We start from the raw sequence: 57,095 nt of genomic DNA, 5'->3' as shown, positions 1-57,095 counted from the left end.
CCTGGTTCTCGATCCTGATCAAGATCGGCGCGCTGACCGGCCTGACCACGGTGATCCTCGTGCTGCTGTATGGACAGAGCCGCATCTTCTTCACGATGTCGGAGGACGGCTTGCTGCCGCCCCTGTTCGCGCGGGTTCATCCGCGTCTGCATACGCCTCATCGCAGCCAGATGCTGATCGGCACGGTCGTCGCGATCGTGGCGGCGCTGACGCCGATAGGTGTGCTGGGCGAGATGGTCAGCATCGGCACGCTGTTCGCGTTCATCCTCGTGTGCGGCGCGGTGATTTACCTGCGCCGCAGCGATTCCGATGCGCAGCGCCCGTTCCGGGTGCCGGGCGTGCCGGTGTTGCCGGTGCTGGGCATCCTGTTCTGCCTGTTGCTGATGGTGGGGCTGCCGCTCGTCACGTGGCTGCGGCTGTTCGTGTGGCTGGTGATCGGGATGGTCATCTACCTCACCTACGGCCGCCATCATTCGAAGCTGAGGTTTCCGGAGCGGCAATGAATGCCGGGATGCCTGAGCGGCGCTGAGTGCCGTGCTTCTCGCAACCTGTTCGTCAACCAGATCAAGGCTTCATCGATCGCGGCGGCGATCGGCGTGTTCGACATCACCTATACGACGCAACGCATCAACTTCGAAACCGCGCAGGCCGTGCCGACGTCCGCGAGCGCGATGCTCGCCTACATGGCGCTGACGATTCCACTCGGCCTGCTGATGCGGCGGCTCGAACAGAAAATGGCGGTGGCGCGATGAGCCGGCCCAACCCGCTCTATGAAGCACCGGGCCCGGTCGGAAGGATGCGGCAGCGCATCGTTTCGGTGGTCAGCGCGCTCGCCGTGTGCGGCCTGCTCGCTGTGATCGGCATGCGCCTCGCAGCGAGCGGCCAGTTCGAAGCGGACAAGTGGGCGATCTTCCTGCATTGGGGCACCGCGAAGTTTCTTTTCGACGGCCTCGTGTCGACGCTCGAAGCGGCCGCGTGCGCGGCGCTCGTCGCGTTCGCGATGGCGTTTCCGCTCGCGCTCGGCCGGCTTTCGAAGCGCTGTGGATCAGTAAGCTGGCCGGCGCGTACATCGAGTTTTTCCGCGCGATTCCATTGCTGCTGCTGATCCTGTTCATGGTGATCGAGCTGCCCGCGCTCGGCTTCGACTGGCCGGCGCTCGGTTTCCTCGTGTTCGCGATGGCGCTGCATCACTCGGCGCTGACGGCCGAGGTCGTGCGCGCGGGCATTCTGTCGCTGCCGCGCGGACAGCGTGAGGCCGCGTTCGCGCTCGGCATGCGGCCGTATCAGGCGATGCTGTACGTCGTGCTGCCACAGGCGTTGCGCAGCATGCTGCCGGCGTTGATCAGCTCGGTTCTCGCGATCGTGCAGGATACGTCGCTGGGCTATGTGATTCCCTACGACGAACTGCTGCACCGCTCGCGGGAAGTGTCGAGCTATGCGCCGCAGTCGCTGTTGCAGGCGGCGTTCATCGTCACGCTGATGGATGGCCTGGTGAGCGCGGCGCTGCTTTATCTGAAGCGCCGGGTGACGCGCCGCCAGGGACGTGTGGTGGTGAGGAGCGCTGCCGTGAGCGGTGTTTGCGCGACTGCGTCCGATGCGGTGGATGTCGGCGAAGCGTCGGTTGCGGGTAGAAAATGAGGGCGCCGCGTGGGCCTCGGGGCTGCGTTGCGGTTCTGGGCTCGGGCTTTGGATAATCGGCGCGTGCACGTCAGACGGCGCGATTGCGGTATGTTCTCTACCGCCACCCGCGTTTTCGTGAGCCGCCCATGCCTTTGAACGCTTCCTCGCACCGCCGCAGCCGCTGTGCCCAACGGGTCCGACTGCTCGCCACCCTGCCCTTCATCGTCCTGGGATTGCAAAGTTGCGCCGCCCCGAACGCCGACGTCGATGCGCACGCTGGACCGTATCAGGTCGAGATCCGCCGCACCGCGCTCGGCATTCCGCACGTGAAAGCCGGCGACTGGGGCAGCCTCGGTTACGGCTATGGCTATGTCCAGGCGCAGGACAACCTGTGCACGATGGCCGAGGGCTTCATCACGTATCGCGGCGAACGTTCGCGCTACTTCGGCGCCGACGCGCGCCCCGCTGCCGAATCGACCTTCGGACAGCCCGATAATCTGAACGCCGATTTCTTCTTCCGCTTCATCGCCGACGATGCCGCCGTGTCGCGCTATCGGCAAAGTCAGACCGCCGCGATGCGGGCGCTGATCGACGGCTTCGTGGCAGGCTACAACCGCTATGTGAGCGAGCTGGCGCACGGCGAGTTTCCCGCTGCGCACGCGGCATGCCGCGCGGCGCCGTGGGCCGGGAAGATCAGCAGCGCGGACGTGTACCGGCGTCTTTACGCGGCGAACCTGGCCGGCGGCGCAACGCGCTTCGTCAATGCGATTGCGACCGCCACGCCGCCGGCTGCGGCCGCGCCATCGCCGGATGCCTCGCGCGAACCTGCGGCTGAAGATGAACATGGCGGCAGCAACACGGAACTGGCCGCTAGCACGCCGCTCGATCCCATCGGCGGTCACTCCGGAATCGGCAGCAACGCGCTCGCGTTCGGCGCGGACGCGACCCGCAACGGCAGCGCGCTGTTGCTCGGCAATCCGCACTGGTTCTGGAGCGGCCCGGACCGCCTCTACCAGGCACAACTGACGATCCCCGGCCAGCTCAACGTGAGCGGCGTGTCCTTTCTCGGCATGCCGCTGATCTTGATGGGCTTCAACGAAAACGTCGCGTGGGCGCACACGGTCTCCACCGCGAAGCGCTTCGGCCTCTTCAAGCTGACGCTCGTGCCGGGTTCGCCGACCACCTATCTGGTCGACGGCAAGACCGAAGCGATGACGCCGACGCAAGTGCGGGTCGACGTGCGCGCCGCCGACGGTTCGATCCATACCGTATCGCGCACCTTGTATCGCTCGCGCTTCGGCCCGCTCGTCAATCTCGGCGCGAGGTCGCCCGCGTTGGCGTGGAACGCGCAGCAGGCTTTCGCGCTGCGCGATATCAATGCCGACAACTTCCGCGTGTTCGAAAACTTCCTCGAATGGAGCCAGGCGAATTCGCTCGACGACTTCATCCGCATCCAGAAGAAGAACGCGGCGCTGCCGTGGGTGAACACGCTGGCGATCGGCCGGGGCGATCCGCGCGTGTGGTACGCGGATATCGGCGCGGTGCCGGACGTGCCCGACGAGCTCGCGCAGCGCTGCACGCCGCCGGTCGGCCGGGCGCTCGCGCAGTCGATGCCGGGCGTGCCGTTGCTCGACGGCTCGCGCAGCGAATGCGACTGGCGCGATCAGCCCGGTGCCGCGCAGCCTCGCGCGATGCCGGTCGCGCAGATGCCGGGGCTGCTGCGGCGCGACTATGTCGGCAATTTCAACGGCAGCTACTGGCTCAGCAATCCGGCTGCGCCGTTGACCGGCTATGCGCAGATCATCGGCGCGACGAACACGCCGCAATCGTTGCGCACGCGGCTCGGGCATAGCATCGCCACGCAGTTGCAGAGCGCTCCGCAGGGCGTGTCCGCCGACGCGCTCGGCCACGCCGCGCTCGACAGCCGGTCGATGTCGGCGCTGCTGTTCAGGCAGCCGGTGCTGGAGCGTGTGTGTGGCAGCGGCGGCGACGCGGCGGCTGGTGCGAACGCGGTTGCAGGCACCGCGGCACAAGCGGACGCGGACACGGCTGCGAGCGCCGCACTCAACACCGCCGAAAACACCGCCGAACTACGCCCGGCCTGCAAAGTCCTCGCGGCTTGGGACGGCACCGCTTCCGCCAACGCGATCGGCGCGACGCTGTGGGACGAGCTGTGGCGACGCCTGCTGACGATTCCACCTGCGCAACTGTACGCAGTCCCCTTCGATCCCGCTCATCCTTTGACGACCCCCGCGGGCATCGCGGCCGATCCCGCGAAACTCGCCGCCGCGCTGCACGACGCGATCGCGGCGCTGCAAAAAGCCGGCCTCGCGATCGACGCGCCGCGCAGCGCCGCGCTCTACGTGCAGCGCAATGACGAACGCATCCCGCTGTACGGCGGTTGCGACGCGGCCGGCTACTTCACCGCCGCATGCGCGGCCCATCCGTTCGATACGCGCGCCTATTCGATGAACGTCAACCCGAGCGGCGACACCTACTTGCAGGTCGTGTCGTTCGCCGGCGATCAGGTGCTCGCGCGGACGCTGCTGGCGTCGTCCGAATCGGACGACCCCGCCTCGCCCCATTACGCCGACGCGACGCGCGACTATGCCGCGCAGCGTTGGCTGAGCGTGCCATTTTCCGAGGCGTCGATCGTGCGCGATCCCGCGATGAGCGTGCGCACCCTGAGTTCATCGGACGCGCAACCGGTCAATTGAATCGAGGCTTCCGGCTGGTCAGAGAAATAACGGCACGCTGCGATGAGGCCGCGCTCGTCAGCTTGCCGAGGCCCGCGCCTTCACGCCGAGAATCATCGCGACACCGCACGCCAGCAGCAGCGCGGCGAGTATGTACATGGCACCGTCCATGCTGCCGGTATGCGTGCGGATCTGACCGATGACCCACGGGCTGATCATCCCGCTCGACACGCCGATGCTGCTGATCAGCGCAATCGCACCTGCCGCGCCTGCACCCGAGAAGTAGGTGGATGGCACCGCCCAGAACACCGGATGCGCGGAAAAAATCAGCAACGCGGCAAGCGACAGCAGGCCGAGCATGACCGACAGGCTGTCGAAGTGCAGCGTCATCAGCAGCAGCGTGATCGCCGCGCCGCCGACACACACGGCGAAGTGCCAGCGCCGCTCCGCCTTGCGGTCCGAATGGCGCGCGATCAGAATCACGCCCACCGCGCCGATCGCGTTCGGAATGATCGACAGCAGACTGATGTGCACGACATCCTGAATGCCGAACTCGCGGATCATCAACGGCATCCAGAACAGCAGCATCAACAGCGCGGAGGTGAGCGAGAAATAGATGAACGAGAACAGATAGGTGCTCGGGTCGCGCAGCGCGGCGCCCAGCGAGTGTCCGGCGTGCACGGGCGCGACGCGGGCTTCGGCGGCGAGATCGTCGGCGAGGCGTCGGCGGTCCGTGTCCGACAACCAGGCGGCCTCTTCGGGACGGTCGCAGAGCCAGAACCACGCCATCACGCCGAGCAGCACGGCGGGCGCGCCTTCGATCGCGAACATCCATTGCCAGCCGTGCAGATCGAAGACCCCGGCCATGCCGCGCATGATCCAGCCGGACAGCAGCCCGCCCACCATGCCGGCTACCGCGACGCCCGCATAGAAGATCGACAGCACCGCCGCGCGACGCTTCGCCGGGAACCAGAAGGTCAGATACAACACCACGCCCGGAAAGAACCCCGCTTCGAACACGCCGAGCAGAAAGCGCAGCACATAGAAATGCCGGGCGCTGGCAACGGCGATCATAGCAATCGATGCCGCGCCCCACAACACCATGATCCGCGCGAAGGTGCGGCGCGCGCCGAACTTGCGCAGCAGGAGATTGCTCGGCACTTCGAACAGTACGTAGCCGACGAAGAACAGCACGGCGCCCAGGCTATACATGGCGTCCGTGATGCCGAGATCCTGTTTCATCTGCAACTGCGCGAAACCGATATTGCTGCGGTCCAGAATCGACACGATGTAGCAGATGAACAGGAACGGAACGATGCGCAGCGAAACGCGGCGGTACAGCGTGGCGGCGCTTCCGTCGTCGGCTGGACTGGCGTGGCTGACGGCAAGCGCCGGGGCGGGAGTGGGTGTGGACATCGGGTTGTCTCCTCAATGATGGCCGTCGCATAGCGCGTGACGGCCGATGCGGTGCAGTAAACAAGGACGCTCTGACGGCGTCCTTTCTCTCTTCAGAATTGCTCGGCGGCGGAAGCTTCCGCGCTCGCTGGCGCGGTCCCCGCCGGCGCATTCGCGCCGGGGCAATCGTCCACGCGATCACCGGCAAGCTGCCTGCCCGCGATGTAGCCGAACGTCAGCGCCGGGCCCAGCGTGATGCCGGCACCCGGATAGTTGCCGCCCATGATGCTGGCCATGTCGTTGCCGACGGCGTACAGCCCGGCGATCGGCTGGCCTTGCCGATCCAGAACCCGCGCGGCGCTGTCGGTCGAGAGTCCGGCGAACGTGCCGATGTCGCCGACCACGAGCCGGATCGCGTAATACGGGCCGCGTTCCAGCGGCGCGATGCACGGGTTCGCGCCGTCGTGCATGGCGTCGCCCTGATAGCGGTTGTAGGCCTTGCTGCCTTTGCCGAACTGCGGATCGTCGCCTTCGCGCGCCGTGCGGTTGAAGTTCGCCACCGTCTCTTCGAGCACGGCTGGCGCGATACCCAGCGCTTGCGCCAGCGCACCGATGCTCTCCGCGCGTCGCAGATAACCGCTGCGCAGATGACGGCCGAGCGGCATCGGCGCGGGCGGCACACAGCCGAGGCCATAGGTGCGCAGGGTCCTGTGGTCGCACAGAAGCCAGGCCATGACGCCGGGATCGCCATCGTCCTTGCAGGCTGCGACCATCGCCTGGACGAAGTCGTGATACGAGTCGCTTTCGTTCACGAAGCGCTTGCCGTGGCGGGTCACCGCGATCACGCCGGGTTTGGCGCGGTCGATGAAATGCGGCATCACGCCGTGCGTACCGTCAGCACGTTGCGTCACCGAAGCCGGGACCCATGCGGCGGCATGCGGGATGGTCGGATCGACCCAGCCGCCGACCGCTTCGGCGAGGCGCAGGCCATCGCCAGTATTGCCAGCGGGCGACGGGCTGTAGTGCGCACCGCCATCCGGCGCATGCGGGAACAGTTGCGCGCGCCGCTCGATATCGTGCGGGAAACCGCCGCACGCAAGCACGACGCCGCGCCGCGCGCGAATCTCGACGCGTGCGCCAGCGCGTTCGACGAACGCGCCCGCAACGCGCCCCGCTTCGACGATCAACTCGCGGGCCACGGTCGAGCGCCATACGGGAATCTTCAAGTCGAGCACCGAGCGATAAAGACGCCCGGCCAGCGCGTTGCCATTGGTCAGCGTCATGCCGCGACCGTGGCGCAGCACGTCGAACGCGTAACGCCCCAGCCTGCGCGTGACATAGGCAAACGAACTGAGCGAACGGAACATCCGCATGAAGTGCCAGATTTCCTTGCCCGAGCCGAGCATCATCCCGAACACGGTCAACTCGGGCAGCGGCGGCGCCAGCTCGCGGATGTGCTCGCCGAGTTGCCGCCCGTCGAACGGGCGCGTCACCATCGAACGACCACCCTGGCGGCCGCCCGGCGCTTCCGCGTGATAGTCGGGAAACACGACCGGCATGTCGAACTGCACCTCGGTGTGGTCCGTGAAAAAGCGCACGGCCTGCGGGCCGAAGCACAGAAACGCGTCGACTCGGCGCGCGTCGTAGTGCGTTCCCGCTTCGTGCTGAAGATAGGCGGCGGCCTCGCCCGCCGGCTCGTGGATGCCTTGCGCCGTCGCGAGCGACGTGCCCGGAATCCATAGCCAGCCGCCCGAACGCGCGGTGGTGCCGCCGATGCGCGCTTCCTTTTCGATCATCAGCACGTCCAGTCCGCGCGACGCTGCCGTGATCGCGGCAGCCATGCCCGACGCCCCGGTGCCGATCACCAGAACGTCGCAGGTGAGAGTGTCCGCGGCCATCTTGTCTCCTCGAATGCCTTGTCTCAAGGGCATGCGCAGCTCGCCTCGCCCGCCTGATGCGTGACTTCTGGCGCACTGCTGCAGCGTTGAATCGAGTCTAGGCGCGCATCTGATAATAGTCAATGCGTTTGATATTATCGAAAATCACGACATGCCCGTGGACGGCTGTAGACGGAACAGGCGAAGGCGGGTGCTACAATTCGGCCCGTCCTGCACTCCTCATACCGCTCCCGTGGACGCTAAACCTCGCCGTGGCATCCAGTCGATCGAGATCGGCAGCACCTTGCTGGTCGCGCTCGCGAACCACCTGAAGCCCATGCCGTTGCGCGATCTCGCTCGTGAAGCGGGCATTTCGGTGGGCAAGGCGCATCCGTATCTGGTCAGTTTCGTCAAGGTGGGATTCGTCACGCAGGAGCCCGCCACCGGTCTCTATGCGCTGGGACCGCTCGCGCTGCAGATCGGCCTCGCGAAGCTGTATCAGCTCGACCCGGTGCGCGAGGCGGCGCCGGTGATCAGCGCGCTGGCGGCGTCGACCGAGCAGAGCGTGGCCGTCGCGGTCTGGGGCAACCTCGGGCCGACCATCGTGCAACTGGTCGAGCCGGTGCCGATGCACGTCAACCTGCGCGTGGGTGCGGTGATGTCGGTGCGCAATACGGCGACGGGCCGGCTCTTCGCCAGCTACCTTCCACCGAAGATGCTCGAAAACTTCCTCGCAAGCGACGCGGCGCGGCTCGCATTGCACGAAGACAAAAAACGCTCGAAGAGCGACTTCGATGCCGAGCTGATCGAGAACCGCCGGCGTGGGATCGCGCGTACGATCGGCGATCCGATTCCAGGGATCAACGCGTTCAGCGCGCCGGTATTCGATGCGACGGGCAATATCGTGCTGGCGATCACGGTGATGGGACCCGCGGCGTCGTTCGATTCGAAATGGGATGGAAGCGTCGCGACTGCGTTGCGCGAATCCTGCGAAGGTATATCCCGACACCTGGGCTATGTTGACAATCAAGGCTAGGTAGCGTGTGACTCGCGCATCGTTTTTCATGCGACAGCCGCGAGCCGCTCCGCTATTCCAGATTGTCGGAATCCTGATTAATTTGATTGGGTTTCTGTTCATTCCCCTCAAGCCACAGACCTCATCGCGCAACCGCAATTCGCGCACATTCCTTTCTGATAACAATCACGGTCGGCACCCCGCACGGCGACCATCTGTATTAGACTTTGTTCGCCCGCACCCTCCTTGCATCGCCACGTATTGCAATGGTGCGCGCAAGTTTGACAAGCAAGGCAAACGTTGTAAGATCGACGGGAGTTTTTTCAGCCAGCTTTAAAGCGGCGCGTGAGTTGTTTGCATCAGAGCGCATTACTGCAAAAACGCATTGCGCCTGCATTTCTTCACTTCAGTGAGGCAGCACATAGCTTCGATTGCAATGCGTATTCATGCAATGGCACTGGGACTGCACGCGCGCTATGCGCCGCTCGCAACGGCGCTTCAGAAAATGTCAAATGCCACCGGCCATAAAAACGCCAGACCGGTCTGCCGCTCGTGCTTGCCGCGTGCGGCGACAAGCAGGGTGCGCCGGCCGCGGCCATGCCGCCGGTTCCGGTGCTGGTCGAAACGCTCACCACATCGGCTGTTCCGGATGTCGTCGAACTGCCTGGCAGGATCGAGGCGGTCCGCTCCGCGGAGATTCGCGCACGCGTCGATGGCATCGTCGAACGCACGCTCTATCAGGAAGGCAGAGACCTGCCCGCTGGCGCGCCGCTGTTCCAGATCGATCCGCGAGACTATCGCGCGCAGTTGCAGCAGGCACAGGCCGCGCTTGCGCGAGCCACCTCTTTGCGTGACAACTCGGCCTCGGTGGTGGAACGCTTCAAGCCACTGGTCGGCCGTCACGCGGTCAGCGCGCAGGAATACGACGCCGCGCTCGCGGCCATGCAGCAGGCCGACGCCAGCGTCGCCGATGCGCAGGCGGCCGTCACGCTCGCGAAGCTGCGGCTCGAACGCTGCATCGTCCGCACGCCGATTGCCGGACGCGTGGGCCGCGCGCAAGTCACCGAAGGCGCGCTCGTCAGCGCCGGCGCGGCAACGCTGCTCGCGGAGGTCAATCAGCTCTCGCCGATCAACGCGGTGTTCACGCAGTCGAACACCGCGATGCTCGATGTCGAGCAGCAGATCCAGTCGGGCGCCCGCCAGGCGGTCGACATGAAGCACGTCGAGGTCGAGCTGGTGCTCGCCAACGGCCAACTGTATGGCGAGCGTGGCTTCGTGGACTTCGCCGATCTGGTCGTCGATCCCTCCACCGGCACGCAGACGGTGCGGGCCCAATTCGGCAACCCGTCGCGCACGCTGTTGCCGGGGCAGTTCGTGCGCGGCCGCATCATCGCGGCGGGCAACCTGCAAGGCATCCGGATTCCCGAACGCGCGGTGCAGCTGGATAACGGCGTCGCCAGCGTGGCGCTGGTCGCGGACGACGGCACCGTGGTCCATCGCAACATCGCGCTGGGCGAGCAAGGCGAAGGGCGCTGGACCGTGCGCGATGGGCTCAAGCCCGGCGAGCGTCTGATCGTCGACGGCTGGCAGAAGGTTCAGCCGGGCCAGCGCGTCGATGCGCGCCTCGTGCCAGCCGCACCGCCGGCGCCGGCCTCGGCCACGCGCTGACGGGCGCCCGATGAATCGATTCTTCGTTTCCCGTCCGGTCTTCGCGTGGGTCATCGCACTCTTCACGGTGCTGTTCGGCGGCCTGGCCGTGGCGCTTCTGCCGGTCGAACAGTATCCCGACGTCGCGCCGCCTTCGCTCAGCATTTCTGCAAGCTTCAGCGGTGCCGACGCGCGTACGCTCGAGCGGACCGTGACCTCGATCATCGAAGACGAGATGAACGGCATCGAGAATTTTCTCTACATGTCGTCGGTCAGCCGCTCGAACGGCACCGCGCAGATCACGGTGGTGCTCAAGCCGGGCACCAATCTCGACATCGCGCGCACCCAGGTACAGGACCGTCTGAGCCGGGTCGAGCCGCGCCTGCCGCTAGAAGTCCGACAGGTCGGCGTGCGCGTGACCAAGGCGTCGTCGGGCTTTCTGATGCTGCTGGCGCTGCAGAACGCCGACGGCTCCGCCAACGCGACGGCGATGGGCAACTTCGCGTCCAACAACATCGTCAACGAGTTGCGCCGCATCGACGGGGTCGGCGACGTGCAGCTGTTCGGCTCGTCGTACGCGATGCGGATCTGGCTCGATCCCGGCAAGCTCGCGGGCTTCGGGCTGTCCGCGAGCGAGGTGTTCGCGGCGGTGCAGGAGCAGAACAGCCAGACCGCCGGCGGCGGACTCGGCGACCAGCCCAACGCCGACAACTCCGAATTCACCGCGCAGATCGTCACGCAAAGCCGCTTCTCGACCCCGGAGCAGTTCCGCGAAATCATCGTGCACGCCAATCCGGACGGCTCGACCGTGCGGTTGGGCGACGTCGCGCGGGTCGAGCTCGGCAACGAAAGCTACGGCAACCGGCTCACCGTGAACGGCAAGGAAGCGGCCGGCATCGCGATCCAGCTGGCGAGCGGCGCGAACGCGCTGGCCGTCGCCAACAACGTGCGCCAGCGCATGGCCGAATTGCAGCCGATCTTCCCGCGCGGCGTGACCTGGACCGTGCCGTTCGACACCACGCCGTTCATCACCACGTCCGTGCATGGCGTGATGCGCACGATGATCGAAGCGCTGCTGCTCGTCACCGTGGTGGTGTTCCTGTTCCTGCAAGACTGGCGTGCCACGCTGATTCCGACCCTGGTCGTGCCGGTCGCGCTGATCGGCACGTGCGCGGGGCTCTATCTGTTCGGCCTGTCGATCAACATCCTGTCGCTGTTCGGCATGGTGGTGGCGATCGGCATCCTCAACGACGATGCGATCGTGGTCGTCGAGAACGTCGCGCGGATCATGCGCGAAGAAGGACTCAGCGCGCCGCGCGCGACCGTGAAGGCGGTCGGCCAGATTTCCGGCGCGGTGAGCGCGAGCACGCTGGTGCTGGTCGCGGTGTTCATCCCGATGGCGTTCTTCCCCGGCTCGACGGGCGGCATCTACCGGCAATTCTCGGTCACGCTGGCCGTCTCGATTCTGCTCTCCACGCTGCTTGCGCTCACGCTCGGCGCAGCGTTGTGCGCGGCACTGCTGCGCAACGAAACGACGCAAGGCGCCGCTTCGAGCTCGCGCGCCGCAAAGCTGCTGCACCGCGTGTTCGACGGCTTCAACCGGGGGCTCGGCGCCGGCACCGAGCGCTATATTCGCGGCGTCGACGCGATGCTGCGCGCGCCGCTGCGCTGGCTGCTCGTGTTCGTGATCGCCTGCGTGATCACCGCTTATCTGTTCGTGCGTTTGCCGGGCGGCTTTCTGCCGACCGAGGACCAGGGGCATCTGTTCATCACCTACACCGGCGCGCCGGGTTCCACCGAACAACGCACGCAGCAGGCGATCCGCCAGGTCGAAGCATTCCTGCAAACACAGCCGCAAGTGCGCAACGTCGCATCGGTGACGGGCTTCAGCTTCTTCGGCCAGGGGCAATCGGCGGCGCTGTCCTTCGTCGATCTGAAACCGTGGGACGAGCGCCCCGGCGAGGCGAATTCCGCGAGCGCGCTGGTGCGCCGCGCGAATGGCGCGTTCCGGCAGATTCCCGAGGCGATCATCTTCGCGCTCGATCCACCGGCTATCCCGTCGCTCGGCAACGCAACCGGTTTCACGATGAAGATCCAGGATCGCAGCGGCGTGGGCGGCGAGGCGCTGCAACAGGCCGCGCGGCGCGTGATGATCGAGGCGTCGCAAAGCAGCGTGCTGGCGGGCGTGCGCTCCGAAGGCATGCCGGAGGCGCCGCAACTGTACGTGGAGATCGACCGCATCAAGGCACGCGCCTTGGGCTTGCAGATCGGTCAGGTGAATCAGGCGCTGGCGCTGTCGTTCGGCGCGAACTATGTGAACGACTTCGTGTTCGAAGGCAACGTGCTGCGCGTCATCTTGCAGGCGGACGCCGAGCATCGGATGAGAGCCGAAGACGTGAGCGCGCTGAGGCTTCGCAACAACCGCAACGAGATGGTGCCGTTTTCGGCGTTCAGCCGCGTGCGCTGGATCTCCGGTCCGCAACAGCTCGAACGCTATAACGGCTTTCCGTCCGCGACCTTGTCGGGCCAGGCCGCCGCGGGCCGTTCGAGCGGCGCGGCGATCGCCGAGATGGAGCGCATTGCGTCGCACGTGCTGACCGGCAATTTCACGTACGAATGGACCGGTACGGCCTTCGAGGAGAAACAGGCCGGCGGGCAGATCGGCATGCTGCTCGGACTGTCGCTGGTGGTCGTGTTCCTGCTGCTGGCCGCGTTGTACGAAAGCTGGGCGATTCCGGCCGCGGTGCTGCTGATCATCCCGTTCGGCGTGATCGGCGCAGTGCTGCTGACGATGCTGCGCGGCCTCTCGGCGGACGTCTACTTCAACATCGGGCTCGTGACCATCATCGGGCTCGCGGCGAAGAACGCGATCCTGATCGTCGAGTTCGCGATCAAGGAGGAGTCCGAAGGCAGCGACGCCGTCACCGCCGCGAAGAACGGCGCGCAGCAGCGCCTGCGGCCGATCCTGATGACCAGCGTCACCTTCGTGCTCGGCATGATGCCGCTCGTGCTCGCCACCGGCGCGGGCGCGGCGAGCCGCCGCGCAGTCGGCACCGGCGTGATGGGCAGCATGTTGACCGCGACGCTGTTCGGCGTGTTTTTCACGCCGCTGTTCTACGTGGCCGCGCGCCGCTGGCTGAGCCGCAAGAAACGCAAGAGCGATCAGGACGATCTGGACGAGCCGCCGTTGGCCGCGCGTTCGCCTTCGCCGCCGCCCTCGTCCGCTGGCGGCGAACCAGGCGGAGGACCGCACGATGCGTAAGCGCCTGCTATTCCCGCTCATCTGCTGCGCGCTCGCGGCGTGCAATTTCGCGCCGACCTATCGCCAGCCCGAGTTGCCGATCGCCGAACACTTCGACACGCCGGCCGTGCCCGCCGCGCCGGGCACGCCGGGCGCACCGGGCTCACGTCTTGCGGCCGAGATCGACTGGCAAACCTTTTTCGCCGATCCGCAACTGAAGCTGCTGATTACGACGGCGCTCGAACGCAACCGCGATCTCGCCGCGTCGGTGGCGCGCATCGAACAGGCGCGCGCGTTCTATCGCATCCAGAACGCACAGCGCTTCCCGCAGGTGAACGTGAACGCCGGCGCGACCCGCACCAAGGCGCCGCTCGGCTCGATCGAGCCGGAACTCGGCGATACCGGGCCGTCGATTCAATTCAATCAGTACAACGTTCAGGCGGCGGTGAGTTCGTTCGAGCTGGACTTCTGGGGGCGCGTGCGCAACATGAGCGAAGCCGCGCGCCTCAGATATCTGGCGACCGTCGAGGCGCAGCGCACATTCCGTCTGTCGCTGATCGGCAATGTCGCGGCGAGCTACTATGCGATCCGTTCCGGCGAAGAAGGCACCGAGCTTGCCGAGCGGACGCTCGCGAGCCGCCGGTATGCGCTCGACGTCGCGAAGGATCGGCTGGACGCGGGCGTGACGTCGATGGTCGATTTCGAGCAGGCCGCGATTCTCGTGACCCAGGCGCAGACCCAGTTGGCGGAGCTGCAAAGAACGACCGCGCAGCAGCACAATCAGCTGGAGGTGCTGGTGGGGGGGCCGCTGAAGGATGCGTTGCCGCAGGCGTCGCCGATTGCCGACGCCAGACAGTTCAACGAACTGGACCCCGGGCTGCCGTCCGCGCTGCTCGTCAATCGGCCCGATATTTTGCTGGCCGAGCAGCAGCTGCGCGCCGCGGACGCGGATATCGGCGCGGCGCGCGCCGACTTCTTTCCGCGCATCGCGCTGACGGGGAGTTTCGGTTATGTATCGGCGGAATTGAACGATCTGTTCGTGCCCGGCAGCCAGGCATGGTCGTTCGGCGCCTTGCTTGCCATGCCGATTTTCGATGCGGGTCAACGCCAGGCTCAGCTCGCCCAGGCGCGCGCGCGGCGCGACGAGCTGGTCGCCGATTATCAGCGCACCGTGCAGACGGCTTTTCGTGAGGTGTCCGATGCATTGATCGGCCGGCAGCGCTACAAGGAACAGATTGCCGCGCAGGAACAGGCTGTAGAGGCGCAACGGCAGCTCGCGGAAACCGCCCAGCTGCGTTACGAAAACGGCATTTCGATCTATCTGGAAGTGGTGGATGCGCGGCGCAATCTGTTTGATGCCGAGCAGCAGCTCATTCAGCTTCGCGCGACCGCGCTACAAAACGGTGTGTCGCTTTACGTCGCACTGGGCGGTGGGTCCGATGCGCCGCAAGCGGATGGGAACAAGCAGTCCAACTAAGGCATTGCGCGCATTCCCGCTGCGCGGAGTGCCGTCCGCGATGGCGTCGATATGACGCCAGCCGCTCAGCCCAGCGTCACGTTCACCGACGCTTCTTCACCATCGCGCACCACGGTGACGGAAACGCTGTCGTCCGCCTGCGCAATCAGCTGTCGAAGCTGTTCGACGCCGCGAATCACATGGCCGTCCACTGCCACGATGATGTCGCCAGCCTGAATGCCCGCCGCGGCGGCCGGACCACTTGCCTGCTGCACGACCACGCCGCCCGGCAACGACGCTTCCTGGCGCTCGTCGTCGGTGAGCGGACGCACTGCCACGCCCAGCCGCGGACGCGCCTGCTCCGGCTGCTGCTGCCGCGCGCGCGGCTCAGCGGAGGCGATCTGCGGCGACTGCGCGCCGACCGTGACCGACAGCTTGCGCTCGGCGCCGTTACGCCACACGTTGACCGTCGCGGTGCTGCCCGGCGCGAGTTGCGAAACCTGCGCCATCAGTTCCGTCGTGCTGGCGATCCGCGTGCCGTTCACGCCGACGATCACGTCGCCTTCGCGCAAGCCGGCCGCCTGTGCCGGGCCGCTCGGATCGACCGAGCCGACCAGCGCGCCACGCGTCGAGTCGAGGCCGAGCTGTTTGGCCTGTTCCGCCGAAACCGGCTGCACGCCCACGCCGATGCGGCCGCGGCTCACATGACCGGTTTGCACGAGCTGGTCTTTCACGTGCATTGCCGCGTCGATCGGAATCGCGAACGACAGCCCCTGGAAGCCGCCCGTGCGCGAGTAGATCATCGAGTTGATGCCGATGACTTCGCCGTTCAGATTGAACAGCGGGCCGCCCGAGTTGCCGGGATTGACCGGCACGTCGGTCTGAATGAACGGGATCGGGCTGTCGTCGGACATTTGACGCGCCTTCGCGCTGATGATGCCCGACGTCACCGTGTTGTCGAAACCGTACGGCGAGCCGATCGCCACCACCCATTCGCCGACCTTGCTGTCGGCGGGGTTGCCGATCTTCACGGTCGGCAGATTCGATGCTTCGATCTTCAGCACCGCGACGTCGGAGGTCTTGTCCGTGCCGACCACCCGGGCATGAAATTCACGGCCGTCCATCAGCTTGACGGTGACCCGCTCCGCGCCTTCGACCACGTGGTTGTTGGTCAAAATGTAGCCGTCCTGGCTGATGATGAAGCCCGATCCCAGCGCTTCGCCACCGCGTCCACTCTCGCCGTTTTCGTCGCGGGAAGCGGCCTGCCTGGCGCCGATATGCACGACCGCGGGGCCGGAGCGCGTCACGATGCTGGAGAAATCCGGCGCCGAAGAGCGCGTGCCGGTGATGCCTGACGAAGCGCCGGGCGCGGCGATCTGGCCATGAGCATCACTGACCGACGCATCGGCTTCGCGATGGCTGATCGCATACGTACCGGCGGCCGCGAGCGCGACGCAGACGGCAGCGCTGCCGCGCCAATATTTCTTGATGGTCATAAGTTGGAGACGTTGCGGTGGGTTACGTGAAGGAAGCGTAATGTAGTGGGCCCCACTTAAAGGAAGCTTAAAGCGTTCGCCGGGCTTGAAACCGCTCGACGTGTGCACCTCTTAAGTAATTTCCCCAGGATTGACCTCGATCAAGGGCGTTCTGATAATAGCCATATCGTGGACCCAGTGTCCACAATGCGGACATTTCAAAGAGGATCCCATGCCCGAGGCTAACCATTCCCCCATGACGCCCTATCAGTTGCCGTTCCCGAAGGAAGCGCAGCAGGAGATCGTCGTGCCCTTCGCGATCCCGACCGATGAACGCGTGTGGGTCCCGCAGGCCGAAAACGTGTCGTTTCGTCCGCTGTGCCTGAACGCGTCGCAAGGCTACTGGATGAACCTGCTGCGGGTTCGCAAGTCCGGCGTGCTGAGCCGCCATCGTCATCCGCAAAGCGTGCACGGGATGGTGCTCAAGGGCCGCTGGCGTTATCTGGAGCACGACTGGGAAGCCACCGAAGGCAGCTACGTGTACGAGCCGCCCGGCGAAACTCACACCCTCTACGTGCCCGACGACGTCGAGGAAATGATCACGTACTTCCAGGTGAACGGCGTGATGTTCTATTGCGACCCATACGGCAACTACACCGGCTACGAAGACGTGTTCACCAAGATCGACATGTGCCGCAAGCACTATGCGGCGGTCGGCCTCGGTGAGGACTACGTGGACCAGTTCATCCGATGAGCGCGGCCGCCGGTCTCGCCCAATACGATTTCTCCGGGCGCGTCGCGGTCGTGACGGGCGCGGCCGGCGGCATCGGCCGCGCGGTCTGCGATGCGTTCGCGCGCAACGGCGCTGCGGCGGTCAACTGGGACCGCGTGCCCGGCGCACAGGCCACGCCCTGCACACCGCGCCACTTCGCGGTGGACATCACCCGCCCCGAGTCCATCGAAGCCGCGCTCGCGGCAACACTCGACGCGTACGGCCGCATCGACTACCTGGTGAATAACGCGGGCTTCGCGGGCCCCACGCTGCCGCTCGACGAATACGATCCGCTCGAATGGCAGCGCGTGATCGACGTGAACCTCGTCGGTACCTATCACGTGAGCCGCTTCGTCGTGCCGGTGATGCGGCGCGCCGACGCCGGGCGCATCGTCAACGTCGCGTCGCTGGCCGGCAAGGAAGGCACGCCGAACGCGTCCGCATACAGCGCGGCGAAGGCCGGCGTGATCGCGATGACCAAATCGCTCGGCAAGGAACTGGCGCAGACCGGCATCCTCGTGAATGGGATCGCGCCCGCCGCGGTGGAAACCTCGCTGCTCGCGCAGATGTCGCCGTCACACGTGCAGACGATGATCAGCAAGAGTCCGATGGGACGCCTCGGCACGACGGAAGAAGTCGCGCAGCTGGCCTTGTGGCTTTGTTCGGATTCCTGTTCGTTCAGCACCGGCGCGATTTTCGATCTGTCGGGAGGACGGGCGACATACTGATGCGCCTGAATCGTGGTTGCAGCGTCGTTGCTTCGCTTTGGTACCCGCACTATTCCAATCATTCAGCAAGTCACTTGCGCAGGAGACAAACATGCTTCAGAAGTCACAGCGTCTGAAACGCATCCAGGTGGTCGCGGTCGTCTTTCTGACGGTCGCGGGCATCGTCAACTATCTCGATCGCAGCACGCTGTCGATCGCCAATCATCTGGTGAGCCAGGAGCTACATCTGTCGGCGTCGCAGATGGGGCTGCTGCTGTCGGCCTTTTCGCTCTCCTATGCGTTCGCGCAGTTGCCGGTGGGCGCGCTGCTCGACCGTTTCGGCTCACGCGTGATGCTGGGGCTCGGCATGCTCCTGTGGTCGCTCGCGCAGGTCGCGGGCGGCTTCATCCAGACACTCAATCATTTCCTCGCCGCGCGCGTGGTGCTCGGCGTAGCCGAAGCGCCGCTGTTCCCGGCGGGCGCGAAGGTGGTCAACGAATGGTTCGCGGTTCGCGAGCGCGGCCGCCCGACCGGCACCTTCATCTCCTCGTCGACCATCGCGCCGATGATCGCCCCGCCGCTGCTCACCGTGCTCATGCTGGCGTTCGGATGGCGCGCCATGTTCATCATCATGGGCGTGCTCGGCGTCCTGGTGGCGATCGGCTGGTACGTGGTCTACCGCAATCGCGATGAAGTCGCGCTCACCGACAGCGAGACCGCGCATCTGGACGAAGGCATGCGGAAGGCCGCGGACCGTCCGAAGGGCCTGAGCTTCGCCGAATGGGGCGCGCTCTTCAAGCTGCGCAATACATGGGGGATGATCTTCGGCTTCATGGGTGTGATTTACATGGTGTGGCTGTACCTCACGTGGCTGCCCGGCTATCTGGAAAAGGAGCGCCATCTGAGCATCGCGCACACCGGCTGGCTGGTGTCGATTCCGTATATCTTCGGTACGATCGGAATGCTGAGCAGCGGCGTGATCGCCGACTACCTGCTCAAGCGCGGCATGGCGCCGATCCGCAGCCGCAAGTGGCCGCTGTGCATTGGCCTGATCGGCGCGGCGGCGTTCACCGTGCCCGCCGCGTACACGCCGAGCACCACGCTCGCGATCGTCTATGTGTCGTGCGCGATGTTCTTCGTGAATATGTCGAGCGGCACCGCGTGGGCGCTGGTCAGCGTCGCGGCGCCGCGCCACCTCGTGGCCTCGCTCGGCAGCATGCAGAACTTCGGCGGCTATCTGGGCGGCTCGTTCGCGCCGGTGATCACCGGCATCGTCGTCGACCAGACGCATTCGTTCGTCAACGCGCTGCTGATCAGCGCGGGCGTCGCCTTTGCCGCCGCGTTCGTCTATCTGTTCGTCGTGAAGGAAGTGGCGCCCGCGCCGCTGCCTAACGCCGTCAACACCCAACCAACCTGAGCACTCGCTGCCGACTCACATGACATTCCAAGACCATCTACTCGAAGGCAAGGCCGCGCTCGTCACCGGCGGCTTCTCCGGCATCGGCGCGGCGATCGCGAACCAGCTCGCGCGGCTCGGCGCGAAAACGGTCGCGGCAGGTTTGCCGCTGCCCGAGGGCGCGCCGGATACGCTCGACCCCGCGATCCGGCGCGTCACACTGGATGTGCGTTCGGGCGACGATGTCGCCGCCGCGTTGCAGGCGTTCGAGCGGCTCGACATCGTGGTGAATTGCGCGGGCGTGATCAGCCGCGTCGAGGAACATCGCATCGAGGTGTTCGAGCGCGTGATGGACATCAACCTGAACGGCACGATGCGCGTGTGCTCGGCCGCGCGCGAGTTGCTGAAGGCGTCGTCGGGCTGCATCGTGAACACGGCGTCGATGCTGAGTTTCTTCGGCGGCGGACTGGTGCCCGCGTACAGCGCGAGCAAGGGCGCGGTCGCGCAATTGACCAAGTCGCTGGCGCTCGCTTATGCCGCCGACGGCATTCGTGTGAACGCGATCGCGCCGGGCTGGATCGCGACGCCGCTGACCCAGGCGCTGCAGGACGACGATGGCCGCTCGCAAGCGATTTTGGAGCGCACGCCGATGCGCCGCTGGGGCACGCCCGACGAAGTCGCGCAGGTCGCGGCGTTCCTCTGCACGCCGGCGGCTTCATTCATGACGGGCGCGATCGTGCCGGTCGACGGTGGCTATCTGGTCGCGTGACGGGCTGGCGCGCAATCGCTGACATGCGCACGACCACCGGCTGACGCCGGCCACCTTCCGGGCCGGAAAATAAAGGCATAATTGCCCAACCGTGCCCTACCCTCGCCTGATGTCCACCACCGATTCCAAGCCTTCCTCCAACGCCGGCGCCGCGGATGCCAAAACCGTTGCCGGCGCCGCCGCGTTCTCCAAGTTCATCGCCGTATTGCAACTGATCGCCGACGCGCAGACGCCGCCGAATATCGCGAAACTGAGCGCGGCGAGCGGCTATCCGCGCCCCACTGTCCACCGTATTGTCGCCGCGTTGCAGGCCGAAGGGCTGATCGTCGGCACGGGCGCAGGCAACACGTTCGCGCTCGGCCCGCGCCTCGTCAATCTGGCGAGCCGCAGCTGGGAGCGTTCGGACCTGCGCCTCGCGGCCGTCGACGCCTTGATGGAACTGCGCAACATCACCTCGGAGACGATCCACCTGGCCGTACCCAGCCAGGGCGAGATGGTGTACATCGAAAAGCTCGAAAGTCCCCACGCGGTGCGCATGGCCTCGCGCATCGGCACGCGCGTGTCGCTCACGTCGAGTTCGGTCGGCAAGGCCTATCTTGCGACGCTCGGCGAGGCGGAACGCGAAGCGCTGCTGAAAGACGCGCCGCTCGCGCGCTTCACCGAAAACACGCTCACCACGCTGAACGAGGTGCGCAACGAAGTGAACGTCACCGCCGAGCGCGGCTACGCCGAGGACCGCGAAGAAAACGAAGTCGCGATCTCCTGCTACGGCGCGGCGATTCGCGGCGTGGACGGACGCGCGGTGGGCTGCGTGAGCATCAGCATGCCGACCTTCCGCCATCAGGCCGACGCGCAAACGCGTTATATCGAGCCGTTGCTAGCGGCTTGCCGGACGATCGCGGCGCGCCTCGGGCCGGCCTCGGGGCGCTGACCCGCCGTTTCACCATTCATGCAACGGTGTCGCGCATCGCCATCGCGACGCGCAACGCCTTGACGACTCGGCTTCATCGGCCACACGGCCCGACGATGGCGGGGCGCTTACTCTCTCGGGGCCGCGCCGCGCGGTGACAAATTGGCGTCGGGCACGGAACCTGCGTCTCCATAGACCCGTTGATCGCAGGCCTGCAACGCCGACCGCCGGTCGATCGTCAGCGCCTCGCGATGTCAGCGGATCAATCGGGGCATCCGGTCGCGTTTTCCATCAGACGCAATCGGGGCCGTCCGTCGAATCGAACGAGGGAGAACAACGATGACCCTGCTCATTTATCTGGCTGGCTGGATCATTCTGATTGGCGGCGTGTCGTGGGGATTGATGACCCTGCACGTCGCTCAACACACGATCGAAATCGTGGCCGTCATTCTGCTCGGCGTGGCGGTCATCACCGGCGCGACCCGCGCACGCAACCGCGACCGCTCGTAGCAGCGCGCCCGGCCGGCGATTTTCGCGTACGAGAAAGGCGCGACGATGGACTACGAGTCGCTCGCGCCGGCACCGCGGGTGACGTTCTTCTGAACAACGATCCGACCTGAACTCAATTGGACGCCGGCCCGGCCTGCCCGGCCGCCCCGCCCGCCGTTGCCATCTCACCCGCGTGATCCGTGCCGTGCTGGATCGCGTAGATCTCGCGGTTGCGCGCAATCGTGGTCTCCGACGGCGGATAGTCGTTGGTCCGCACGGGCACCAGCCCTTCGGCCTGTGCCTGCTGCAACTGCGCGATCACGTCGGCCCGCGTCAATCCTGACGAAGTGGTCTGAGCAAACGCATTCGCGCCGAACGGCAGGCTGAGGGCGGCAACGGCAATGGCGGTAAGCAGTTTCATGATGTCTCTCCGGATATGAGCAAGAAATGAGTGGCCTGAACCACGCTTCCCATTCTTGTCATTCGAGTTGTCGGAGCACTGACCGGCGGATTACCGTTTTGTTATCCGGTCGTCGCGCTGCATCGCCGCGCCGGCTCCGCCGCCGCCTCGTGCCTGCCACAAGACCCCCAGATAACAGAACAGTAATCTAGCCGACCACGGTTGGTAAGCGCCCCGCCTTCACACTCCTGACTCATGAAGCCCGCGTCACGTCCGCTCATGCGCCCCTTGCGGCACTCGCACGACGCGCACCTTCCTTCGCTTCTCTTCAGGAACCCGTTATGTGGATCGTCAGGCTCGCACTAGGCCGGCCCTATACCTTCGTGGTCCTCGCCGTGCTGATCTTTATCGTCGGCCCGCTGGCGATACTGCGCACGCCGACCGATATCTTTCCGAATATCGACATTCCCGTGGTCAGCATCGTCTGGACGTATAACGGCTTCTCCGCGCAGGACATGGCCAATCGCATCACGTCCAATTACGAACGCGCGCTGACCTCGGACGTCGACGACATCGAACATATCGAGTCGCAATCGCTGAACGGCGTCTCGGTGGTGAAGATCTTTTTCCATCAGGGCGCGGACATCAATCGCGCGATCGCCGAAGCGGCGTCGAACTCCGCGTCGATCCTGCGCGTGCTGCCGCCGGGCACGCTGCCGCCGAACATCATCACGTACAACGCGTCGACGGTGCCGATCCTGCAACTCGGGCTCTCCAGCGACACGCTGTCCGAGCAGCAGCTATACGACCTCGGCAACAGCCAGATCCGCACGCAACTGGCGACGGTGCAAGGCGCCTCGGTGCCGCTGCCGTTCGGCGGCAAGGTGCGCCAGATCATGGTCGACATCGACCCGCGCGCGCTGCAGGCCAAAGGGCTCGCGCCGCTCGACGTGGTCAACGCGGTCAACGCGCAGAACCTGATCCTGCCCGGCGGCACCGCGAAGATCGGCACGAAGGAATACAACGTGCAGATGAACGGCAGCACCGACACGGTTGCGGCGCTCAACGACCTGCCGGTCAAGACGGTGGCCGGCGGCGTGGTGTACGTGCACGACGTCGCCCATGTGCGCGACGGCTATTCGCCGCAGACCAACATCGTGCGCAGCGACGGCAAACGCGCCGCACTGCTGACGATCGAAAAATCCGGCAGCACCTCGACGCTGACGATCATCCAGCAGGTCAAGGCGATGCTGCCGCATATCGCGGCCGGCCTGCCGAGCGCCTTGCACATCACCGCGCTAGCAGACCAGTCGGTGTTCGTGAAATCGGCGGTGGTGGGCGTCGCGCGCGAGGCGCTGATCGCCGCCGCGCTGACCGCGCTGATGATCCTGCTGTTTCTCGGCAGCTGGCGCGCCACGCTGATCATCGCAGTGTCAATTCCGCTCGCGGTGCTGACCTCGCTGATCGCGCTGTCGGCGCTCGGCCAGACCATCAACATCATGACGCTCGGCGGCCTCGCGCTCGCGGTGGGGATTCTCGTCGACGACGCCACCGTCGCGATCGAAAACATCACGCATCATCTGGAGAACGGCGAACCGCTGCACGACGCGATCCTGAACGGCTCCGGCGAAATCGCGGTGCCGACGTTCGTATCGACGCTGTCGATCTGCATCGTGTTCGTGCCGATGTTCCTGCTGTCCGGCGTCGCGCGCTACCTGTTCGTGCCGATGGCCGAAGCGGTGGTGTTCGCAATGATCGCGTCGTACTTCTTCTCGCGCACGCTGGTGCCGACCCTCGCGATGTATCTGATGCGCGCGCGCAGCCAGACGCCGGTCAGCGGCAATGGACCGATCGCGCGTCTGGTGCGCTTCCAGGCGGCCTTCGAGCATCGCTTCGAGTCACTGCGCGCACGCTATCGCGGCGTGCTCGGCGCGGCGCTGGCGAGTCCGCGGCGTTTCATCGTGATCTTCCTCGCGCTGTGCATCGGCTCGCTCGCGCTGCTGCCGTTCGCCGGACGCGATTTCTTCCCCGCTGTCGATACCGGCGAGATCCGCTTGCATCTGCGCGCGCCGACCGGCACGCGGATCGAGGACACCGCGCGCCTGACCGACGAGGTCGAGGCGCGCGTGCGTCAGGTGATTCCGAAGCAGCAACTGGCGGCGCTGCTGGACAACATCGGCGTGCCGGTCAGCGGCATCAACCTGACCTACGATTCGTCCGACCCGATCGGCCCGGAAGACGCCGACGTGATGATCTCGCTCGCGCCGAAGCACGAGCCCACCGCGCAGTACGTGGCGACGCTGCGCACGACGCTCGCGAAAGAGTTCCCCGGCGTCACGTTCGCGTTCCTGCCCGCCGACATCGTCAGCCAGATTCTCAACTTCGGCTTGCCCGCGCCGATCGATATCCAGATCGTCGGCAACAAGCTCGACGCGAACCGCGTCGTCGCCGACAAGCTGCTCGCGCAGCTGCGCGGCGTGCGCGGCCTCGTCGACGCGCGCATCCAGCAGCCCGGCGACGAGCCCGCGATCAACGTCAATGTGGACCGCACGCGGGCGATCCAGGCCGGCCTGTTGCAACGCGACGTATCGCAGAACCTGCTGATCGCGCTGTCCGGCAGTTCGCAGACCACGCCCAATTTCTGGCTCGATCCGCGCAACGGCGTCAGCTATCCGCTGATGGCGATGATGCCTCAGTACGATATCAACTCGCTGCAGGCGCTCGCCAATATCCCGATCGCGCAGAGCGGCGCGAGCTCGGCCGTGCCCGGCGCGCCCGCGCCGCAGAACCTGCTCGGCGCGTTGAGCACGCTGACGCGCGCCACCCAGCAGGCCGTGGTCTCGCACTACAACGTGCAGCCGGTGCTCGACATTTTCGCGTCGACGCAAGGGCGCGACCTCGGCGGCGTCGCGGCCGACGTGAACCGGCTCGTCGAGCAGATCCGGCCGCAGTTGCCGCCCGGCGCGTCGATCGTGGTGCGCGGCCAGGTGCAGGCGATGCACGATTCGTTCAGCGGCCTCGCAAGCGGTCTCGTGTTCGCGATCGCGCTGGTCTATCTGCTGATGGTCGTGAACTTCCAGTCCTGGCTCGACCCGATGATCATCGTCAGCGGCTTGCCGGGGTCGCTCGCGGGCATCGCGTGGATGCTGTTCAGCACCGGCACCCGCGTGAGCGTGCCAGCGCTGACCGGCACGATTCTCTGTATCGGCATCGCGACGGCCAACAGCATTCTCGTGATCAACACCGCGCGCGAATTCCACCACGGCGGCCGGCCGCCGCTGCAAGCCGCGCTCGATGCCGGGTTCGGCCGCTTCCGTCCGGTGCTGATGACCGCACTCGCGATGCTGATCGGCATGCTGCCAATGGCGCTCGGCCTGGGCGACGGCGGCGAGCAGAACGCGCCGCTCGGACGCGCGGTGATCGGCGGGCTCGCGCTCGGCACGGTTTCGACCCTGCTGTTCGTGCCGGTCGTCTACGGGATGGTGCATGCGTGGCTCGACCGACGCCGCGCGGCGCGCCCCACCCGCATCCAGGAAGCCGGCGTTGCCGCCCGAATTGATTGACTCCGACGAGACCTCGCCCATGAACGATTCATCACTTCCGCCCGACATCGCCGGGCGGACCGATCCGCCTGCGGACACAGGGTCCGCGCGACGTCCGCACGCCAGCGAAAGCGGGCGCGCCGACACTGCCGGAACCGGCGAAAGCACCCCCGCCGCCAGCAAACCGCGCCGCCGCCTCTGGCCGCTTGCGCTGACCGGACTCGCCGCGGCCTTGCTGCTCGCCGGCATCATGCCGCGCCGCGAGGCCAGCGCCGCGCTCACGCAGCAGACGCAGGCGCAGAGCATGCTCAGCGTGTCCGTCGTGACGCCGCGCGCCGCGCCGGCCGTCCACGAACTGCTGCTGCCCGGCGCGGTCACGCCGTTCGCGGAAGCGTCGATCTACGCGCGCACGAGCGGCTATCTGGCGCACTGGAACACCGACATCGGCGCACGGGTCACGAGCGGCCAGACGCTCGCGACCATCGAAGCGCCCGAGCTGGACGCGCAACTGCGCCAGGCCCGCGCCGACGAAGCCACCGCGCAAGCCAACTTCGACCTCGCGAAGACCACCGCCCAGCGCTGGCAGTCGATGCTGAAAACCCAGTCGGTCGCGCAGCAGGACGCCGACACCAAGTCCGCCGATATGGAGGCGCGCCGCGCGATGCTCGCGTCGGCGCAGGCCAATGTCGCGCATCTCGCGGAACTGGTGTCGTACGAGAAGATCACCGCGCCGTTCAACGGCGTGATCACCGCGCGCCACGTCGATGTCGGCGCGCTGGTGACGGCGGGCGGCACACCGGGCACGGCGGGGATGTCGGGCGAGCTGTTTCATCTGCAGCAGACGAGCGAACTGCGCGTGTTCGTCGACGTGCCGCAAGACGACGCGCCCTACGTCACGCCCGCCACCGGCGTGTATCTGAGCGCGCCGCAGTATCCGGGCCGGCGCATTGCCGCGAAAGTGGCGCGCAACAGCGGCGCGATCGATCCGACGAGCCGCACGCTGCGCGTCGAGGTCGACGTCGACAACCAGGACGGCGCGCTGATGCCTGGCGCGTATGCCCAGGTGCACCTGCAATTGCAGTCGAGTACCCCGGCGCTCGATCTGCCGGTCAGCGCGCTGCTGTTCCGGCCGGACGGCGTGACGGTCGCGGTGGTCGACAGCCAGGGCCGCGCTCAGTTGAAGACCGTGCATATCGGCCGCGATTTCGGCACGCACGTTGAAATCACGACGGGCCTCGCGGCCACCGACCGCGTGATCGACAACCCCGGCGATTCGCTGAGCACCGGTCAGCTGGTTCAGATCGCGCCGGCCGCGCATGGCTGAGCCCCGTCATCGAAAGGATTTGCCGATGTTTTCCCTGTCTGCTTCAAGGCCGCTGCTGCGCCGCTCGGTGGTTGCCACGCTGATCGGCGCCCTGCTCGGCGCATGCTCGACCTTGCCGCCTTACCAACGGCCCAGCGCCGCCGTGCCTGCGCAATACGCGGGCGCGACGCCCGGCTGGACCCAGGCCGCGCCCGCCGACGCGGCGCCGCGCGGCCCATGGTGGACCGTCTTCGACGATCCGGTGCTCGACCAGCTCGAAGCGCGCATCGACGTGTCGAACCAGACCGTGCGCAAGGCCGTCGCCCAGGTGCAGCAGGCGCGCTCGATGGTCGACTATCAGCGCGCGGGCTTTTTCCCGACCGTCACCGCCGGCGTCGCCCAGGACCGCTTCCGGACTTCGCAGAACGTCGAAGGAAGATCGCTCGCCGGCAAGACCGTGCCCGACTATTCCGTGGGCGTGGCGGCGAGTTGGGAGCCGGACCTGTTCGGCCGGGTGCGCGACGCCGTGACCGGCGCACGAGCCGACGCCCAGGCGAGCGAGGCGGACCTCGAAGGCGTGCGGCTGTCGATGAGCGCCGATCTGGCCGCCGACTATTTCGCGCTGCGCTCGCTCGACACGCAGAAGAAGCTGCTCGACGACAGCGTGAGCGCATACGCCGCCGCGTTGAAGCTGTTGCAGCAGCAACTGGACAACGGCGCGATCGACGCGTCGGCGGTCGCGCAGGCCACCACGCAGCTGGAGTCGACGCGCACCCAGGATACCGACATCGACGTGACGCGCGCGCAGATGCAGCACGCGATCGCCACGCTGATCGGCGAACCGGCGTCGACTTTCGCGCTGCCGCCGAACGGCTCGCGCGCGGCGCCGCCGGTCATTCCGGTCGGCGTGCCGTCGCAATTGCTGGAGCGGCGTCCCGATATCGCCGCCGCCGAACGGCGGGTGGCGTCGGCGAATGCGCGAATCGGCGTCGCGCGCGCGGCGTTCTACCCCGATCTGACGCTGTCGGCGAGCGTGGGACTGGAGAGCACTTTTTTCGCGCCGTGGCTAAGCGCGCCGAGTCTGTTCTGGTCGCTAGGCTCGCAACTGGTCGGCACGCTGTTCGACGGCGGCCAACGGCGCGCGACGCTGCATGGCGCGAACGCGCAGTACGACGGCACGGTCGCCGATTATCGCCAGTCCGTGCTGGTGGCGTTCCAGCAGGTCGAGGACAACCTGTCGGCGTTGAACGCGCTGGCCGACGAAGCCGCCAGCCAGCAGCGCGCGACCACCGCCGCCGATCTGTCGTTGCGGCTCACGACGAACCGCTACAACGCGGGCGCGGTCAGCTACCTCGACGTCGTGACCGCGCAGACGATCGATTTGACGAATCAGCGCATCGCGGATCAGATCGCCGCGCGGCGGTTGGAGTCGAGCGTGTTGTTGCTGAAGGCGCTGGGCGGCACGTGGGACGACCAGCGGCTGAACTCGACCGCGACGGCGCCAGCTACGGCGACGCCTGGCTAAAGCGCCGATGGACCACGCCGGCTAGCGGCCAGCCGTCATTCGCCGCGCCGGAACGTCAACACGAATCGCGTGCTGCGCGCATCGCTTTCGGCATGCGCCGAACCGCCATGCAGCTCCATGATCGTGCGCACGATCGCGAGCCCCAGGCCCGTCGAACCGGTTGACCCCTGCGAGAGCCCCGACGAAGGCAGCGCGCTGCGCGATGGATCGACCCGATAGAAACGGTCGAAAATCCGTTCGAGATCCCCGGCCGCGATCGGCTGCCCCTGGTTCGACACGGTGATGCGCACCGTGTCGGCCGAAGTGTGCGCGTCCAGCACGATTTCGCCGCCCGGCGGCGTATAGCGGATCGCATTGGCGAGCAGATTGCTGACGGCGCGGCGAAACAGTTCGAGATCGGCCGTGAGGCGCGCCGCGCCGCTCACGCTCACGCGCACGTTCGCTTCTTCCGCAATCCCTTCGAAGTAGTCGGCGATATGTGTCAATTCCCGCGCCGCGTCGAACTCGCGCATGTGTTTGACGAACTGCGGATGTTCGGCTCGCGCCAGAAACAGCACGTTTTCGATCATCCTCGACAGGCGGTCGCACTCCTCCAGATTCGACGCCAGCAGCGCTTCGTATTCGTCGACGGAGCGCGGCCTCGCCAGCGCGACTTCGGCGGCGCCGCGCATGTTGGCGAGCGGCGTGCGCATGTCGTGCGCGAGATCGGCAGTGAACCGTGACAGCCGCTGGAAGCCCTGATCGACGCGTTCGAGCATCGCGTTCAGCGACGCCACCAGCGCCACCAGTTCGCTCGGCACGCGCGCGACCGCGATTCGCGTATCGAGGCGATTGACCGTGACGAGGCTCGCGCTCGCGGCGATATCGCGCAAGGGCCGCAGCGCGGCACGGATCAGCAGATAGCCCAGCAGCATGGCCAGCAGCACACCGGCCACGCCGGCCAGGTGAAGCTTGTCGCGGTAACGGTCCAGCAGCAGCCAGCGGTCGCTCATGTTGCGCGCCACCAGCACGCTCGCCGTGTCGCCGTTGCGCAGCCGCACGTCGGTGAGGATGCCGCGAATCGGCGCGCCGGCGCGGCCGTGCCAGTCGCCGATGTCGGCGTCGGTGATGCGCGCGGTGGCGGCCACCCGCGTGAGCGGCGGCAACGCGGCAATGCTGGCCGCGCCGCTGGCAGCGTCCGGGGTTGTGTCCGAGGTCGCGAGCGCCGCACCGATGTTGTGCGCGAGCGCCCGCTTGCCGTCCGGGTCGAACACTTCCATCGACATCGCTTCATTGCCCAGCACGATGCTGGTCAGCCGCTCGCCATGCTCGCGAATTCCCTGCGCCGACTCCAGCTCCTGCATCAGCCGCCGCGCGTGGCGCGCCGCCAGCACGATGTCGAAATTGTCCTGCGCCTTGATCTGTCGTTCGAGCGCGAGGTACAGAAAACTGCCGACCAGCACGAACACCGCCAGGGTGGTGACACCGAATGCAAGCGCGAGCGTCGCGGCCAGCGAACGGCCGCGCATCAGGCGGCGTCCTTCACTTCGAGCACATAGCCGACGCCGCGCACGGTATGAATCAGTTTGACGGGGAAGTTGTCGTCGATCTTGGTGCGCAGCCGGCGGATCGCGACCTCCACGACGTTGGTGTCGCTGTCGAAATTCATGTCCCACACATACGACGCGATCTGCGTGCGGCTCAGCACTTCGCCCTGACGGCGCGCGAGCAGTTGCAGCAACGAAAATTCACGCGGCGTCAGATCGATGCGTATGCCACCCCGTTTGACGCGTCTGCGGCTCACGTCCATTTCGAGGTCGCCGACCTTGATCAGTTCGCTTTCGCGCGGCGGCCCACGGCGCGCGAGCGTGCGCACGCGCGCCAGCATTTCGACGAACGCGAACGGCTTGACGAGGTAATCGTCGGCGCCGAGTTCGAGGCCGCGTACGCGGTCGTCGACATCGTCGCGCGCGGTGAGGAACAGCACGGGCGTGGTGCGGGTGCTGCGCAAGGTCTTGACGACGGTCCAACCGTCCATGCCGGGCAGCATCACGTCGAGCACGATCACGTCGTACTCTTCTTCCAGCGCGAGCAGCAGCCCTTGCGGGCCGTCGTTCGCCACGTCGACCGCGTAGCCGGATTCTTCCAGGCCTTTCTTCAGATAGGCCGCTGTTTTCAGCTCGTCCTCGATCACCAGGATTCGCATCTTTTGCTCCGCTTTGCGTTGACCCTCAAATCATACCGTCATCGCCACGGCCGATGATTACGATCCGGTAATGTGCGTGCGCCCGGCGACCCGGCTGAGCGGCCCACGGCAACGCACTGCAGCCCGCCGCGCCGGGCCTGGTTCGCCCGCGCGGCCCGGCCCGGCGTCTTCCGGCGCCTTGCGGGTCCGCATGGCGCGCGCCCGGATGCGCGTGCCGCGCCGCCAATGCAGGAACCGCTCCCGCCGCCGTACCCGGAACTGTTATTCTTCCCTCTTCTTCGACCCTCATTTGGTCGCCAGCCGCCAACCGGCGGCACTCCCGGGCGGCGCTCGCGCGGCCCCCTCCGAGACACAGGAATTTGCATGTTCGGCTTTCTGCGCGGTTATTTCTCCAACGACCTGGCAATCGACCTCGGCACGTCGAACACGCTGATCTACATGCGTGGCAAAGGCATCGTGCTGGATGAACCCTCGGTGGTTTCGATCCGCCAGGAAGGCGGCCCGAATGGCAAGAAAGTCATTCTGGCCGTCGGCAGGGAAGCAAAACAGATGCTCGGCAAGGTGCCGGGCAACATCGAGGCGATCCGCCCGATGAAAGACGGCGTGATCGCCGACTTCAACATCACCCAGCAGATGATCAAGCGCTTCATTCAGATGGCGCACGAGTCGCGCATGTTCGCGCCGTCGCCGCGCATCATCATCTGCGTGCCCTGCGGCTCCACACAGGTCGAGCGGCGTGCGATCAAGGAAGCCGCGCATAGTGCGGGCGCCTCGCAGGTCTACCTGATCGAGGAACCGATGGCCGCCGCGACCGGCGCGGGGCTGCCGGTGTCGGACGCGACCGGCTCGATGGTCGTCGACATCGGCGGCGGCACGACCGAAGTCGGCGTGATCTCGCTCGGCGGCATCGTGTACAAGGGCTCGGTGCGCGTGGGCGGCGACAAGTTCGACGACGCGATCGTCAACTACATCCGCCGCAACTACGGGATGCTGATCGGCGAGCAAACCGCCGAGGCGATCAAGAAGGAAATCGGCTCCGCGTTTCCGGGCTCGGAAGTCAAGGAGATGGAAGTCAAGGGCCGCAACATGTCGGAAGGCATTCCGCGCAGCTTCACGGTGTCCAGCAACGAGATTCTGGAAGCGCTGACCGATCCGCTCAACCAGATCGTCTCCGCCGTGAAGATCGCGCTGGAACAAACGCCGCCCGAACTCGGCGCGGACATCGCGGAGCGCGGCATCATGCTGGCGGGCGGCGGTGCGCTGTTGCGCGATCTGGACCGGCTGCTCGCGGAAGAGACGGGGCTCCCGGTGTTCGTGGCCGAAGCGCCGCTGACTTGCGTGGTGCGCGGGTCGGGGATGGCGCTCGAGCGGATCGAGAAGTTCGGGGGCGCGTTTTCGTACGATTGAGCGAGCGCGACGGAGCGGGCGCGTCTGCTCACTTCGTCACGCAAGCACAGCATCTTTCGCATTGGCGGTGGCGCGATACTTTGAAGGTGAAAGTTCTCGCTACGCCGATCGCGCAACTTGCAGGAATAAGCACCACGCCTCGTACTGCTAGCCCGCAGCAACTCCCGTCAGATTTTTTTCTGCGCAACGCACGAACTTATACTCCGTACGTCGGCCCGCCCTCACACGGCTCGCCGCAACACGCAGCGGAGCCACAATGCACGACACACACACACGACTCGCCGGCACGCCGGGTGGCATGGTCACCAGCCCGCATGCGTTGGCGAGCGCAGCCGGCCGCGACGTCTTGCGTGCGGGCGGCAATGCGATCGAAGCGGCTATCGCGATCGGCGCGGCGCTGTGTGTGACGTATCCGCATTTCACGGGACTCGGCGGCGACGCCTTCTGGGTGATCGCCGACCGCCACGGCATGTTGCGCACGCTCTCGGGCATCGGCCAGGCCGCGGCGCAACTGCCCGCGTTCGACGGTGCGATCCCGCTGCGCGGCCCGGCGTCCGCGCTCACCACCGCCGCGACCGTCGACACCTGGCATCACGCGTATCAGATCAGCCAAAGCACATGGGGCGGCACGCAATCGTGGTCGTCGCTGTTCGATCGTGCGCTCGACTATGCCAGCAACGGCTTTGCCGTCACGCCATCCCAACATTTCTGGCAAAGCCTGCGAGCCGGGGAACTGAGTGCCTTGCCGGGCTTCGCGGCAACCTTCGCTGCGCACGGCAGGACTCCCGCGGTCGGCGAACGTTTCGCGCAACCCGCGTTGGCGAACAGCATCGAACGGATTGCGCGCTTCGGTGCACGCGAATTTTACGAAGGCGAACTCGCCGAGCGCATCGCGCGCGGCTTGCAGCAGGCCGGCTCGCCACTCACATCGAGCGATCTCGCCAACACCCGGGCACGCGACGAAGCGCCGCTGCGAGTCGCCTATCGCGGCGGCGAACTGGTGAGCCTGCGTCCGCCCACGCAAGGTGTCACGACGCTGCAGATCATGGGCACGCTGGAGCGCTTCGACATCGGCGCGATCCGCGAAGGCAGCGCCGATTACTATCATCTGCTGGTGGAAGCGGTGAAGTGCGCGTTCGTCGATCGGGACCGTTTCGTGGCCGACCCCGAGTTCAACGACGTGCCGGTCGATCAGATGCTGTCGCCCCCGACGCTCGATGCCCATGCGCGCTCCATCAACCTGCATCGGGCACGAGCATGGCCGCACGCGTTTCGTCCAGGCGACACCGTGTTCATCGCCGCGACGGACAGCGAGGGCCGCAGTGTCAGCGTGCTGCAAACGGTCTACTTCGATTGGGGCAGCGGCGTGGTCGCGGGCGACACCGGCATCCTTTGGCACAACCGCGGCGCATCGTTCAGCACGCAGGCTGCGCATCATAATGCCGTGCGGCCGGGCAAGCGGCCTTTTCATACGCTGAACCCCGGCATGTATCTGCAACACGGCCGCCCGCGCCTGCTGTTTGGCACGCAAGGCGCCGACGGCCAGCCGCAAACGCTGGCCGCCATTCTCACGCGGCTGATCGACTACGGCATGGACCCGCTTGCCGCGCTCGCGCGCCCGCGCTTTCTGCTCGGCAAAACGTTCTCCGATACGCGTGATGCGTTGAAGCTCGAACAGGACGCCGGCGCCGATGTATTCGCCGCGCTTGCCGCGCGCGGTCACGAGGTCAGCGCGATTCCTGCGCAAAGTCCTTTGGCGGGTCACCCTGGCGTGATCCGCATCGATGCGCACGGCGCGATTTCAGGCGCGCACGATCCGCGCAGCGATGGCCGCGCGCTCACAGTCTGACGAACTGCGCCGCTCGTCTCGCGCGTGCACGGCTTCACTGCGAACACCACCCCGCCCATCGTCAACCCAACGTAAATCGATCACGCGTCGTCACATAATCGCTCGCGCCGAAACGGCCTACCGGAAAGTAGTGTTGCAAACGCACGCGCCACGTGTCGATGTCGATCAACTCGTCGCGTGCGTGCAGCCGATGCACGCGGCCAATGAAAATCTGGCGGCTCGTCGTCTCCAGCGTCTCCCAGATCGTGCATTCGAACGCCACCGGCGCTTGCGCAATCCGCGGCGGCGCGACGTACGAACTCGGCAGCGGCGTCAAGCCGACTTCGGCCAGCTCGCTCACATCGGGCGGCAACCTTGCGCCGCAGCGATGCATTTTTTCGGCGATCGCCTCGTCGGCGAGATGCACCACGAACTCGCCGGTCCGCGTGATATTGACCGCCGTGTCCTTGAGCGTGCCGTCCGCCACGCGGTTGATGCTGATCATCACGATCGGCGGTTCTTCGCCGAGCATGTTGAACATCGAGAACGGCGCGGCGTTGATCGTGCCGTCGGCGCCGAGCGTGGTGACGAGCGCGATCGGACGCGGCACGATCAGGCTCGCCATCAGCTTGTAACGCTGGTATTCGGTGATCGCGTCGAAGTCAATTTCCATGTCGGGCCGCCTCGTGGGTGCTCGCGTGTCCGATGATGCCGAGCAACTGGCCGAGGCTTTTCTCGCCGCGCATGCGCGAGGTTTCGATGCGCTCTTCGAGATCGCGCAGATGCGCTTCCATATGCGCAATCGCGCCCGCCGCGTCGCGCGCCTCGATGCAATCGACGATCGCCGCATGCTCCGCGTGCTCGCACGGCGCATGCCCCGGCGGTTCGTATACACCGACGATCAGCGAGCAGCGCGACACCAGTTCCTTCAGATAGCTTTGCAGAATCGAATTGCCGGCCAGTGCGGCGATGCGCATATGAAAGCCGCTGGCGAGCGTCGCCCACGAAGGCTGATCGAAACGATGCATCGCGTCGTGCTCGCTCGCCAGTTGTTCACGCAGCGCCTCGATGTCGGCTAGGTTCGCGCGCTGCACGGCAAGCTCGACCAGCATCCGTTCGACGGAGCGGCGCGCTTCGAAGATCTCGCGGGTTTCCTCAGGGGTCGGCTCGGCGATCACCGCGCCCTTGTTCGGCCGCAGCACGACGATGCCGTCATACGCGAGCTTCTCCAGCACGCGCCGCACGACCGCGCGGCCGACGCCGAACAGCTGGCACAACTCGGGCTCCGGCAGCTTGGTGCCCGGCGTCAGCCGATGATTCAGCACACCGTCGAAGATCGCTTGATAGATGCGCGCATCGATGTCCGCTTCGTCTGCGGCGGTTTTCCTCGCGGCGGCGGCGGTCGTAGCCGCTTGCGCACTCATGCCGCGGCCGGGCGCACGATGCCGTCCCGCTCCAGATCGTCCATATGACTCGCGATCGCACCCGGCGTGGTGATCCACACGTCGCCTCGCGCACGCGCGGTGGCGACGTGTTCGAGCGCGCGGCGCAGATGCCGCAACCGGTACGGCTGGCCGACCAGATACGGATGCAGCGCGATGCCCATCACCAGCGCCTGGGGCCGCGTGCCGCGATTGGCCTGTTCGAGCATCTCGTCGAACTGATCGATGATCATGTCCGCGAACGCGCGGCCGTCCATGTGACGGCCCACCATCATCGGCAGATCGTTGAGTTCCTGTGGATACGGAATCGACCAGAGCGGCGCGCCGCGCGTGGTCATGCGCACGGGGCGGTCGTCGTGACACCAGTTCAGCGTATAGCGATAGCCGGTCTCGGCCAGCAGATCGGGCGTCAGAAGCGACTCCGAAATCCACGGCGACAGCCAGCCGTGCGGCGGCGTGCCCGATTCTTCCGCGATCCGTTCACGGCAATGCAGAAGCAACTCGCGCTCGCCGTGCTCGTCGAGTTCGCTCTGCCGGTGCGCGTTCGTGTGTCCATGACCGATCAGCTCGTCGCCGCGCGCGACGCACGCCGCGATCAACTCCGGGCAGTGATCGTAGAGCGCGGTGTTGATCAGCGTGCCGGCGGGCAGCGCGAGCTGATCGAACAGTTCGATGCAGCGCCAAGCGCCGACGCGGTTGCCGTACTCGCGCCAGCTATGGTTCAGCACATCCGGTTGCGGCGACAGCGGACCGAGCGCCGCACCGAGGCCCTCGCCGAATGCAAAGTGCTCGATGTTGAAGCCGAGATAGACCGCGAGTCCCGTGTCCCCCGGCCAGCGAAAAGCGTCGCTATCGGTGATCGGCCGGTAGGCGAAGCGGCCATGCGTGGTGAGCGCCTGACGCGCGCGGTTTGCTGCTGCTGGCATGTTCCGTGTGTCGTTCATTTGCAATAAGCCGTGGATGACGAAATGCGCCGGGCCCGTCACGGATGAACCGGATTGGACCGGGTCATGCCCCGAGACGGACCGGCTACGCACCGTGATCGCGCGAAACGAGCCTGCTGATCGCGGACGATCGACGCTGCGGATCGTTTGCAATATGTGAGCCAACTCGTAGACGTTAAGCACAACGGTGCGTCGGCGTTCGGTGAGCGCCGCCATGCAACGAATGGCACATGTCTTGCATTTGCAAGGCGTCGCATCGGCGGCGGCTCTATCGCCGCGCATGCTCCACTGTTCGCCGTTCACGAGGACATCGTCATGATTCAGCCTGCTTCAACGGTGCTCGAAACCCAAGCCGCCGATATCGAACTGGTGCACGTGTCGAAGCAATACGGCGAGTCGCTGGCCGTCGATGCGATCGACCTGCGTATCGACGGCGGCCAGTACTGCTGTCTGCTCGGACCGTCGGGGTGCGGAAAAACCTCGACCTTGCGCATGATCGCCGGGCATGAATCGGTCACCGAAGGTGACATTCTGATCGCGGGCCGCAACGTCACGCGCGCCCAACCCGCCGCGCGCGGCACGGCGATGGTGTTTCAGAACTATGCGCTGTTCCCGCATCTGAGCGCGCTCGACAACGTCGCGTTCAGCCTGAAGATGCGCGGCGTCGCCAGGGATGTGCGGCGCAGGCGCGCCGCCGCGCTGCTCGAACTGGTCGCGATGTCCGCGTATGCCGAGCGCAAACCGGCGCAGTTATCCGGCGGCCAGCAGCAACGCGTGGCGCTCGCGCGCGCGTTGTTGAATCAGCCCGGCTGCCTGCTGCTCGACGAACCGCTATCCGCGCTCGACCCGTTCCTGCGCGTGCAGATGCGCGCCGAACTCAAGCGCTGGCAGAAAGAACTCGGCATTACCTTCGTGCACGTCACGCACTCGCAGGAAGAAGCGATGGCGCTCGCCGATCTCGTCGTGGTGATGAGCCATGGCCGTATCGAACAGAGCGGCACGCCGCACGAAGTATTCAACCGTCCGCGCACCGAATTCGTCGCGCGCTTTCTCGGCGGACATAACGTCTTCAATACGAATGGGCGCCTGTTCACCGTGCGCGCCGACCATCTGCGGGTGGTGCCGCACGGCGTCACGCCGGTGCAGAACGCCAGCGGCGAGAGCGGCCTCACGCGCATCGGCGGCGTGCCCTGCAAGGTTCGCGAAGCCGAGTATCAGGGCACGCATCTGCGCATGACGCTCGACCCGCTCGACGGTTCGCCCGAATTGATCTCGCTCGTGAGCGACCGCGACTACGACGCGACGCGCTGCGGTCCCGACGCGCGCGTGGTGGCCTGGTGGAACGAGCAGGACGCGCATCCGCTGGCAGCGTGAGGGCCCGCGTCACAGCGGATCGCATCGCAGTGAATACAACGTCAACAGAGGAGAGCAAGCCATGAACGAACCGAACGAGAGCCCGGCAGCAGCCGCCACGGATGTGAAGGAAAAAGGCCTGTCGCGCCGCACGTTCATCAAGGGCGCGGTGGCCGCGGCCGGCATTGCCGGTTTCCCGTACGTGCATGCGCAGGAAAAGATCACGTTGCGCTACCTCGGCACGGCGGTCAATCAGAGTGCCGACATCGCGAGGAAATTCAAGGAAGACACGGGCATCGAGATTCAATACGTACCGGTGACCACCGACGACGTCGCCAAGCGCATCATCACGCAGCCCAATTCGTTCGATATCGTCGACACCGAATACTTCGCGCTCAAGAAGCTGATTCCGGCGGGCACGCTCGCGGGGATGGACGCCAAACGCATCAAGCTGGCCGACAGGATCACGCCCGTGCTGACGCGCGGTGAAGTGAACGGCAAGAAGATCGGCGACCAGGGCACCGCGCCGAAGAAGGTGATGTTCCTCACCGGTCCGCGCTCGACCGCATTCTCCGCGACACCCACCGAATGGATGACGTTGATCCCCACCACCTACAACGCGGACACGCTCGGCATTCGTCCCGACCTGATCAAGCGCCCGGTCGACAGCTGGGCCGAACTGCTCAATCCGCAGTTCAAGGGCAAGGCGGCCCTGCTGAACATTCCCGCGATCGGCATCATGGATTCGGCGATGGCGATCGAGGCGATGGGCCACATGAAATACGGCGACAAAGGCAACATGACGAAGGCCGAGATCGATCAGACCATCAAGATCCTGATCGACGCCAAGCACGCGGGCCAGTTCCGCGCGTTCTGGAAGGACTTCAATGAGAGCGTGAATCTGATGGCGTCGGGCGAAGTCGTGATCCAGTCGATGTGGTCGCCGGCCGTGACGAAGGTGCGCACGATGGGTATCGCGTGCAAGTTTCAGCCGCTCAAGGAAGGTTACCGTTCGTGCGCGTCCGGCTTCGGCTTTCCGCGCTCGCTGCAAGGCAAGAAGCTCGACGCCGCGTACGAGTTCGTCAACTGGTTCCAGGACGGCTGGGCGGGCGCCTACCTGATGCGCCAGGGCTACTACCCCGGCGTGATCGAGACCGCGAAGACCCACATGCAGCCGTATGAATGGGACTACTGGATAGAGGGCAAAGCAGCCGCGCAGGACATCAAGGCGCCGGACGGCCAGTTGCTGGAAAAGGCCGGCGCCGTGCGCGACGGCGGTTCATACACCGAGCGCATGAGCGCGATCGCGTGCTGGAACGCGGTGATGGACGAGAACATCTACATGGTGCAGAAGTGGAACGAGTTCATCGCGGCCTGATCGACGCCTGATCGACGCCCCCGCTGCGTAGTATTCGCCGGCGCATAACGCGCCGGCAGCGGTTTTTTCACCGCGCGGTCCCGCGCAGTTCTTTCCCGCGCGGCGTTTCGCCGCGCCAGTCATCCAGTCGACAACCCGCAAATGGCAACGATCGATCTTCCCTCGCACGCGCAGGTCGCGCCCGTCAAACATCGCCGCGCGCCCGCATGGTTGCAGGCGACGCCGCTGTCGCTGACCTTCCTGCTGTTTTTCATCGTGCCGCTGGTCATTACGCTGATCGTCAGTTTCTGGGACTTCAACGAATATCAGATCATCCCGGCGTTCACGCTGAAGAACTACGCGGCGATCTTCAACGGCTGTTCGTCGATCACCGATGTCTGCGTGAGCTTCAAGACCTATTGGTCGACCCTGAAGTTCTGCGCGATCGTATGGGCCGTGACGCTGCTGCTGGGCTTTTCGATCGCGTACTTCCTCGCGTTCCACGTGCGCACGACGAGCATGCAAACCGTCCTGTTCCTCGTCTGCACGATTCCGTTCTGGACTTCCAACGTGATCCGGATGATTTCGTGGATGCCGCTGCTGGGCCGCAACGGCCTCGTCAATCAGGTGCTGCTCGGTGCGCATCTGATCGACCAGCCGCTCGAATGGCTGCTGTATTCGAACTTCTCGGTGGTGCTCGCGTTCGTGCATCTGTACACGTTCTTCATGATCGTGCCGATCTTCAACGCGATGATGCGCATCGACCGCGCGCTTCTCGAAGCCGCACGCGACGCCGGCGCGAGCGGCTGGCAGGTGGTGCGCGACGTGGTGTTGCCGTTGTCGAAGACCGGCATCGTGATCGGCTCGATCTTCGTGATCACGATCGTGATGGGCGACTTCCTGACCGTCGGCGTAATGGGTGGCCAGCAGATCGCGTCGGTCGGCAAAATCATTCAGGTGCAGACCGGCTACCTGCAATTTCCCGCCGCGGCGGCCAACGCGATCATCCTGCTCGCCGTGGTGCTGATGATCGTGTGGGGTTTGACGCGAGTCGTCGATATCCGCAAGGAACTGTGAAGATGCAAGCCATTCGTGCCAAACATCGGGAAAGCCGTCCGGCAAGTTTTTACTGGCTCGCGCTGCTGTTCGGGCTGTTCGTGCTGTTTCTGTACGGGCCGGTGATCACCATTTTCATCCTGTCGTTCCAGGGCCCCGAGGGCGGCCTGACGTTTCCGATGCGCGGCGTTTCGCTGCACTGGTTCGCGGCGCTGCGCGACGGCGTCGGCGATGTCGATATATCGGCCGCGTTCGGGCGCTCCATCCGGCTCGCGCTGGCGGTCACGGTGCTGACCGTGCTGTTTTCGGTGGCGGCGGGCCTCGCCTTCCGTCGAAAATTTCGCGGCGACACGGCGGTGTTTTACGTGTCTGTAGCCAGTCTGATCATGCCGTCCATCATCGTGTCGCTCGGCATCGGCCTGACGTTCCGGCTGCTGGATAACGGCGTGAAGTACCTCGCGTCGGCATGGGGCTATCAATCGTTCGCCGACAGCTATACGACCTCGATGGGCCTCTTCACGTCCGCGCTCGGCGCGCATCTGACATGGACGCTGCCGTTCGGTTTGCTGGTGATGTTCGCGGTTTTCAACCGTTTCAATCCGGCCTACGAAGAAGCGTCGCGCGATCTGGGCGCGACGCCGTGGCAGAGTTTCCGCCATGTCGTGCTGCCGATCATCGGGCCATCGGTGGTGGGCGTCGCGATGTTCGGCTTCACGCTGTCGTGGGACGAGATCGCCCGCACGTCGCAGGCGATCGGCGATCAGAACACCTTGCCGCTCGAACTTCAGGGGCTCACCACGTCGGTGACGACGCCGGTCATTTACGCGCTCGGCACGATGACGACGGTGTTGTCGCTGACCGTGATGGGCGCGTGTCTGCTCGCGGTGCGGTTGCTCGCGCGGCGGCGCGCGGCGGCGGGGTTGCGATAGAGGCTTGCGCTTGCTCGACGGCCTGAATCATGTGGCACAGTATCGTCAGGCGCACGCACAACGCGTGCGCCACCGTCCAGCCCCATGAGCGACATGACGACACTGCCCGCCTACGAGCCTCCGGTCGACGAAAACGAACTATTGCTGAAGTGGATCCGCCGCGCACGCGAATCCCAGATGAGTCACTACGACATGGCCGACCTGCTGTCGGCGCGCGACCGCTGGATCGGCTGGCTGGTGACCGCATTGACCGCCTTCGTGGGCACGGCCGCGTTCGCGGCGCTGACGCTCACCGCGATCTCGATAGAAATGCGGGTCTTCGTCGGGATCGTGAGCGTCACGGCCGTGGTGTCGGCCGCATTGCAGACCTTCCTGCGCTATGCGGAGCGGGCGGAGAAGCACCGCGCGGCGGGTGCACGCTATGGCGCCGTGCGTCGCAGGCTCGAAGCGGTCTTTGTGGGCGACCCCGACGCGCGCGACGGCCACTACCTTACCGCGATTCGCGACGAACTCGACCGGCTCGCGGAAGATTCGCCGAACGTGCCGCCGCGCATCTTCTATCGCACGCAGCGCACGCTGTCGAGGGACACGTCACGCAGTCGCGATGCGTGAGCGATCGGCTGTGAAGCGTCGTTGCATGCTCCCGCAACACGGGCTTTACCCAACCGCGTTGCCAATCGAATCGTGATGGTCGAACCAGCACGTTCGAAAAAAAACTGGAACGTGCCCTGCCACCCGTCAACCGCCTCAAAGATCGTCGGCGCTGATCCCCAACTCCGCCGCCATGCGCCGCACCACCGTTTGCAGCCGGCTCACCTCGTCGGCCAGGCGCTTCTGCTCGGCCTTCACCGCCTCGAACGCGGACAACGGCACCGTGTCGTCCTCGACGCCTGGCTGCGCAAGCTCGCTCGCGCTCACTTCGCCGCACAGCAGATGCATCCAGCGGTTCTCGCGCTCGCCCGGCGTGCGGCCCAGCTTGACGACGCGCGGCGGATCGTTGGCAGCCAGCTCATCCAGAAACGCCTCGACCGACGAGATATCGGCAAAGCCATGCAAACGCGCGCTGTTCAGCCGCAATTCGGCGGCGGTCTGCGGACCGCGTAGCAGCAACGTGGTCAGCAACGCCGCCGACTGGCTCGGCAAACCGAGCACGCGATTCATGTTGTGCTCGAAGCGCGGCACGCGGCTGCTGCTGCCTTCTAGGGCGAGGCTCAGCCGCTTCAGGCCGTCGAGGGCGGTCAGCACCTCGGCCTCGGTCGCGTTCATCACCGGCGCGCGGCCGGTTTTCTGGTTGCAGCCGAGCGTCAGCGCGTTCAGCGAAAGCGGGTAACTGTCGGGCACGGTGTGCTGCTTTTCGACGAGGACGCCGAGCACGCGTCCTTCGAGCAACGTCAACGCACGGAGCGAAGGACGGGAGGAAGCATCGGGAGTGGAGTTCATAGATGATGTCGCGGCATGAGCCGCCGGGTCTCGTGGATGATGCGCGTTACCGTTGCACAGCTGGCGGCGCGTTGTGGTTTGTGGGCCCTATGATAAACGGCCCGGGGCGTCGCGGGGTCGCTCGGCTATGGCACGTCGATGCTGAGGATTACGCGGCACGACCAGGACGCGCTCGTGCTCTTCTTCGCGCCCGGCAATCGCATGCGCCGCTCGCCGTCGCGACTCCTCACGCCGTCTTCGAATACTTGAACGTCCCCTGCGCGCTCGCGATCAGCAGCTTGCCGTCCACCCACGCTTCGCCGCGCGCAAAGAAAATCGAGCGGCCCTGGCGCTCCAGAAAGCCCTTGGCCGTCACCCATTCGCCGAGTCCCTTGTCGAGATAGTTGGTGGTCAACGACAACGTGAACGCATGCCGTACCGGCTGGCCCGTGGGCGCATAGAGGCCCGCATAGCCCGCCGCCGCATCGAGGAGGGTCGCGATCGCGCCGCCTTGCAGCACACCCTGGCGATTGAGCTTGCTCGGGTCGATCGGCATGAGCAGTTCCGCGTAGCCGTCGCGCCATTGCGTCAGACGCACGCCGAGCGATTCGAGAAACGGGTTGTCGATGGGAAAGTCGGACATGTTCAAGCCCTTGCAGTTTTCAATCGGATGAGGAAGGCGCGCCGCGCGCGGCCAATGATGAACCGTGAGCATACTAGCGTTCGCTCTCCAGCAGCGCCGGGGCGGCCGTGCATCTCACCAGCCCGAGGCCACGCTCTGACGCACGATCCCGCTTTCGCTCCATGCCCAGGCTGGGCTCCACGGCAAATTCCGTCGCATCTGCTAGTGTTGTCTGATCAGCATCTCTTTCGTGGAGAGTCCATGCCAGCCGCCCGCCTAGCGAAGCACCAGCCGGCGTACAACACCGGCCGAGAGACTGACGACGCCACGCGCCTGAGCGACGCGCAGATCGCGGCGGAAGCGATCCGCCGCCTCGCGTGGGACGCCGCCGTGCCCGACCATACGGTCAAGGTGAAAGTCTCGCGCGGCCGCATCACGCTGCGCGGCGAACTGCAACGCGAACAGCAAAAAGCCGCCGCGCTCGAAGACGTGACGCGCCTGTTCGGCGTAACGGGCGTGTCGGATCGCACGGTCGTCAAGCCGGGATAGCGTCGGCCCGCGCCGGCTTGCAGAGGCGCCCGGCCGTGCCGCGCTATCTGCTGGTCCGCTGCGGGATGAAGCGCCGCCGGATCACGCTGCCTCAGCCCCATGCAAGGCAGCCCGAGGGGGCTCGCCTATTCATGGGCACCCCCGTTCAGCCTTTCCAGGTCCAGTTCCGAATCTCTTCCTTGTCGATGCCCTCGGCATGCGCGTAAGCCAGGTGCTCGATGATCTGCCCGCGCAGCCATTCCTTCGTATGGTCGCCGACGCCGCGCAGCGACGGCACGCGATTGATCACGTCGATCGCCAGCGAAAAGCGGTCGACCTGATTGACGATCGCCAATTCGAGTGGCGTGTTGATGTTGCCCTTTTCGTAGTAGCCATGCACGTGCAGGTTTTCGTGATTCGTGCGGTTATAGGTGAGCTTGTGCACGAGCGACGCATACGAGTGGAAGTTGAAGATCACCGGCTTGCTGGTGGTGAACAGCGAGTCGAAATCGCGATCGGACAGCCCGTGCGGATGCGCGTGCTCGGGCATCAGCCGGAACAGATCGACCACGTTGACGAAGCGGATCTTCAGACCGGTAAAGCGCTCCTTCAGAATCTGCACGGCGGCGAGCGCTTCCATCGTCGCGATGTCGCCCGCGCAGGCGACCACCACGTCCGGATCGACGCCCTGATCGGTCGACGCCCAGTCCCAGATGCCGATGCCCTTGGTGCAATGGGTGACGGCCGCGTTCATGTCGAGATACTGCAGATGCGGCTGCTTGTCGGACACGATCACGTTCACGTAGTCGCGCGAACGCAGGCAATGATCGGCGACGCTCAACAGGCAGTTGGCATCCGGCGGCAGATAGATGCGCACCACGTCCGGGCTCTTGTTGGTGACCACGTCGAGAAAACCGGGGTCCTGGTGCGTGAAGCCGTTGTGATCCTGACGCCATACGAGCGACGTGATCAGCAGGTTGATCGACGGCACCGGCTGGCGCCAGCCCAGGTCGCGCTTGGCTTTTTCCAGCCACTTCGCGTGCTGGTTGAACATCGAATCGATCACGTGCACGAACGCTTCGTAGGTGGCGAACAGCCCATGGCGGCCGGTCAGCACGTAACCTTCGAACCAGCCTTCGAGCGTGTGCTCGCTGAGCATCTCCATGACGCGGCCGTCGGGCGCGAGTTCGCCGCCGTCCGCGTCGCCCGGCTCGGTGCCGGCGAGCCAGGTCTTCGGCGACGCTTCATAGACCGCGTGGAGCTTGTTGCTCGCGGTTTCGTCGGGGCCGAACACGCGGAAGTTCGTCATGTTGTTGCGCATCACGTCGCGCAGGAACGTACCTAGCACGCCGGTCGGCGACGTGGACGAGCCGCCGGGTTTCTTCACCGTCACCGCATAGTCGCGAAACGGCGGCATGTCGAGCATCTTGCACAGCAGTCCGCCGTTCGCGTGCGGATTCGCGCTGATCCGGCGCGTACCTTCGGGCGCGAGTTCGCGCAGTTCGCCGACCAAACGCCCGGCTTCGTCGAACAGCGTCTCAGGCCCGTAGCTGCGCAGCCAGCTTTCGACCAGCTTCAGGCTCTTGCTATTGGTGGCCGGATCGAGCACCGGCACCTGGTGCGCGCGCCACGAGCCTTCCACCTTGTGGCCGTCCACTTCCTTCGGCCCCGTCCATCCCTTCGGCGAGCGCAGCACGATCATCGGCCAGCGCGGGCGCGACGTGTCGCGGTTCGCGCGCGCATGCTGCTGGATCGCGCGAATTTCGCCGATGCACTGGTCGAGCGCCGCCGCCATCAGCTGATGCATCGTGTCGGGATCGTCGCCTTCGACGAAATACGGCTTGTGGCCATAGCCGGTCAACAGTGCTTCGAGTTCCTCGCGGGGAATCCGCGCGAGGATCGTCGGATTGGCGATCTTGTAGCCGTTCAGATGCAGCACCGGCAGCACCGCGCCGTCGCGGATCGGGTTGAGGAATTTGTTCGAGTGCCACGAGGTGGCGAGCGGGCCGGTTTCCGCTTCGCCGTCGCCGATCATCACCGTGACGATCAACTCGGGGTTGTCGAACGCGGCGCCGTACGCGTGCGACAGGCTATAGCCCAGTTCGCCGCCTTCGTGAATCGAGCCGGGCGTCTCGGGCGTGCAGTGCGAACCGATGCCGCCCGGAAACGAGAACTGGCGGAAGAAGCGCCGCATGCCGGCTTCGTCCTCGCTGCGGTCCGGGTAGATCTCCGAGTAATGCCCTTCGAGATAGCAATGCGCCAGACTGGCCGGCGCGCCATGACCGGGACCGGATAGATAGATCATGTCCAGATCGAGCTTGCGGATCATCCGGTTCAGATGCACCAGCACGAAGCTTTGGCCCGGGTCCGAGCCCCAATGGCCGAGCAGGCGGTTCTTGATGTGCTCGGGTTTGAGCGGTTCGCGCAGCAGCGGGTTGTCGCGCAGATAGATCATGCCGACCGACAGATAGTTGCACGCGCGCCAGTAGCGATCCATCTTGCGCAGCGTGGCGGGGTCGAGAGTTTGCGGCGGGGCGGGATGCGAAACGGCTTCGGCCATGGTTCACTCCTGGAAAAGGACTGTCAGGCAGGGTGGCGGATGCGGCGGCAGGTGTTCGTGATGTGGTTGCGTTGGGTGCAATGGCGGCAACTGAGGCTCTAAAGCAGCGGCGAGATCGCGGCGCGCGTGTTCTCTCATGCTCGTGACACAACGAAGGCGTATGGACCAGCGGCCTGGTGGCTGGGGCTTTCCCCTGCGCCGGCTGCGATCGTCAGGGGATCTGACAGGGCGCGCCCGTCATGGTTCGACGCAATCGCTCAAAGCATGACGCGTATCAATCGATGGATTGCGCGAGTGCTGTCTTGCACCAGGCTTCCAGCGCGCGCCGGCTCAATGTATTAAGCTGCTCAAACCGGGTTGCCGAACCGCACCACTCACTCTAGCCCGATGCACAGCGAAGCCGCGCGACCGACGCGTCCCGCCTTCCCCTCTCTCCAACTTCAACGGCCGTCATGTCGAAACCCAGCCAAGCCAAAGTGTTCGCGATCATCTTTCTCTCGCTCGTGCTGCTGTGGGTGGGCGTGGGCGTTCTGATCGGCGTGTTCGGGTTGCTGGTCAAGCTGTTCGGCGTCGCGTAGCGCGCCGCCGGGGCGTCGTCCGTGCAAACTGTGTATCCTCAGCGATGTTCCGGCGCCGCTGCGGCGCCCTGGTCCCCCGTTCGATCGCAAGGAGACTCCCATGACGAACCCCGCCGATACCACCCCGCCTTCCCGGGCGCAAATCGATCCCGAGTTGCAGGCGCTCGCGCAAGAGGTGTTCGATCTCGCGCGGTCCGGCGATGCCACGATGCTCGCCAAGGTGATCGAAAAAGGCGTGCCGCCCAATCTGCGCAACGAGCGGGGCGACAGCCTGATGATGCTCGCGAGCTACCACGGTCACGCGGATGCGGTGCGCACGCTGCTCGAACGCGGCGCCGATCCGAACCTGCGCAACGACAACGGCCAGACGCCGATCGCGGGCGCGGCCTTCAAGGGTTTCACGGAGGTGATCGAGACCTTGCTCGCGCATGGCGCGGACGTCGAAGGGGCATCGCCGGATGGCCGCACCGCGTTGATGGTGGCCGCGATGTTCAATCGCACCGCGATCATGGAGCTGCTGATTGCGCACGGCGCGAACCCGAACGCCCGCGATGCGAACGGCGTGACGGCGGGCGATGCGGCCGCGCGCATGGGTGCGGGTGATGCGCAGGCGCGCCTGAAAGAACTCGGCGGGTCGTGATGTGTGAGGGGTGCGGGCGCGGCGGCTTTGTTCCAGCGCTCGATGGTAGGGATGCCGCACATGTGTTTGTACCCGCATTGACGCTTTAACATGCGGCGCTATCCCTTCCCGCCCATCAGCGCATCCACATCGAAGTCCGCCAACTCGCCAATCCGCTCGATCGTCACATCCGCTGGCGGGTGGCTCGCGATCTCTTTCGGATCGAAAGCATAGTGGCCCTGGCGCGGAAACACCGTCGTCAACGTGCCGCCCCACGCATTCTTCATCGCGGCCAGAATGCGCAGCTTGTCGTCGACCATCACGTAGTGGCGCGCCGGATAGCATTCCATTACCTGATCGAGCATCAGCTCCTTGTGGATGTAGATCAGCACCCGTCCCTCCACCTCGTCCCATAAGCCCGAGCGGGAAATCTTGCGCGGCTGGAACACGACGTCGCCATCGGACAGGATCACCGTGGGCCCGCGCTTGCCGACATGCCGCAGTGCATCCAGCGCGCCTGGATACAGCCGGTTCGCAAACGGATACTCGATCAGGAACGACGCCATCAACAAGAGCCGCGTGTCGCGCGGATGCTCGCGCCGGTAACGCTGCAACGCGCCGAGGTAGTCGGCATAGCCGAGCTCGGTGCGCAAGTCCTCGAAGATTTCCCAGTAGCGCGCGCTGTTCTCCGTGCCGAACTCGCGCATCATGTGCGAGCGCAGATCGGACAGCACGTGATCGTTGTCGAGCAGGGTGTTATCGCAGTCGAACAGAAACACGACGTCGTGCGGCGTGGAGGGGGTGGCTTGCATGCGGCTTCCTTGCGTGGCGTTGGCTTGTCGGTTTGTGCGCTTCGACTTCGCGCCTAGCTCTTCGGTCCATGGCCTGGCTGCGCCGCTTTCTCGACGTGGCCGCCGAAATCATGCCGCATCGCCGACATCACCCGGTTCGCGAAGTCCGCTTCGCCGCGCGAGCTGAAACGCGCGAACAGCGCCGCACTCAGCACCGGCGTGGGCACGCCCTCGTCGATCGCTGCCGCCACCGTCCAGCGACCCTCGCCCGAATCCGATACGCGTCCCGCGTAGTTCTGCAGATCGGCGTCGCCGACGAGCGACCCCGCGATCAGATCGAGCAGCCACGAGCCGATCACACTGCCGCGCCGCCAGACCTCGGTGACGTCGGCGAGATTCAGGTCGTACTGGTACAGCTCGGGGCGCCGCAGCGGCGACGTTTCCGCGTCGGCTTCGCGGGCGTGCCTGCCGGCGTCGGCGTGGCGCAGGATGTTCAGGCCTTCCGCATACGCGGCCATCATCCCGTATTCGATGCCGTTGTGGACCATCTTCACGAAGTGCCCGGCGCCTTGCGGTCCGCAATGCAGGAAGCCCTGGTCGGCGGTGCTCGCGCTCGCGGTGCGGCCCGGCGTGGCCGGCGCCGCGGCAGCGCCCGGCGCGAGGGTCGAGAAAATCGGTTCGAGCCGCTTCACGACCTCGGGCTCGCCGCCGATCATCAGGCAGTAGCCGCGCTCGCGCCCCGCGACGCCGCCGCTCGTGCCGACATCCACATAGTGAAGCTGGCGCGCGCCGAGTTCGCGGGCGCGGCGGATGTCGTCGTGGTAATAGGAGTTGCCGCCGTCGATCACGATGTCGCCGGGCTCCAGCAAGGGCACGAGTTTTTCGAGCGTCGCGTCGACCACCGCGGCCGGCACCATCAGCCACACGGCGCGCGGCTTTTCGAGCTGCGTGACGAGGTCCTGCAACGACGCCGCGCCCGCCACGCCCTCCTGTTTGAGCTTCTCGACCGCCGCGTGCTGCACGTCGTAAGCGATGCATTGCTGACCGCCCTTCGTCAGGCGCCGGACCATGTCGGCGCCCATCCGTCCCAATCCAATCATGCCTAGCTGCATATCTCGCTCCGGAAGGTGGCTCGTTGTGCTGCTCGATCTGGGTTCGGCTGGTGGCCGCGAGGACGTGCTTGTGGAGTCGCGGCGGCTGCTTCGATGTGAATTCAAGGTGAATTCAGTAGCGAATTCAATGGCGAAGCGAGCGGTCTCACGTGCTCATGCCGAACACTGTAGTCGCGTCGGCGCGCAAACGCCGGACACACGATAGCCGCCCTGGCTCATTCGTGCAGCGAAGCGCGCGTCTCAAGACGATACGCCTCTTTGCCAAGGCGTGGCGTGGCATAAAAGTTCCTGGTGTGCGTGTGCCTATGGGCACCTGCGCGGCCTGTGCGTGCGCGCGTCCGCGCATGTCGGGGCGTGGGCGCCCGTGCGTGCGGGAAAGGAGCACGAGCGTGCGCGCGCATCAGCATCTACGTCTGGGCATGCATCTGCATTACATTGCGCCCGCCCTGGCTTCGATCCAGCTAACTGCCGCCTTACATACGGCGGCGCCTCAGCCCCACACGTCATTCGCCGCGTCCCGGCACGCCCGGCCGCCGTCTCGCCAGGAGCTTCGCGTACTGCTCGCCCGTGAACCGCTTCACCGCCCGCCACATCAGCGGATAGCGAAAACCCGGCACCGCGAACAGCACCAGCGCGCACAGCGCCAGCAGGCCGCAGAACATGAACGTGCCGCGATAGCTGAACGCCTGCACCAGCATTCCCGACAGCACGCCCGACAGAATCGAGCCGACCCGCGCCGCGTTGAAGAACAGCGCGGTGGCACGGCCCGGCGAGTGCGGCATCAGATCCTGCACGTAGGTCATGCCCAGGCACGAGGTGACGGCGACCACGAACGCGTTGAGCATCTGCATCGGAATCAGCACGTCGACCTTGCCCGCCAGCGACATCCCGACGAAGTACACCGCATGGACCGCCGCGCACGCGGCCAGCCAGTTCGGCTTGTGCAGCGACGCCGCCTTCGCGCCGAGTGCGAGCATCATCGGAATCTCCATCAACGCGCCGAGGCCGAGCATCACCGACACGTCCAGATGCGAGCCGTTCAGCCCATGCACGATGTAAAGCGGCAGCACGATCATCGTCGCGTTCGCGGCGAGGCCGAGCAGCGTCAGCGCGGCCACCGCGCGGCCGATGTCGTTGGCCGACGCGACGCCGGGCAGGTCCTCGTGCGCGTCCTCGCCCGGCGCGGTCAGCGGCGGCACGGTGATCGACGCCGACGGCTCGGACGCGGTGTCCTCGACCGTGTGATCGCCGAGATGGCCTTGCGGCTCGCGCATGCGCCACACGATCGCCGCGCAGGTTGCAAAACTGGCCGCCGCGAACAGAAAGAGCCCGTAGAAGCTGGAGGCCGCGAGCACCAGTGCGCCCACCGACGGCCCGAACACCCACGCCGCCGACAGGATGGTCCGCAGCGTCGCGCTCGCGAACACGCGCTCCTCGGGGTTCGGCACAGGCAGCGCCGCGCGGCTGAACGCGAACACCATCGAGATGGCCGAGCCGCCCGCGCCGATGAAGACGATGCCGACCAGCAGCAGCAGCCGGTAATCGCGCACCACGCACAAGCATAAATAGCCGAGCGCGGCGGCCACCAGCGCCGCCAGCAGCAGCGGCCGATGCCGTCCGCTGGTGTCGGTCCAGCGGCCCGCGAGCGTGCTGGCGAGCACCCCGCTCGCGGCGATCAGCGTCATGAACACGCCGAGCCGGAACGGCGTCATGCCGGCGCGCTCGACGCCGAACAGCGATAGATACGGAGCGGTGAACGACATCGCCACACCGAGCATGAGGGTGGCGGCGGCCAGCGGCTTGAAGCCAGGGATGCGCAGCAGGTCGAAAAAACGTGAGGTTTTCAACACGAGGGGTGTGGGTCAGGTGGGGCGAGCCTGATAAGCACGATGCGCGCCGGAGGTTCGGGGCCGGAACGACCGGGGCATTATCGACCTAGCTAGCGGGCGCGTAAACCCGCACGGCGCTGTCCCAAATTCGCGGCGCCGCGTGCTCTGCGCGATGGCGGCGAACTGAGCGCACGCTGACGGTTACTTGCCGTCGGTTGCGCGCATTTGCTGCGCTTGCGCCTTATAGTCGTAGGTCGGATAAAACTCGGTGCGATAGCCGCCCCATGCGGTCGACTCGATCGCCCGGTTGACTTCGCGCAGCCGGCTCGCCGGCACGCGCAGCGTCACCACCTGGCCAATGCCCATCATCACGTACCACGAGACGACTTCGATGCCCGGCGGTGGAAAGTCCTTGAAGAAGCCTTGCGCGCGCAACTGCTCGTTGATCTTCGGCAGCGGTTTGGATTCGTCGTGGCGCAGGAAGATGGTGAGCAGGAAGGTGTCGTCGGGCGCGGATGCGGCGAGCGGCGCTGAAGCGGTGGGCGCCATCGCGGGCGTGCCCGGCGCGGCAGTTGTCGCGGCGGATTCCGCGCCATAGGCAAGCGGCGCGACCACACCCGACGCAGCGATCCACGCGACAAGCGACGCCGCCAGTGCCACGCGCATCGTGCGACGGCCGGGCAACGCGGCATCCCGGGTAGACCGGCTCGTGGTGATGGCAAATGCAATGGGCATAAGATGCCTCCATGATGGGTTGAGCAACCTCTGGCGCAGGCCCTTCGGCCACGCCGCCATACACAATGCAGCCGGCGCGGCCACCTTCATTCTCGCGGCGCCGTGACCTCAGCAAGATGCGCTGCCGCGAGACTACGCCCACGTCTACTACACCACAACGTAACCGCGCTTTTCGAGCGTCCAGCGATGCCACCGGTTGCCATAAGCGCCGCACCCAACGGCGAACAGAATCGACAGCAGCAGTCCGATCAGATCGGCCGTCTCGCCCCACAAACCCAAGCCGAACAGAATGACGTTGACCGCCAGCATCACGAACGCGGCGAACCACATTTTCTTCGACAACGCCCAGATGAAACCCAACAGGCATGCTCCCCAACTGAAGCCGCTCGCGACCGCGACGGCCTCGTCGTTGCCGGGGTAGTGCAGATAGATCCGTGCTCCCATTTCCCTTCCTGAATGCATTGGCGCGCCGCCCGCTTGCGGCGCAGCCACGATGTTTAACACGCGGCGGCGCAAACCGGCGAGTTTCGCGCGCAATCCGCACGAACCGCTCGCCAGCCCGGCTCCCGCTCGTATCGGGCCGTGCTGTGACGATCCGCAGCATAGCTGCTACTCTTGGCAAATCCACCGCAGGGCACCCTGCCGGCAAAGCTTGAACACCATCGGAGCACGCATGGCAACCCAGACAGCCTATTCATCAAAGGCCCCCTCACGCGCTGAACTCGACGCGCTGTCCGGCGTCACCGTCGTCGAATTCGGCACCGACTGGTGCGGCTACTGCCAGGGCGCGCAAGCGTCGATTGCCGACGCGCTCGCGCCGCATAGCGGCCTCAGGCATCTGAAAATCGAAGACGGCCCTGGCCGGCCGCTCGGCCGCTCGTTCAAGGTCAAGCTCTGGCCGACGCTGGTGGTCGTGCGCGACGGCGTGGAACTGGCGCGCGTGGTTCGGCCGCGGGGTGCGGAGGACATCACGCAAGCGCTGGCGTCGCTCTGATTCGCATGCCGCTGCCGGGCAGCGCTGTCAGGCGAGCCCGGTCCTGAGGCACCCGCCCGGTGCCCGCCAGATCACCGCGCGACAGCCGCCAGCACCGTATCCGCCGCCACGCCACCCACCTCGATCACCTATCATGCGACAAGCGATCCACCATCTGAGCGTCAAGGCCCGCACCCGCGGCCTCGTCGAGTTTACCGACGAAGCGCGCGGCTTCGTCGCCGGCCAGGGGATCAGCTCCGGCCTGCTGACGCTGTTCTGCCGCCACACGTCCGCCTCGCTGCTGATCCAGGAGAACGCCGACCCTTCGGTGCAGCGCGATCTGGAGCGCTACTTCGCGAGCCTCGCGCCCGAAGACGCCGAGCGTTACGAGCACGACGCCGAAGGCCTGGACGACATGCCGGCCCATCTGCGCACCGCGCTCACGCAGGTGCAGCTGTCGGTGCCGGTCGAGCATGGACGGATGGTGCTCGGCACATGGCAAGGCCTGTATCTGTTCGAACATCGCCGGCATACGCAGCAGCGCGACATCGTGCTGCATCTGCTCGGCGAATGAAGCGGGCCTGGCGCGGCCGAGCCGCCAGCCGCGAGCCGTTGTTTCTTGCACATGAATCGATCGAAGCACTGTCACCGCATCTGATCCGCAAACCGGAACAAAGGGAGGCATTTCATGGACACTCGTAGCGAGCTGCAAGCCACCGTCAAAGCAATGGTTCAACCCGGCAAGGGCCTACTCGCCGCCGACGAAAGCGGCCCGACCATCGCCAAACGCTTCAAAACCATCGGCCTCGACTCGACCGAGGAGAACCGCCGCGCCTATCGCAATCTGCTGCTCGGCACGCCAGGGCTCGGCGAGTTCGTGAGCGGCGTGATCCTCTACGAAGAAACGCTCGGCCAGAAAGCGGACGACGGCACGCCGTTTCCGCAGCTCGCCGCCCGCAACGGCATCGTGCCCGGCATCAAGGTGGACCTCGGCAAAGTGCCGCTCGCGCTCGCCCCCGGCGACGAGATCACCGAAGGACTCGACGGCCTCGCCAAACGCTTCGTCGATTACAAGCGGCAAGGGGCGCGCTTCGCCAAATGGCGCGCGGTCTACAACATCACCGCGAGCCTGCCGAGCCGCCTCGCGATCGAAGCGAACGCCGACTCGCTCGCGCGCTATGCGGCGATCAGCCAGGAAGCCGGCATCGTGCCGATCGTCGAACCGGAAGTGCTGATGGACGGCGATCACACGATCGAGCGCAGTGCGGAAGTCACCCAGGCGGTGCTGCACGAAGTGTTCGATGCGCTGCAACGGCATCGCGTGGTGCTCGAACACATTCTGCTGAAGCCGAGCATGGTGCTCGCGGGCTCCGAGCATGCGCAACAGTCGACGAGCGCCGACATCGCCGCTTATACCGTGCGGGTGCTCAAACGCACGGTGCCGTCGGCGGTGCCGGGCATCGTGTTTCTGTCGGGCGGCCAGTCACCCGAGGAGGCCACCGCGAGTCTCGACGCGATGAACCGGCTCGGCACGCTGCCGTGGAATCTGAGCTTCTCGTATGGACGCGCGTTGCAGGAGCCGCCGTTGCAGGCATGGCGCGGGCAGCCGGGCAACGTCGCGGCGGCCCAGCAGGCGCTGCTCAAGCGCGCGCGCCTGAACGCCGCAGCCGCGCTCGGCAAGTACGACGCGGCGCAGGAAAAGAGCTAGGCGGGCGCTGTCCGGCGTCGCGCCGTCCGCCTGGCGTACGCCTCGCGCGGCGCAACGCCCTGACGCCAGCACGCGCCTGCTCGCTACAGCGGCGCGCCGCCGAACGCCTGCCGCTGCGCGAGCGACACGAACGTTTGCGCATCGCGCGCCGCCTGCACCACGGCGGCCATCCCGAAGAACTCGTGCGTCGCGCCGCGATAGTTGCGATGCTCGACCGGCACGCCCGCGCTTCTCAGCTGGTGCGCGAGCTTCTCACCCTCGGAGCGCAGCGGATCGATGCCCGCCGTCACGATCGCGGCCGGCGGCAGGCCGGACAGATCGACGCTCAGCACATCGATCAGCGGGCTGGTCAGCTCCGCCTCGCTGTTGATCACGTTATGAATGAACCACAGCATCATCGGCTTGTTCAACGGCCTCGCGTTGCGATTCTCCTCGTAGGAAATCGAGACGATGTTGTTGCTCACCACCGGATAGATCAGCGCCTGGTGCAGCGGCATCCGCGTGCCGGTATCGCGCGCACGGATCGCCACGTTGATCGCCAGATTCCCTCCCGCACTCTCGCCCATCACCGCGATCTTGTCCGGGTCGCCGCCGAGGCTCGCCGCATGGTCGAGCAGCCAGCGCCACGCGGCGAACGCATCGTCGTGCGCGGCCGGCAAGCGGTGCTCGGGCGCCTGGCGATAGTGCGCCGACACGACGATGGCCTTGCTTTGCGCGGCCATCGAGCGCGGCGTGGCGTCGTAGGTATCGAGATCGGCGATCACCCAGCCGCCGCCGTGAAAATACAGGATCAGTGGGAACGGCCCCTCGCCTTGCGGCGTATACACGCGGGCCGGGTTGCTGCCTGCCGCGCCGGCAATCGCGATGTCCTCGGTGCGCACCGCTTCGAGTTCCGGCGACGGCCTCGAGCTGAACGCGGGATCGCTCATCAGCTTTTTGACGGCGTCGGCGGGGGTGGGCTGTCGGCGGGCCTCGTCCACCGAGCACTCCTCGATCGGCTTAGGCTTCAGACTTCTGAACGCATCGAGCACGGCTTTCATGTCGGCATCGGCATGCCCCGCCGGGTCCAGACCGACCATGCCTTTGATAGTGTCACCGAGTGTCATGGGAAGGCTCCTGATGGATGAATGCACGGTCCCATCAGGGCATTGAATGCTGCGCCGGACGAGCCGTCATGCGGTCGTTTTCAGCAAGCGCTATTCCCGTCGAACGGGGCGCGGCGCGCGCCGTTGACGCATCTTCGCGCCGCATTTCATTGGGTAGACAAAAACCCGGGATTCCCGCTCAGCGGTTGCCCGTCATCGCGCGCGCAATCTTGTCGACCAGCGCCTGCAGCGACACCGGCTTGCCGAGATGTCCGTCGTAGCCCGCGCGGATTGCCCGCGTGGCGTCCTGGGCGCGGCCGAAGCCGGTCAGCGCGAGCGCCGGCACCGACGCCGTGCCCGGCAGTCGGCGCAGCGCCGCGATCAGTTCATAGCCGTCCATACCCGGCATGCCGATATCCGAGAGGATCAGGTCGAACGTCTGCTGCGGGGCGACGGCCAGCGCGGCCGCGCCAGTGGTCTGCGGCCACACCTGCGCGCCTTCCATTTCGAGCAGGGTCTGGAACGCCTGCAGACTTTCGACCGCGTCGTCCACCAGCAGAATCCGCATACCCTTGAGCAAACTGGCGTCGCCGGGCAGTTCGCGGCTTTCGCCGGGCACCTCGGCACTGCCGGCCGGCAGCCATACGCGAAACCGCGCGCCCTTGCCGAGCCCCGCCGACTCGGCCTGCACATGTCCGCCATGCATCTCGGCCAGTTGCTTGACGAGCGCGAGGCCGATGCCGAGACCGCCGCTGTGCCGCCGGTGCGAACCCTCGGCCTGGCTGAACATGTCGAACACGTGCGGCAGGAACATCGAGTCGATGCCACGCCCGGTGTCGCGCACCTCGACGCATGCATGGCCATTGTCATGCGAAAGCCTGATCGTCACGCTGCCGCCCGGCTGCGTGAACTTCACTGCGTTGCTGACGAGGTTCCACAGAATCTGTTCGAAACGCACCGGATCGGCCTCGATGAAGAACGGCTCGGCCGCGCCCTCCACCTGCACGCTCACCTGGTTGGCGAGCGCGTCGGGCTCGATCGCGCTGCTCACGGCGGCGGTGATCGCCGCGATGTCCACCCGCGAGCGCTCCAGCGCCAGCTTGCCGGTGCGCACGCGCGACAGGTCCAGCAGGTCGTCGATGATCTTCGCGAGGCTGACCACCGAGCGGCGGATCGCATCGGCGGCGTCGTGCACGACCGGCAGCCCCTGGGTGGACGGCGCACGGTCCAGCATGTCCGCTTTTACGTGAATCAGGTTCAGCGGATTCTTCAATTCGTGCGACAGCACCGCGAGGAACTCGTCCTTCAGCCGGCTGGCCGCCTCGACCTTCTGCCGCACCGAGCGTTCCAGCGAGATCTTGCGCTGTTCGAGCGCCTCGGTGCCTTTGCGCTGGGTCAGATCGCGCACGATCTTCGCGAAGCCGCTGAAGCTGTCCGACGACACCGGCGTGATCACCCCGCTGCAATAGAGCCGCGTGCCGTTCTTGTGCACATACCAGCGCTCGTCTTCGGCGCGGCCGTCTCTCTGCGCGCGGTGCCGTTCGATCGAAGGCTCGTTGGCCTCGCGCTCCTCCGGCAGATAGAGCGGGTCGAGCATCTGCCCGACCATCTCGCTCTCGCTATAGCCGAAGATGCGTTCCGCGCCCTTGTTCCAGGTCATCACGCGGCCGTCCATGTCCTGCACGATGATCGCGAAGTCGTTGGTGCTTTGCGCCGCCAGATGCAAGCGCTCTTCGCCGGCGCGCACCAGTTGTTCCGCGCGCCGCAGCGCGCTGATGTCGACGATGGTCAGCACCGCGC

Annotated in this window: 50 protein-coding genes (2 of these 50 cut by a window edge); 31 read left to right on the top strand and 19 right to left on the bottom strand. The window is 65.9% G+C overall.

Annotated features, from left to right (window positions below):
* The 5 genes from PQR02_RS14950 to PQR02_RS14930 all read left to right on the top strand — a co-directional run.
* Positions 1 to 503 carry the final stretch of an amino acid permease gene (locus PQR02_RS14950; protein ID WP_408231850.1) on the top strand. 958 nt of this gene lie to the left of the window's left edge, so 503 of the gene's 1,461 nt are visible here — the last part of the coding sequence; the start codon falls outside the window, past its left edge; it ends in the stop codon at positions 501 to 503.
* Positions 504 to 752 carry a hypothetical protein gene (locus tag PQR02_RS14945; RefSeq protein ID WP_408231847.1) on the top strand — a complete coding sequence of 83 codons (249 nt, stop codon included), beginning with the start codon at positions 504 to 506 and terminating at the stop codon, positions 750 to 752.
* Positions 749 to 1,105, top strand: a complete 357-nt coding sequence (locus tag PQR02_RS14940; RefSeq protein ID WP_408231844.1) for a hypothetical protein — start codon at positions 749 to 751, stop codon at positions 1,103 to 1,105. Before PQR02_RS14945 ends, PQR02_RS14940 begins: the two co-directional genes overlap by 4 nt.
* The gene (locus PQR02_RS14935; protein WP_408231841.1) at positions 1,093 to 1,638 is read left to right on the top strand and encodes an ABC transporter permease subunit; all 546 of its coding nucleotides are present in this window, start codon (positions 1,093 to 1,095) and stop codon (positions 1,636 to 1,638) included. Before PQR02_RS14940 ends, PQR02_RS14935 begins: the two co-directional genes overlap by 13 nt.
* A 128-nt stretch (positions 1,639 to 1,766) precedes the next feature.
* Positions 1,767 to 4,337, top strand: a complete 2,571-nt coding sequence (locus tag PQR02_RS14930) for a penicillin acylase family protein (RefSeq protein WP_408231838.1) — start codon at positions 1,767 to 1,769, stop codon at positions 4,335 to 4,337.
* 57 nt (positions 4,338 to 4,394) lie between these two features.
* Here PQR02_RS14930 and PQR02_RS14925 read toward each other — a convergent pair whose 3' ends face one another.
* Positions 4,395 to 5,732 carry an MFS transporter gene (locus PQR02_RS14925; RefSeq protein WP_408231835.1) on the bottom strand — a complete coding sequence of 446 codons (1,338 nt, stop codon included), beginning with the start codon at positions 5,730 to 5,732 and terminating at the stop codon, positions 4,395 to 4,397.
* A gap of 92 nt (positions 5,733 to 5,824) precedes the next feature.
* Positions 5,825 to 7,609: an FAD-dependent oxidoreductase gene (locus tag PQR02_RS14920; RefSeq protein WP_408231832.1), complete on the bottom strand. Its 1,785-nt coding sequence runs from the start codon at positions 7,607 to 7,609 to the stop codon at positions 5,825 to 5,827.
* A 232-nt stretch (positions 7,610 to 7,841) separates the two neighbouring features.
* Between PQR02_RS14920 and PQR02_RS14915 the strand changes: the two genes are divergently transcribed.
* The 4 genes from PQR02_RS14915 (at position 7,842) to PQR02_RS14900 (ending at position 14,968) form a co-directional block, all read left to right on the top strand.
* Positions 7,842 to 8,624, top strand: coding sequence for an IclR family transcriptional regulator (locus PQR02_RS14915; protein ID WP_408231829.1), 783 nt, complete (start codon positions 7,842 to 7,844; stop codon positions 8,622 to 8,624).
* A gap of 576 nt (positions 8,625 to 9,200) precedes the next feature.
* Positions 9,201 to 10,271: an efflux RND transporter periplasmic adaptor subunit gene (locus tag PQR02_RS14910; protein WP_408231826.1), complete on the top strand. Its 1,071-nt coding sequence runs from the start codon at positions 9,201 to 9,203 to the stop codon at positions 10,269 to 10,271.
* Positions 10,272 to 10,281: 10 nt separating this feature from the next.
* Positions 10,282 to 13,512: a multidrug efflux RND transporter permease subunit gene (locus tag PQR02_RS14905; protein WP_408231823.1), complete on the top strand. Its 3,231-nt coding sequence runs from the start codon at positions 10,282 to 10,284 to the stop codon at positions 13,510 to 13,512.
* Complete coding sequence (locus PQR02_RS14900; protein WP_408231820.1) at positions 13,505 to 14,968, top strand: efflux transporter outer membrane subunit; 1,464 nt, start codon at positions 13,505 to 13,507, stop codon at positions 14,966 to 14,968. Before PQR02_RS14905 ends, PQR02_RS14900 begins: the two co-directional genes overlap by 8 nt.
* Positions 14,969 to 15,033: 65 nt before the next feature.
* Here the strand turns inward: PQR02_RS14900 and PQR02_RS14895 are convergent, their stop codons facing one another.
* Positions 15,034 to 16,443, bottom strand: a complete 1,410-nt coding sequence (locus PQR02_RS14895; RefSeq protein ID WP_408231817.1) for a Do family serine endopeptidase — start codon at positions 16,441 to 16,443, stop codon at positions 15,034 to 15,036.
* A gap of 211 nt (positions 16,444 to 16,654) precedes the next feature.
* On the opposite strand from PQR02_RS14895, the gene PQR02_RS14890 reads away from it, so the two are divergent.
* From PQR02_RS14890 to PQR02_RS14865, 6 genes are all read left to right on the top strand, one after another.
* The gene (locus PQR02_RS14890) at positions 16,655 to 17,176 is read left to right on the top strand and encodes a 2,4'-dihydroxyacetophenone dioxygenase family protein (RefSeq protein ID WP_149669455.1); all 522 of its coding nucleotides are present in this window, start codon (positions 16,655 to 16,657) and stop codon (positions 17,174 to 17,176) included.
* Positions 17,173 to 17,922, top strand: coding sequence for an SDR family NAD(P)-dependent oxidoreductase (locus PQR02_RS14885; protein ID WP_408231813.1), 750 nt, complete (start codon positions 17,173 to 17,175; stop codon positions 17,920 to 17,922). The genes PQR02_RS14890 and PQR02_RS14885 overlap by 4 nt, the downstream gene beginning before the upstream one ends.
* 91 nt (positions 17,923 to 18,013) lie before the next feature.
* Entirely contained in the window at positions 18,014 to 19,318 is a 1,305-nt protein-coding gene (locus PQR02_RS14880) for an MFS transporter (protein ID WP_408231810.1), read from the top strand.
* Between the two features lie 19 nt (positions 19,319 to 19,337).
* Positions 19,338 to 20,066, top strand: coding sequence for an SDR family NAD(P)-dependent oxidoreductase (locus tag PQR02_RS14875; protein ID WP_408231807.1), 729 nt, complete (start codon positions 19,338 to 19,340; stop codon positions 20,064 to 20,066).
* Between the two features lie 109 nt (positions 20,067 to 20,175).
* On the top strand, positions 20,176 to 20,997 hold the full coding sequence (locus PQR02_RS14870) for an IclR family transcriptional regulator (RefSeq protein ID WP_408231804.1): 822 nt from the start codon (positions 20,176 to 20,178) through the stop codon (positions 20,995 to 20,997).
* 318 nt (positions 20,998 to 21,315) lie between these two features.
* Positions 21,316 to 21,486, top strand: coding sequence for a hypothetical protein (locus PQR02_RS14865; protein WP_408231801.1), 171 nt, complete (start codon positions 21,316 to 21,318; stop codon positions 21,484 to 21,486).
* A 112-nt stretch (positions 21,487 to 21,598) separates the two neighbouring features.
* Here PQR02_RS14865 and PQR02_RS14860 read toward each other — a convergent pair whose 3' ends face one another.
* On the bottom strand, positions 21,599 to 21,886 hold the full coding sequence (locus PQR02_RS14860) for a DUF4148 domain-containing protein (RefSeq protein WP_408231798.1): 288 nt from the start codon (positions 21,884 to 21,886) through the stop codon (positions 21,599 to 21,601).
* Between the two features lie 320 nt (positions 21,887 to 22,206).
* On the opposite strand from PQR02_RS14860, the gene PQR02_RS14855 reads away from it, so the two are divergent.
* Genes PQR02_RS14855 through PQR02_RS14845 form a run of 3 tightly spaced genes read left to right on the top strand, consistent with a single transcriptional unit; the run spans position 22,207 to position 28,235 of the window.
* Positions 22,207 to 25,428, top strand: coding sequence for an efflux RND transporter permease subunit (locus PQR02_RS14855; protein WP_408231795.1), 3,222 nt, complete (start codon positions 22,207 to 22,209; stop codon positions 25,426 to 25,428).
* A gap of 19 nt (positions 25,429 to 25,447) precedes the next feature.
* A complete protein-coding gene (locus tag PQR02_RS14850) occupies positions 25,448 to 26,731 on the top strand; it encodes an efflux RND transporter periplasmic adaptor subunit (RefSeq protein WP_408231792.1) in 1,284 nt (427 codons plus the stop codon).
* Positions 26,732 to 26,756: 25 nt separating this feature from the next.
* On the top strand, positions 26,757 to 28,235 hold the full coding sequence (locus PQR02_RS14845) for an efflux transporter outer membrane subunit (RefSeq protein WP_408231789.1): 1,479 nt from the start codon (positions 26,757 to 26,759) through the stop codon (positions 28,233 to 28,235).
* A 35-nt stretch (positions 28,236 to 28,270) separates the two neighbouring features.
* Here the strand turns inward: PQR02_RS14845 and PQR02_RS14840 are convergent, their stop codons facing one another.
* Positions 28,271 to 29,743, bottom strand: a complete 1,473-nt coding sequence (locus tag PQR02_RS14840) for a heavy metal sensor histidine kinase (RefSeq protein ID WP_408231786.1) — start codon at positions 29,741 to 29,743, stop codon at positions 28,271 to 28,273.
* Positions 29,743 to 30,420 (bottom strand): heavy metal response regulator transcription factor, encoded by a 678-nt coding sequence (locus PQR02_RS14835; RefSeq protein WP_408231783.1) that lies wholly within the window; start codon positions 30,418 to 30,420, stop codon positions 29,743 to 29,745. Before PQR02_RS14835 ends, PQR02_RS14840 begins: the two co-directional genes overlap by 1 nt.
* A 363-nt stretch (positions 30,421 to 30,783) precedes the next feature.
* On the opposite strand from PQR02_RS14835, the gene PQR02_RS14830 reads away from it, so the two are divergent.
* A complete protein-coding gene (locus PQR02_RS14830) occupies positions 30,784 to 31,827 on the top strand; it encodes a rod shape-determining protein (protein WP_408231780.1) in 1,044 nt (347 codons plus the stop codon).
* 256 nt (positions 31,828 to 32,083) lie between these two features.
* Positions 32,084 to 33,676 (top strand): gamma-glutamyltransferase family protein, encoded by a 1,593-nt coding sequence (locus PQR02_RS14825; protein WP_408231777.1) that lies wholly within the window; start codon positions 32,084 to 32,086, stop codon positions 33,674 to 33,676.
* 61 nt (positions 33,677 to 33,737) lie between these two features.
* Here PQR02_RS14825 and PQR02_RS14820 read toward each other — a convergent pair whose 3' ends face one another.
* The 3 genes from PQR02_RS14820 to PQR02_RS14810 are packed head-to-tail and all read right to left on the bottom strand — an operon-like array spanning position 33,738 to position 36,041.
* The gene (locus PQR02_RS14820) at positions 33,738 to 34,328 is read right to left on the bottom strand and encodes a flavin reductase family protein (RefSeq protein WP_408231774.1); all 591 of its coding nucleotides are present in this window, start codon (positions 34,326 to 34,328) and stop codon (positions 33,738 to 33,740) included.
* Positions 34,318 to 35,079: a GntR family transcriptional regulator gene (locus PQR02_RS14815; protein ID WP_408231771.1), complete on the bottom strand. Its 762-nt coding sequence runs from the start codon at positions 35,077 to 35,079 to the stop codon at positions 34,318 to 34,320. Before PQR02_RS14815 ends, PQR02_RS14820 begins: the two co-directional genes overlap by 11 nt.
* Positions 35,076 to 36,041, bottom strand: a complete 966-nt coding sequence (locus PQR02_RS14810) for a polysaccharide deacetylase family protein (RefSeq protein ID WP_408231768.1) — start codon at positions 36,039 to 36,041, stop codon at positions 35,076 to 35,078. The genes PQR02_RS14815 and PQR02_RS14810 overlap by 4 nt, the downstream gene beginning before the upstream one ends.
* Before the next feature lie 315 nt (positions 36,042 to 36,356).
* Here PQR02_RS14810 and PQR02_RS14805 point away from each other — a divergent pair, with 315 nt between their 5' ends.
* The 5 genes from PQR02_RS14805 (at position 36,357) to PQR02_RS14785 (ending at position 41,348) form a co-directional block, all read left to right on the top strand.
* Entirely contained in the window at positions 36,357 to 37,415 is a 1,059-nt protein-coding gene (locus PQR02_RS14805) for an ABC transporter ATP-binding protein (RefSeq protein WP_408231765.1), read from the top strand.
* A gap of 61 nt (positions 37,416 to 37,476) precedes the next feature.
* Positions 37,477 to 38,772 carry an ABC transporter substrate-binding protein gene (locus tag PQR02_RS14800; protein WP_408231762.1) on the top strand — a complete coding sequence of 432 codons (1,296 nt, stop codon included), beginning with the start codon at positions 37,477 to 37,479 and terminating at the stop codon, positions 38,770 to 38,772.
* 141 nt (positions 38,773 to 38,913) lie between these two features.
* Positions 38,914 to 39,828, top strand: coding sequence for an ABC transporter permease (locus tag PQR02_RS14795; protein ID WP_408231759.1), 915 nt, complete (start codon positions 38,914 to 38,916; stop codon positions 39,826 to 39,828).
* Positions 39,829 to 39,830: 2 nt separating this feature from the next.
* On the top strand, positions 39,831 to 40,736 hold the full coding sequence (locus tag PQR02_RS14790) for an ABC transporter permease (RefSeq protein WP_408231756.1): 906 nt from the start codon (positions 39,831 to 39,833) through the stop codon (positions 40,734 to 40,736).
* A 93-nt stretch (positions 40,737 to 40,829) separates the two neighbouring features.
* The gene (locus tag PQR02_RS14785) at positions 40,830 to 41,348 is read left to right on the top strand and encodes an SLATT domain-containing protein (RefSeq protein ID WP_408231753.1); all 519 of its coding nucleotides are present in this window, start codon (positions 40,830 to 40,832) and stop codon (positions 41,346 to 41,348) included.
* Between the two features lie 135 nt (positions 41,349 to 41,483).
* On the opposite strand, the gene PQR02_RS14780 is transcribed toward PQR02_RS14785, so the two are convergent.
* Both PQR02_RS14780 and PQR02_RS14775 read right to left on the bottom strand, forming a co-directional pair.
* Positions 41,484 to 42,176, bottom strand: coding sequence for a YceH family protein (locus PQR02_RS14780; protein WP_408231750.1), 693 nt, complete (start codon positions 42,174 to 42,176; stop codon positions 41,484 to 41,486).
* Positions 42,177 to 42,402: 226 nt separating this feature from the next.
* Complete coding sequence (locus tag PQR02_RS14775; protein WP_408231747.1) at positions 42,403 to 42,798, bottom strand: PaaI family thioesterase; 396 nt, start codon at positions 42,796 to 42,798, stop codon at positions 42,403 to 42,405.
* 240 nt (positions 42,799 to 43,038) lie between these two features.
* Between PQR02_RS14775 and PQR02_RS14770 the strand changes: the two genes are divergently transcribed.
* Positions 43,039 to 43,326, top strand: a complete 288-nt coding sequence (locus tag PQR02_RS14770) for a BON domain-containing protein (RefSeq protein ID WP_408231744.1) — start codon at positions 43,039 to 43,041, stop codon at positions 43,324 to 43,326.
* A gap of 145 nt (positions 43,327 to 43,471) precedes the next feature.
* On the opposite strand, the gene PQR02_RS14765 is transcribed toward PQR02_RS14770, so the two are convergent.
* On the bottom strand, positions 43,472 to 45,865 hold the full coding sequence (locus PQR02_RS14765; RefSeq protein ID WP_408231741.1) for a phosphoketolase family protein: 2,394 nt from the start codon (positions 45,863 to 45,865) through the stop codon (positions 43,472 to 43,474).
* Between the two features lie 452 nt (positions 45,866 to 46,317).
* On the opposite strand from PQR02_RS14765, the gene PQR02_RS14760 reads away from it, so the two are divergent.
* Positions 46,318 to 46,443, top strand: coding sequence for a hypothetical protein (locus PQR02_RS14760; RefSeq protein WP_408231738.1), 126 nt, complete (start codon positions 46,318 to 46,320; stop codon positions 46,441 to 46,443).
* A gap of 100 nt (positions 46,444 to 46,543) precedes the next feature.
* Positions 46,544 to 47,083: an ankyrin repeat domain-containing protein gene (locus PQR02_RS14755; protein WP_408231735.1), complete on the top strand. Its 540-nt coding sequence runs from the start codon at positions 46,544 to 46,546 to the stop codon at positions 47,081 to 47,083.
* 98 nt (positions 47,084 to 47,181) lie between these two features.
* Here the strand turns inward: PQR02_RS14755 and PQR02_RS14750 are convergent, their stop codons facing one another.
* The 5 genes from PQR02_RS14750 to PQR02_RS14730 form a co-directional block, all read right to left on the bottom strand.
* Positions 47,182 to 47,874, bottom strand: a complete 693-nt coding sequence (locus PQR02_RS14750; RefSeq protein WP_408231732.1) for an HAD family hydrolase — start codon at positions 47,872 to 47,874, stop codon at positions 47,182 to 47,184.
* A gap of 53 nt (positions 47,875 to 47,927) precedes the next feature.
* Positions 47,928 to 48,965, bottom strand: coding sequence for a phosphogluconate dehydrogenase (NAD(+)-dependent, decarboxylating) (gene gnd, locus PQR02_RS14745; protein WP_408231729.1), 1,038 nt, complete (start codon positions 48,963 to 48,965; stop codon positions 47,928 to 47,930).
* 503 nt (positions 48,966 to 49,468) lie between these two features.
* Positions 49,469 to 50,815, bottom strand: coding sequence for a sugar efflux transporter (locus tag PQR02_RS14740; protein WP_408231726.1), 1,347 nt, complete (start codon positions 50,813 to 50,815; stop codon positions 49,469 to 49,471).
* A gap of 180 nt (positions 50,816 to 50,995) precedes the next feature.
* Positions 50,996 to 51,529: a hypothetical protein gene (locus tag PQR02_RS14735; RefSeq protein WP_408231723.1), complete on the bottom strand. Its 534-nt coding sequence runs from the start codon at positions 51,527 to 51,529 to the stop codon at positions 50,996 to 50,998.
* A gap of 147 nt (positions 51,530 to 51,676) precedes the next feature.
* A complete protein-coding gene (locus PQR02_RS14730) occupies positions 51,677 to 51,973 on the bottom strand; it encodes a DUF2628 domain-containing protein (RefSeq protein ID WP_408231720.1) in 297 nt (98 codons plus the stop codon).
* Between the two features lie 229 nt (positions 51,974 to 52,202).
* On the opposite strand from PQR02_RS14730, the gene PQR02_RS14725 reads away from it, so the two are divergent.
* The 3 genes from PQR02_RS14725 to PQR02_RS14715 all read left to right on the top strand — a co-directional run bounded on the left by PQR02_RS14725 (position 52,203) and on the right by PQR02_RS14715 (position 54,210).
* Complete coding sequence (locus tag PQR02_RS14725; RefSeq protein WP_408231717.1) at positions 52,203 to 52,523, top strand: thioredoxin family protein; 321 nt, start codon at positions 52,203 to 52,205, stop codon at positions 52,521 to 52,523.
* 133 nt (positions 52,524 to 52,656) lie between these two features.
* The gene (locus PQR02_RS14720) at positions 52,657 to 53,076 is read left to right on the top strand and encodes a secondary thiamine-phosphate synthase enzyme YjbQ (RefSeq protein WP_408231714.1); all 420 of its coding nucleotides are present in this window, start codon (positions 52,657 to 52,659) and stop codon (positions 53,074 to 53,076) included.
* A 114-nt stretch (positions 53,077 to 53,190) separates the two neighbouring features.
* Positions 53,191 to 54,210 carry a class I fructose-bisphosphate aldolase gene (locus tag PQR02_RS14715; RefSeq protein WP_408231711.1) on the top strand — a complete coding sequence of 340 codons (1,020 nt, stop codon included), beginning with the start codon at positions 53,191 to 53,193 and terminating at the stop codon, positions 54,208 to 54,210.
* A gap of 83 nt (positions 54,211 to 54,293) precedes the next feature.
* Here PQR02_RS14715 and PQR02_RS14710 read toward each other — a convergent pair whose 3' ends face one another.
* On the bottom strand, positions 54,294 to 55,316 hold the full coding sequence (locus PQR02_RS14710; RefSeq protein ID WP_408231708.1) for an alpha/beta hydrolase: 1,023 nt from the start codon (positions 55,314 to 55,316) through the stop codon (positions 54,294 to 54,296).
* 178 nt (positions 55,317 to 55,494) lie between these two features.
* A protein-coding gene (locus PQR02_RS14705; RefSeq protein ID WP_408231705.1) for a CheR family methyltransferase crosses the window boundary here: on the bottom strand, positions 55,495 to 57,095 show its end. The gene runs 2,614 nt beyond the window's last position; 1,601 of the gene's 4,215 nt are visible here — the last part of the coding sequence; the start codon falls outside the window, past its right edge; it ends in the stop codon at positions 55,495 to 55,497.

This window comes from Paraburkholderia sediminicola (genome assembly GCF_046026895.1).
Classification (GTDB): Bacteria; Pseudomonadota; Gammaproteobacteria; order Burkholderiales; family Burkholderiaceae; genus Paraburkholderia; species Paraburkholderia sediminicola_C.
This window is presented reverse-complemented; position numbering and strand designations above follow the sequence as displayed.

Coding starts and splice junctions, on each gene's coding strand:
- PQR02_RS14945 (WP_408231847.1), top strand. CDS start 504: ATGCCGGGATGCCTGAGCGGCGCTGAGTGCCGTGCTTCTCGCAACCTG.
- PQR02_RS14940 (WP_408231844.1), top strand. CDS start 749: ATGAGCCGGCCCAACCCGCTCTATGAAGCACCGGGCCCGGTCGGAAGG.
- PQR02_RS14930 (WP_408231838.1), top strand. CDS start 1,767: ATGCCTTTGAACGCTTCCTCGCACCGCCGCAGCCGCTGTGCCCAACGG.
- PQR02_RS14925 (WP_408231835.1), bottom strand. CDS start 5,732: ATGTCCACACCCACTCCCGCCCCGGCGCTTGCCGTCAGCCACGCCAGT.
- PQR02_RS14920 (WP_408231832.1), bottom strand. CDS start 7,609: ATGGCCGCGGACACTCTCACCTGCGACGTTCTGGTGATCGGCACCGGG.
- PQR02_RS14910 (WP_408231826.1), top strand. CDS start 9,201: ATGCCGCCGGTTCCGGTGCTGGTCGAAACGCTCACCACATCGGCTGTT.
- PQR02_RS14905 (WP_408231823.1), top strand. CDS start 10,282: ATGAATCGATTCTTCGTTTCCCGTCCGGTCTTCGCGTGGGTCATCGCA.
- PQR02_RS14900 (WP_408231820.1), top strand. CDS start 13,505: ATGCGTAAGCGCCTGCTATTCCCGCTCATCTGCTGCGCGCTCGCGGCG.
- PQR02_RS14895 (WP_408231817.1), bottom strand. CDS start 16,443: ATGACCATCAAGAAATATTGGCGCGGCAGCGCTGCCGTCTGCGTCGCG.
- PQR02_RS14890 (WP_149669455.1), top strand. CDS start 16,655: ATGCCCGAGGCTAACCATTCCCCCATGACGCCCTATCAGTTGCCGTTC.
- PQR02_RS14885 (WP_408231813.1), top strand. CDS start 17,173: ATGAGCGCGGCCGCCGGTCTCGCCCAATACGATTTCTCCGGGCGCGTC.
- PQR02_RS14880 (WP_408231810.1), top strand. CDS start 18,014: ATGCTTCAGAAGTCACAGCGTCTGAAACGCATCCAGGTGGTCGCGGTC.
- PQR02_RS14875 (WP_408231807.1), top strand. CDS start 19,338: ATGACATTCCAAGACCATCTACTCGAAGGCAAGGCCGCGCTCGTCACC.
- PQR02_RS14870 (WP_408231804.1), top strand. CDS start 20,176: ATGTCCACCACCGATTCCAAGCCTTCCTCCAACGCCGGCGCCGCGGAT.
- PQR02_RS14865 (WP_408231801.1), top strand. CDS start 21,316: ATGACCCTGCTCATTTATCTGGCTGGCTGGATCATTCTGATTGGCGGC.
- PQR02_RS14860 (WP_408231798.1), bottom strand. CDS start 21,886: ATGAAACTGCTTACCGCCATTGCCGTTGCCGCCCTCAGCCTGCCGTTC.
- PQR02_RS14855 (WP_408231795.1), top strand. CDS start 22,207: ATGTGGATCGTCAGGCTCGCACTAGGCCGGCCCTATACCTTCGTGGTC.
- PQR02_RS14850 (WP_408231792.1), top strand. CDS start 25,448: ATGAACGATTCATCACTTCCGCCCGACATCGCCGGGCGGACCGATCCG.
- PQR02_RS14845 (WP_408231789.1), top strand. CDS start 26,757: ATGTTTTCCCTGTCTGCTTCAAGGCCGCTGCTGCGCCGCTCGGTGGTT.
- PQR02_RS14840 (WP_408231786.1), bottom strand. CDS start 29,743: ATGCGCGGCCGTTCGCTGGCCGCGACGCTCGCGCTTGCATTCGGTGTC.
- PQR02_RS14835 (WP_408231783.1), bottom strand. CDS start 30,420: ATGCGAATCCTGGTGATCGAGGACGAGCTGAAAACAGCGGCCTATCTG.
- PQR02_RS14830 (WP_408231780.1), top strand. CDS start 30,784: ATGTTCGGCTTTCTGCGCGGTTATTTCTCCAACGACCTGGCAATCGAC.
- PQR02_RS14825 (WP_408231777.1), top strand. CDS start 32,084: ATGCACGACACACACACACGACTCGCCGGCACGCCGGGTGGCATGGTC.
- PQR02_RS14820 (WP_408231774.1), bottom strand. CDS start 34,328: ATGGAAATTGACTTCGACGCGATCACCGAATACCAGCGTTACAAGCTG.
- PQR02_RS14815 (WP_408231771.1), bottom strand. CDS start 35,079: ATGAGTGCGCAAGCGGCTACGACCGCCGCCGCCGCGAGGAAAACCGCC.
- PQR02_RS14810 (WP_408231768.1), bottom strand. CDS start 36,041: ATGAACGACACACGGAACATGCCAGCAGCAGCAAACCGCGCGCGTCAG.
- PQR02_RS14805 (WP_408231765.1), top strand. CDS start 36,357: ATGATTCAGCCTGCTTCAACGGTGCTCGAAACCCAAGCCGCCGATATC.
- PQR02_RS14800 (WP_408231762.1), top strand. CDS start 37,477: ATGAACGAACCGAACGAGAGCCCGGCAGCAGCCGCCACGGATGTGAAG.
- PQR02_RS14795 (WP_408231759.1), top strand. CDS start 38,914: ATGGCAACGATCGATCTTCCCTCGCACGCGCAGGTCGCGCCCGTCAAA.
- PQR02_RS14790 (WP_408231756.1), top strand. CDS start 39,831: ATGCAAGCCATTCGTGCCAAACATCGGGAAAGCCGTCCGGCAAGTTTT.
- PQR02_RS14785 (WP_408231753.1), top strand. CDS start 40,830: ATGACGACACTGCCCGCCTACGAGCCTCCGGTCGACGAAAACGAACTA.
- PQR02_RS14780 (WP_408231750.1), bottom strand. CDS start 42,176: ATGAACTCCACTCCCGATGCTTCCTCCCGTCCTTCGCTCCGTGCGTTG.
- PQR02_RS14775 (WP_408231747.1), bottom strand. CDS start 42,798: ATGTCCGACTTTCCCATCGACAACCCGTTTCTCGAATCGCTCGGCGTG.
- PQR02_RS14770 (WP_408231744.1), top strand. CDS start 43,039: ATGCCAGCCGCCCGCCTAGCGAAGCACCAGCCGGCGTACAACACCGGC.
- PQR02_RS14765 (WP_408231741.1), bottom strand. CDS start 45,865: ATGGCCGAAGCCGTTTCGCATCCCGCCCCGCCGCAAACTCTCGACCCC.
- PQR02_RS14760 (WP_408231738.1), top strand. CDS start 46,318: ATGTCGAAACCCAGCCAAGCCAAAGTGTTCGCGATCATCTTTCTCTCG.
- PQR02_RS14755 (WP_408231735.1), top strand. CDS start 46,544: ATGACGAACCCCGCCGATACCACCCCGCCTTCCCGGGCGCAAATCGAT.
- PQR02_RS14750 (WP_408231732.1), bottom strand. CDS start 47,874: ATGCAAGCCACCCCCTCCACGCCGCACGACGTCGTGTTTCTGTTCGAC.
- gnd (WP_408231729.1), bottom strand. CDS start 48,965: ATGCAGCTAGGCATGATTGGATTGGGACGGATGGGCGCCGACATGGTC.
- PQR02_RS14735 (WP_408231723.1), bottom strand. CDS start 51,529: ATGCCCATTGCATTTGCCATCACCACGAGCCGGTCTACCCGGGATGCC.
- PQR02_RS14730 (WP_408231720.1), bottom strand. CDS start 51,973: ATGGGAGCACGGATCTATCTGCACTACCCCGGCAACGACGAGGCCGTC.
- PQR02_RS14725 (WP_408231717.1), top strand. CDS start 52,203: ATGGCAACCCAGACAGCCTATTCATCAAAGGCCCCCTCACGCGCTGAA.
- PQR02_RS14720 (WP_408231714.1), top strand. CDS start 52,657: ATGCGACAAGCGATCCACCATCTGAGCGTCAAGGCCCGCACCCGCGGC.
- PQR02_RS14715 (WP_408231711.1), top strand. CDS start 53,191: ATGGACACTCGTAGCGAGCTGCAAGCCACCGTCAAAGCAATGGTTCAA.
- PQR02_RS14710 (WP_408231708.1), bottom strand. CDS start 55,316: ATGACACTCGGTGACACTATCAAAGGCATGGTCGGTCTGGACCCGGCG.